The organism is Gaetbulibacter saemankumensis DSM 17032, assembly GCF_000425645.1.
Lineage (GTDB): Bacteria > Bacteroidota > Bacteroidia > Flavobacteriales > Flavobacteriaceae > Gaetbulibacter > Gaetbulibacter saemankumensis.
The window spans coordinates 57,672-115,342 of sequence record NZ_KE384430.1 but is presented as its reverse complement, the minus strand read 5'-3'; the positions used below and the strand labels follow the sequence as shown (position 1 = coordinate 115,342).

46 protein-coding genes and 1 tRNA gene (2 of these 47 cut by a window edge) are annotated in these 57,671 nt (G+C 35.1%); 31 read left to right on the top strand and 16 right to left on the bottom strand.

Annotated elements, in window-relative coordinates; genetic code table 11:
* The 3 genes in view from nagB to H611_RS0107205 are tightly spaced (at most 44 nt apart) and all read left to right on the top strand, a layout consistent with a single transcriptional unit that may run on beyond the window.
* Positions 1–10: the end of a glucosamine-6-phosphate deaminase gene (nagB, locus tag H611_RS0107215; protein WP_245574780.1), read on the top strand. The gene continues 1,913 nt to the left of window position 1, outside the view; only the last 10 of its 1,923 coding nucleotides appear in the window; its start codon lies off the left edge, out of view; its stop codon occupies positions 8–10.
* A gap of 44 nt (positions 11–54) precedes the next feature.
* Complete coding sequence (locus H611_RS0107210) at positions 55–2,112, top strand: beta-N-acetylhexosaminidase (RefSeq protein WP_035483648.1); 2,058 nt, start codon at positions 55–57, stop codon at positions 2,110–2,112.
* 39 nt (positions 2,113–2,151) lie between these two features.
* Positions 2,152–5,448: a CRTAC1 family protein gene (locus H611_RS0107205; protein ID WP_245574779.1), complete on the top strand. Its 3,297-nt coding sequence runs from the start codon at positions 2,152–2,154 to the stop codon at positions 5,446–5,448.
* A 60-nt stretch (positions 5,449–5,508) separates the two neighbouring features.
* Here the strand turns inward: H611_RS0107205 and H611_RS0107200 are convergent, their stop codons facing one another.
* Both H611_RS0107200 and H611_RS0107195 read right to left on the bottom strand, forming a co-directional pair.
* On the bottom strand, positions 5,509–5,817 hold the full coding sequence (locus H611_RS0107200; protein WP_027137720.1) for a hypothetical protein: 309 nt from the start codon (positions 5,815–5,817) through the stop codon (positions 5,509–5,511).
* 84 nt (positions 5,818–5,901) lie between these two features.
* On the bottom strand, positions 5,902–7,149 hold the full coding sequence (locus tag H611_RS0107195; protein WP_027137719.1) for a 3-deoxy-D-manno-octulosonic acid transferase: 1,248 nt from the start codon (positions 7,147–7,149) through the stop codon (positions 5,902–5,904).
* 148 nt (positions 7,150–7,297) lie between these two features.
* Between H611_RS0107195 and H611_RS0107190 the strand changes: the two genes are divergently transcribed.
* Together H611_RS0107190 and galE are read left to right on the top strand one after the other, a co-directional pair.
* Complete coding sequence (locus tag H611_RS0107190; RefSeq protein ID WP_027137718.1) at positions 7,298–8,452, top strand: DegT/DnrJ/EryC1/StrS family aminotransferase; 1,155 nt, start codon at positions 7,298–7,300, stop codon at positions 8,450–8,452.
* Entirely contained in the window at positions 8,445–9,470 is a 1,026-nt protein-coding gene (gene galE, locus H611_RS0107185; protein WP_027137717.1) for a UDP-glucose 4-epimerase GalE, read from the top strand. Before H611_RS0107190 ends, galE begins: the two co-directional genes overlap by 8 nt.
* An 80-nt stretch (positions 9,471–9,550) precedes the next feature.
* Here galE and lspA read toward each other — a convergent pair whose 3' ends face one another.
* From lspA to H611_RS0107165, 4 genes are all read right to left on the bottom strand, one after another.
* Positions 9,551–10,063, bottom strand: coding sequence for a signal peptidase II (gene lspA / locus H611_RS0107180; RefSeq protein ID WP_027137716.1), 513 nt, complete (start codon positions 10,061–10,063; stop codon positions 9,551–9,553).
* Positions 10,063–10,944: an ACP S-malonyltransferase gene (fabD, locus tag H611_RS0107175; protein WP_027137715.1), complete on the bottom strand. Its 882-nt coding sequence runs from the start codon at positions 10,942–10,944 to the stop codon at positions 10,063–10,065. The genes lspA and fabD overlap by 1 nt, the downstream gene beginning before the upstream one ends.
* A 77-nt stretch (positions 10,945–11,021) precedes the next feature.
* Positions 11,022–12,578, bottom strand: a complete 1,557-nt coding sequence (locus tag H611_RS0107170) for an NAD(P)/FAD-dependent oxidoreductase (protein WP_027137714.1) — start codon at positions 12,576–12,578, stop codon at positions 11,022–11,024.
* A 78-nt stretch (positions 12,579–12,656) separates the two neighbouring features.
* Positions 12,657–13,544 carry a dihydrofolate reductase gene (locus H611_RS0107165; RefSeq protein WP_027137713.1) on the bottom strand — a complete coding sequence of 296 codons (888 nt, stop codon included), beginning with the start codon at positions 13,542–13,544 and terminating at the stop codon, positions 12,657–12,659.
* Positions 13,545–13,848: 304 nt separating this feature from the next.
* Here H611_RS0107165 and H611_RS0107160 point away from each other — a divergent pair, with 304 nt between their 5' ends.
* Positions 13,849–14,145, top strand: coding sequence for an isoamylase early set domain-containing protein (locus tag H611_RS0107160; protein ID WP_027137712.1), 297 nt, complete (start codon positions 13,849–13,851; stop codon positions 14,143–14,145).
* A gap of 61 nt (positions 14,146–14,206) precedes the next feature.
* On the opposite strand, the gene H611_RS0107155 is transcribed toward H611_RS0107160, so the two are convergent.
* From H611_RS0107155 to H611_RS0107130, 5 genes are all read right to left on the bottom strand, one after another.
* Entirely contained in the window at positions 14,207–15,031 is an 825-nt protein-coding gene (locus H611_RS0107155; protein WP_027137711.1) for a thymidylate synthase, read from the bottom strand.
* Positions 15,032–15,180: 149 nt separating this feature from the next.
* On the bottom strand, positions 15,181–16,704 hold the full coding sequence (locus tag H611_RS0107150) for a NupC/NupG family nucleoside CNT transporter (RefSeq protein WP_027137710.1): 1,524 nt from the start codon (positions 16,702–16,704) through the stop codon (positions 15,181–15,183).
* A gap of 21 nt (positions 16,705–16,725) precedes the next feature.
* Positions 16,726–17,349: a bifunctional nuclease family protein gene (locus H611_RS0107145; RefSeq protein WP_027137709.1), complete on the bottom strand. Its 624-nt coding sequence runs from the start codon at positions 17,347–17,349 to the stop codon at positions 16,726–16,728.
* Between the two features lie 122 nt (positions 17,350–17,471).
* Positions 17,472–18,431, bottom strand: coding sequence for an electron transfer flavoprotein subunit alpha/FixB family protein (locus tag H611_RS0107135; RefSeq protein ID WP_027137708.1), 960 nt, complete (start codon positions 18,429–18,431; stop codon positions 17,472–17,474).
* A gap of 83 nt (positions 18,432–18,514) precedes the next feature.
* Positions 18,515–19,261 carry an electron transfer flavoprotein subunit beta/FixA family protein gene (locus tag H611_RS0107130; RefSeq protein ID WP_027137707.1) on the bottom strand — a complete coding sequence of 249 codons (747 nt, stop codon included), beginning with the start codon at positions 19,259–19,261 and terminating at the stop codon, positions 18,515–18,517.
* A gap of 155 nt (positions 19,262–19,416) precedes the next feature.
* On the opposite strand from H611_RS0107130, the gene H611_RS0107125 reads away from it, so the two are divergent.
* Positions 19,417–20,394, top strand: coding sequence for a pyruvate dehydrogenase complex E1 component subunit beta (locus H611_RS0107125; RefSeq protein ID WP_027137706.1), 978 nt, complete (start codon positions 19,417–19,419; stop codon positions 20,392–20,394).
* 63 nt (positions 20,395–20,457) lie between these two features.
* Positions 20,458–22,962: a DUF5686 and carboxypeptidase-like regulatory domain-containing protein gene (locus tag H611_RS0107120; protein WP_027137705.1), complete on the top strand. Its 2,505-nt coding sequence runs from the start codon at positions 20,458–20,460 to the stop codon at positions 22,960–22,962.
* 151 nt (positions 22,963–23,113) lie between these two features.
* Here the strand turns inward: H611_RS0107120 and H611_RS0107115 are convergent, their stop codons facing one another.
* Positions 23,114–25,291, bottom strand: a complete 2,178-nt coding sequence (locus tag H611_RS0107115; RefSeq protein WP_245574778.1) for a M1 family metallopeptidase — start codon at positions 25,289–25,291, stop codon at positions 23,114–23,116.
* Positions 25,292–25,516: 225 nt separating this feature from the next.
* Between H611_RS0107115 and H611_RS0107110 the strand changes: the two genes are divergently transcribed.
* Both H611_RS0107110 and H611_RS0107105 read left to right on the top strand, forming a co-directional pair.
* Positions 25,517–26,044 carry an inorganic diphosphatase gene (locus tag H611_RS0107110; RefSeq protein ID WP_027137703.1) on the top strand — a complete coding sequence of 176 codons (528 nt, stop codon included), beginning with the start codon at positions 25,517–25,519 and terminating at the stop codon, positions 26,042–26,044.
* A 127-nt stretch (positions 26,045–26,171) separates the two neighbouring features.
* Complete coding sequence (locus H611_RS0107105; protein WP_027137702.1) at positions 26,172–28,559, top strand: sodium-translocating pyrophosphatase; 2,388 nt, start codon at positions 26,172–26,174, stop codon at positions 28,557–28,559.
* A gap of 48 nt (positions 28,560–28,607) precedes the next feature.
* On the opposite strand, the gene H611_RS14110 is transcribed toward H611_RS0107105, so the two are convergent.
* From H611_RS14110 to H611_RS0107090, 3 genes are read right to left on the bottom strand one after another with little or no spacing between them, the layout of a single operon-like run.
* A complete protein-coding gene (locus tag H611_RS14110) occupies positions 28,608–29,279 on the bottom strand; it encodes a sterol desaturase family protein (RefSeq protein ID WP_051238756.1) in 672 nt (223 codons plus the stop codon).
* A 12-nt stretch (positions 29,280–29,291) separates the two neighbouring features.
* Positions 29,292–29,906, bottom strand: coding sequence for a deoxynucleoside kinase (locus tag H611_RS0107095; protein ID WP_027137701.1), 615 nt, complete (start codon positions 29,904–29,906; stop codon positions 29,292–29,294).
* 4 nt (positions 29,907–29,910) lie between these two features.
* Complete coding sequence (locus H611_RS0107090; protein WP_027137700.1) at positions 29,911–30,699, bottom strand: hypothetical protein; 789 nt, start codon at positions 30,697–30,699, stop codon at positions 29,911–29,913.
* Positions 30,700–30,903: 204 nt separating this feature from the next.
* Between H611_RS0107090 and H611_RS0107085 the strand changes: the two genes are divergently transcribed.
* Together H611_RS0107085 and H611_RS0107080 are read left to right on the top strand one after the other, a co-directional pair.
* On the top strand, positions 30,904–31,710 hold the full coding sequence (locus tag H611_RS0107085; RefSeq protein ID WP_027137699.1) for a GLPGLI family protein: 807 nt from the start codon (positions 30,904–30,906) through the stop codon (positions 31,708–31,710).
* A 164-nt stretch (positions 31,711–31,874) separates the two neighbouring features.
* A tRNA-Tyr gene (locus H611_RS0107080) sits at positions 31,875–31,959 on the top strand.
* Between the two features lie 128 nt (positions 31,960–32,087).
* On the opposite strand, the gene metK is transcribed toward H611_RS0107080, so the two are convergent.
* On the bottom strand, positions 32,088–33,341 hold the full coding sequence (gene metK, locus H611_RS0107075; protein ID WP_027137698.1) for a methionine adenosyltransferase: 1,254 nt from the start codon (positions 33,339–33,341) through the stop codon (positions 32,088–32,090).
* A 627-nt stretch (positions 33,342–33,968) separates the two neighbouring features.
* Here metK and ilvD point away from each other — a divergent pair.
* The 19 genes from ilvD to H611_RS0106980 form a co-directional block, all read left to right on the top strand.
* Positions 33,969–35,654: a dihydroxy-acid dehydratase gene (gene ilvD / locus H611_RS0107070; protein ID WP_027137697.1), complete on the top strand. Its 1,686-nt coding sequence runs from the start codon at positions 33,969–33,971 to the stop codon at positions 35,652–35,654.
* A gap of 57 nt (positions 35,655–35,711) precedes the next feature.
* Positions 35,712–37,445, top strand: coding sequence for a biosynthetic-type acetolactate synthase large subunit (ilvB, locus tag H611_RS0107065; RefSeq protein ID WP_027137696.1), 1,734 nt, complete (start codon positions 35,712–35,714; stop codon positions 37,443–37,445).
* A gap of 14 nt (positions 37,446–37,459) precedes the next feature.
* Positions 37,460–37,993: an acetolactate synthase small subunit gene (gene ilvN, locus H611_RS0107060; protein WP_027137695.1), complete on the top strand. Its 534-nt coding sequence runs from the start codon at positions 37,460–37,462 to the stop codon at positions 37,991–37,993.
* A 16-nt stretch (positions 37,994–38,009) separates the two neighbouring features.
* The gene (ilvC, locus tag H611_RS0107055) at positions 38,010–39,485 is read left to right on the top strand and encodes a ketol-acid reductoisomerase (protein ID WP_027137694.1); all 1,476 of its coding nucleotides are present in this window, start codon (positions 38,010–38,012) and stop codon (positions 39,483–39,485) included.
* 12 nt (positions 39,486–39,497) lie between these two features.
* Positions 39,498–40,763, top strand: coding sequence for a threonine ammonia-lyase IlvA (gene ilvA, locus H611_RS0107050; RefSeq protein ID WP_027137693.1), 1,266 nt, complete (start codon positions 39,498–39,500; stop codon positions 40,761–40,763).
* Positions 40,764–40,960: 197 nt separating this feature from the next.
* Positions 40,961–42,553 carry an NADP-dependent glyceraldehyde-3-phosphate dehydrogenase gene (locus H611_RS0107045; protein WP_027137692.1) on the top strand — a complete coding sequence of 531 codons (1,593 nt, stop codon included), beginning with the start codon at positions 40,961–40,963 and terminating at the stop codon, positions 42,551–42,553.
* A gap of 39 nt (positions 42,554–42,592) precedes the next feature.
* Positions 42,593–43,099, top strand: a complete 507-nt coding sequence (gene azu, locus H611_RS0107040) for an azurin (protein ID WP_027137691.1) — start codon at positions 42,593–42,595, stop codon at positions 43,097–43,099.
* A 370-nt stretch (positions 43,100–43,469) separates the two neighbouring features.
* Positions 43,470–47,483, top strand: a complete 4,014-nt coding sequence (locus tag H611_RS14105) for a discoidin domain-containing protein (RefSeq protein WP_084158163.1) — start codon at positions 43,470–43,472, stop codon at positions 47,481–47,483.
* The gene (locus H611_RS0107030) at positions 47,480–48,175 is read left to right on the top strand and encodes a hypothetical protein (RefSeq protein WP_027137690.1); all 696 of its coding nucleotides are present in this window, start codon (positions 47,480–47,482) and stop codon (positions 48,173–48,175) included. The genes H611_RS14105 and H611_RS0107030 overlap by 4 nt, the downstream gene beginning before the upstream one ends.
* Before the next feature lie 809 nt (positions 48,176–48,984).
* Positions 48,985–49,614 carry a GNAT family N-acetyltransferase gene (locus tag H611_RS0107025; RefSeq protein WP_027137689.1) on the top strand — a complete coding sequence of 210 codons (630 nt, stop codon included), beginning with the start codon at positions 48,985–48,987 and terminating at the stop codon, positions 49,612–49,614.
* A complete protein-coding gene (locus tag H611_RS0107020; protein ID WP_027137688.1) occupies positions 49,611–50,786 on the top strand; it encodes an argininosuccinate synthase in 1,176 nt (391 codons plus the stop codon). The genes H611_RS0107025 and H611_RS0107020 overlap by 4 nt, the downstream gene beginning before the upstream one ends.
* 3 nt (positions 50,787–50,789) lie before the next feature.
* Positions 50,790–51,767, top strand: a complete 978-nt coding sequence (gene argC, locus H611_RS0107015; RefSeq protein ID WP_027137687.1) for an N-acetyl-gamma-glutamyl-phosphate reductase — start codon at positions 50,790–50,792, stop codon at positions 51,765–51,767.
* A 14-nt stretch (positions 51,768–51,781) separates the two neighbouring features.
* Positions 51,782–52,576 (top strand): pyrroline-5-carboxylate reductase, encoded by a 795-nt coding sequence (gene proC / locus H611_RS0107010; protein ID WP_027137686.1) that lies wholly within the window; start codon positions 51,782–51,784, stop codon positions 52,574–52,576.
* A 1-nt stretch (position 52,577) separates the two neighbouring features.
* Positions 52,578–53,702 (top strand): aspartate aminotransferase family protein, encoded by a 1,125-nt coding sequence (locus tag H611_RS0107005; RefSeq protein ID WP_027137685.1) that lies wholly within the window; start codon positions 52,578–52,580, stop codon positions 53,700–53,702.
* Positions 53,703–53,704: 2 nt separating this feature from the next.
* Positions 53,705–54,901, top strand: a complete 1,197-nt coding sequence (locus H611_RS0107000; protein WP_027137684.1) for a glutamate-5-semialdehyde dehydrogenase — start codon at positions 53,705–53,707, stop codon at positions 54,899–54,901.
* Between the two features lies 1 nt (position 54,902).
* Complete coding sequence (proB, locus tag H611_RS0106995) at positions 54,903–55,667, top strand: glutamate 5-kinase (RefSeq protein ID WP_027137683.1); 765 nt, start codon at positions 54,903–54,905, stop codon at positions 55,665–55,667.
* Between the two features lie 8 nt (positions 55,668–55,675).
* Entirely contained in the window at positions 55,676–56,614 is a 939-nt protein-coding gene (locus tag H611_RS0106990) for an N-acetylornithine carbamoyltransferase (RefSeq protein WP_027137682.1), read from the top strand.
* On the top strand, positions 56,607–57,389 hold the full coding sequence (gene argB / locus H611_RS0106985) for an acetylglutamate kinase (RefSeq protein WP_027137681.1): 783 nt from the start codon (positions 56,607–56,609) through the stop codon (positions 57,387–57,389). Before H611_RS0106990 ends, argB begins: the two co-directional genes overlap by 8 nt.
* Before the next feature lies 1 nt (position 57,390).
* Positions 57,391–57,671, top strand: partial view of a M20 family metallo-hydrolase gene (locus tag H611_RS0106980; RefSeq protein WP_027137680.1) — the beginning only. The gene runs 787 nt beyond the window's last position; 281 of the gene's 1,068 nt are visible here — the first part of the coding sequence; the start codon lies at positions 57,391–57,393; the stop codon falls past the right edge of the window.

Here is a 57,671-nt window from a genome sequence, read left to right as displayed (position 1 = left end):
TTATTTTTAATCATTAATTGAGGATAAGTTATAAAATACAAAGTATCCAAAGGCATGAAAAAAATTATATTTCTTATTTTAATACTAGGCGTTTTTAGCAGAAATGCTTTCTCTCAGACGACCTTACTTCAGGAGTATAATCTCTTGCCTTGGCCAAAAGAAATAACAAAAAATTCTGCTAAGTTTATTATTAATAGTGGGGTTGCGGTCTCCATAATGGGTGATGATTCTCAAGAGCGTGTTCGTAATGCCACTGTTAATTTTTTAAGACGATTAGTTACGCGAACAGGGATTTTTATTGAAGAAGGATTTCCCGTAGCAAATGATAGAGGTAATATTAAAATTACATTTAATTCGGTAGCCGAATTGAATATCCAAACTGACGAATCGTATCAACTACATGTATCTGATAAAGAGATTCGTATACATGCTAAAACGGATGTTGGGGCTATTAGAGCTCTGAACACTTTGTTGCAATTAATAACCCACGACGCGACAGACTATTACTTTCAAGGAGCGGATATTAATGATGCGCCTCGGTTTGTATGGCGGGGTCTTATGATTGATGTGTCTAGGCATTTTCATCCTATAGGGGTTATTAAGCGAAATTTGGAAGCCATGGCCTCGGTTAAAATGAATGTATTCCATTGGCATTTAACCGACGATCAGGGTTTTCGTGTCGAATCAAAAGTGTATCCCAAATTGCATCAATTAGCTTCCGATGGGTTGTACTATACTCAGGAACAAATAAAAGATGTGGTGGCTTATGCCAATAAACTAGGTATTCGTGTCATTCCAGAATTTGATGTGCCTGGTCATGCTTCAGCTATATTAACAGCTTATCCGGAATTGGGGAGTAAAGACGGTTATCATTATGCCATAGAACGATTCTCTGGGGTGTTCGATCCAACATTAGATCCAACAAAAGATATTACTTATACGTTTCTTGAAAATTTATTTTCAGAAATGGTTCCTTTATTTCCAGATACCTATTTCCACATTGGGGGTGATGAGAATGAAGGGAAGCACTGGGATGAAAATGAAGAGATTCAGAAGTTTAAAAAGCAGCATAATTTAACTTCGAATCACGATTTACAGACTTATTTTAATATTAGACTGGAAGAAATACTGAATAAATTAGGAAAAAAATTAATGGGCTGGGATGAAATCATGACCCCTAACATGCCAACCACAGCCGTGATACATTCATGGCGTGGTGAAAATGAAGGGTTGCCTAAAGGAGGGTCATTAATTAGTGCTGCTAAACAGGGGTATCAGACGGTACTGTCGAATGGTTATTATATAGACAGAATGCTGTCTATAAAACATCATTACACGGTGGATCCTATAGGTGATGTCGTGCTAACTCCCGAACAGCGTGCCCGTGTTTTGGGAGGAGAAGCTACCATGTGGAGTGAATTAGTAACTCCACGAACCATAGATTCCAGAATTTGGCCTCGTACAGCAGCTATAGCAGAAAGATTTTGGTCTGCGCAATCAGTAAATGATATTGATAATATGCTGTCGCGATTAAAAACGGTATCTTTCGACCTAGAAGAATTAGGAATTACCCACATAAGAAATAAGGCTGTTATTTTACGTAGTATGACACACAACCAGGATATTAAATCTTTAGAGGTGTTGTCTAAGATTTGTGAACCCTTAAAGATTTACAAACGTAATAAAGATGGCGTTGAATATAAAACGTTTTCACCGTTTTCATTATTTGCAGATGCCTGTGTTGTGGATGCAGAAGACGCTTTAAAGTTCAATAATTTGGTGTCTCAGTTTATTGCTGATGGTGGAATGGAAGTGCAAAATGCCTTATTGGATTATCTGAGCATTTGGTCTAATAACCATGAAGAATTTCGAAAATTAGATTTGAATCCTAAAACAAAACCGTTGGAGAATTTATCTTTGAATGTTTCAGAGGTATCCGGGTTATTGTTTGAAATATTTCAAAATCGTGAAGTATCTAAAAAAACAATTTCAGAAATAAATCAATATATAGAAGCTTTAAAGCAACCAGTTGAAGATGTTGAGGTGGTAATTTTACGTGATTTAAATTATCTATTAAATTATGCTGAAGAAAACTTTAAAGTGTCAGAATAATTTATTAAAATCGAAGTATATAATTTAAATAATAATATTTTGAACAGAGTCTCAAATATGTTACAATTAAAAGTAAGGCTGTCAATGGTTTTACTTTTTGTTTTTATAACGGCTTGCAATAAGCAAAAAGAAATTACTGTTAAAGACAATACACTCTTTAGTCTTGTTAACAGTGAGTTTACTGGTATTACTTTTAAAAATACCGTAAAAGAAAATTTATATTTTAATTTTTTAAATTATTCTTATATCTATAATGGCACTGGTGTTGCTGTTGGTGATATAAATAACGATGGATTTGAAGATTTATACTTTACATCAAATCAGGAATCTAATAAATTATATTTAAATCAGGGTGGTTTTAAGTTTAAAGATATAACTGAATCTGCAGGCGTCTCCGATGCTAATGGTTGGTCCACAGGTGTATCAATGATTGATATCAATAATGATGGTTGGTTAGATATATATGTTTGTAAATCTGGCTCTTTAGAGAATCACGATTTAAGGAGAAATAAATTATTTCTAAATCAAAAAGATAATAGTTTCAAAGAAGTGTCGGCAGAATATGGTTTAGATCATTTTGGGTTTTCAACACAAGCTTATTTTTTCGATTATGATCTTGATAATGATTTAGACATGTATTTAGTAAATCATCGAGCCGATTTTAGGAATAATATAACTATAAATCCCGAACTGCAGAAAACCAAGGAGGCATTTTTCTCTGATCAGTTATTTAGAAACGATGGTAATACATTTAAGAATGTAACGAAGGAAGCGGGACTTGAAAACAAGGCATGGGGTTTAAGTGCGAGTCTTGGTGATTTTAACAATGACAATCTTCCCGATATTTATGTGGCGAACGATTTTTTAGAACCGGATTTTCTATATATTAATCAAGGAGATGGTACCTTTAAGGATGAGGTTTTAAACCGGTTTAAACATATTTCGGCAAATAGTATGGGGTCTGATTTTGCGGATTTGAACAATGATTTAAAACCTGATTTGGTAGTTCTGGATATGATGGCTGAAGATCATATTCGAGGTAAGCAAAATATGGCTACTATGAGTACTGATAATTTTAATCTTTTGGTTAATAGCGGATATCATCATCAATACATGTCTAATATGCTTCAATTAAATAATGGGGATGGTCATTTTAGTGAAATAGGACAATTAGCAGGTATTGCAAAAACAGATTGGAGTTGGGCGCCACTTATAGCTGATTTTGATAATGATGGATATAACGATTTATTTGTGAGTAATGGGATTGAAAACGATTTGTCGAATCAGGATTTTAGAAATCAGATGCGCCGTAATATTCAAAATCGTAAAAAAATATCTTTAGAGGAAGCTATAGCTATGATGCCTTCTGAAAAATTGAGCAATTATAGTTTTAAAAACAAGGGTAATTTAAAGTTTGAGAATACAACCAGTAGATGGGGGATTAATCAAGAAGTAAATTCAACAGGAGCTGTTTATGCTGATTTAGATAACGATGGAGATTTAGATTTGGTACTGGCCAATCAAAGTGATGAGGCTTCTGTTTATAAAAATAATGCGAAAAACAACTACTTAATGTTTCAATTTAAGGGAGCAGAAGAAAACATTAATGGAATAGGGGCAACTATTAATGTTTATTCAAAAAACTTAAAGCAATCAAAAACATTATATTTAAGTAGGGGGTATCAATCATCAGTAACCAATAAGTTACATTTTGGACTTGGGAATTTAAATTCTATTGATAGTGTTATAGTAGTTTGGCCTGATACAAGAAAACAAAAACTTACTAATGTAAGTCCCAATACACTTATTAATCTAGATTATAATAATGCCAATACAGAAAAAATTAATTCGGTTGAGAAACCATTATTATTTGAATCTGTTGATCCTATAGAAATAGGGATTAATTACATTCAAAAGGAAAATAGTTTTAATGATTTTGAATTGCAGCTATTGTTACCACAGAAGCAATCGGAAAAAGGAGCGCCAATTGCGGTCGCAGATATTAATAATGATGGGTTAGATGATTTTTTTGTGGGGAATGCTAGTGGAGCTTCAGGAGCGTTATATATGCAAAATGAAGCCGGTGGTTTTGAATCAATTAATCAAAATTTATTTGAAGCCGATAAGCTTTATGAAGATACCAGTGCTACTTTTCTTGATTTTGATAATGATAATGATTTAGATTTATACGTGTCATCTGGAGGATATGAAATGAATACAGGCAACAAACTCCTTCAAGATAGGTTGTATGTAAATAATGGTTATGGCCAGTTTACGAAAACGGTGATTCCTGAAATTTTTACAAACACTAAAAAGGTAATTTTTGCAGATTATGATAAAGACGGAGATCAAGATGCTTTTGTTTGTGGAGGAGTTATTCATGGTAAATATCCTTTAGCTCATCAATCTTTATTGCTGGAGAACGATAAAGGAATGTTTAAAAATATAACCCATGAAGTGTTTGATGATTTTTCAGGCATAAATATGGTAAATGATGCTGTTTTTTGCGATTATGATAACGACAATGATTTAGACCTAATTGTTGTAGGGGAATGGATGCCAATAATAATTTTTGAAAATGTAAATAAGAAATATGAAAAACTAGATTTACCTGTATTAGAGAATACTAATGGTTGGAATCAAACTATAAAATCTGCAGATTTAAATAATGATGGTCATGTCGACTTTTTAATTGGAAATTGGGGAGGGAATAATAAATTTCATCCTAAAACAGATAAACCGTTACATATATATGCCGATTATTTTGATGATAACAAAACTTTTGATGTTGTATTAAGTAAAGTTTCTAAAACGGGCGAGTTACTTCCTGTTCGTGGTAAGGAATGTTCGTCGCAACAAAATCCTTTTATTAATGATAAATTAAAGACCTTTAAAGAGTTTGCAAATTCAACCCTGCCAGATATATATGGTGCCGAAAGCTTGAAGAACGCCGTGCATTTTAAGGTTGAAACTTTTAAAAGTATTATTCTTAAAAATACGGGGGATGGGCACTTTGAAATTAATGAATTACCAGAGCAAGTTCAATTTGGACCTGTATTAAGTTTTGAAATAGAAGATTTAAATAACGATGGTAGATTAGATGTTTTAGGCGTAGGTAACGTGTACGATGCAGAGGTGGAGACTATTAGGTATGATGCTTCGAAAGGTTTTGTATTATTGGGGGCTGATAAAGGGAAACTTATAAATGTTGAGAATTCTGGTTTTGTGAATTATAATGAAGCAAAATCAATTAGTAAAATTATTATTAACGGCCAGATACATTTTATAATTCTAAATAAAAATGCACCTCTTAATATTTTAAGAGTTAACAATTAAGTAACAAAAACGCCTGTCGATAGGCAGGCGTTTTCGTATTCTAATTCTAAAGGTTATTAATTATTCACCTATTAGCTCTTCAGATTTTTTCTCAATGGCTTCGCTAGCGTCATTTACAGCTTCTTCAGTAGCTTCTGCTGCATCTTTTAAAGCATTGTCTACCTCGTCGGCAGCTTCGTTGATGGCATCGCTAGCATCTTCAATAGCGTCTTCAGAAGCTTCTCCAACTTCATCGGCAGCATCTTCCATAGCGTCACCTACATTTTCCATAGCCTCTTTTACCGAGTCAGATTTTTTGGTGTCTCTACAAGAGGTGAAACTTAAACTTAAGGCAAGTAATAAAGCGGTACTTAAAAATACTTTTTTCATTGGTTTTCGATTTAGTGTTAATTATTTGTTAACTTCATATACGACACCAATGCACATTTGGATGTTTCAGGTTTGAAATAAAAACTAATTTGTCAATGGAATGTTGAGGTACTCAAGAATTTTTGTAACCGCCCCTTTATTGGATTTAATATAATTTAGGTTGGAATTTCCGGAAAACCTTCGTTTTTCTGAATTTTCAATGAGTTCATTTAAAACATAATTGAATTCTTTCTGATTTGAAATGGAAAACATACCCTCGTTTGCAATCATTTCACTAGCTTCTGGAAATTTATCGTAGTTGTTTCCTATAATAATGGGCATGCCAAAAACGGCTGGTTCTAAAGTGTTGTGGAGTCCTGTATTTCCTAAAGCACCACCTACATAGGCGATATCGGCATAGCTATATATTTTTGATAAAATTCCAATCGTGTCTACAATAAATACTTTAGCCGATGAAAGCTTAGAATTATCTTTTTCAGAGAATAACACAGTTTCAACTTCTAAACTATTCTTCAATTGTTTTATTTGATTGGTTTTAATGTTATGTGGAGCAATAATAAATTTCACATTATCTAAAGCGTGTTCGTTAATGTAACGAGCAATTAAAGCTTCGCCTTCTGGCCAGGTGCTCCCGGCAACAACACAAACTTTATTTTGCTTAAAATTTTCAATATAATCTAATGTATTGTCAATGTTTAATTGATTAGAAACACGATCGAACCGTGTATCACCAGAAATGGTAACATTATTATAACCAATAGAGTTTAGCAGGGCTTTAGAAGTTTTGTTTTGCGTAAAGATATGTTCAAAAGCAAATAAGGCCTTTCTTAAATAGCTGCCATAAAATTTAAAGTAAGATTGGTGGGGTCTAAATGCTGCCGAAATTAAAATGGCAGGTAACTGTCTTGATTTAAGTTCGTTTAAATAATTAGGCCAAATATCATATTTTACAAAAACAGTAAGTTCAGGATTTACAATATCTAAAAATTTTCTGGCATTCCTTTTGCTATCAATTGGTAAATAAATCACGACATCGGCAATAGGGCTGTTTTTTCGTATTTCATAACCCGAAGGAGAAAAGAATGTTAGAACAATTTTATGGTTTCTATAATAAGTTCTTAATCCGCTAAACACTGGGAGGCCTTGTTCGTATTCGCCTAATGATGCACAGTGGAACCAAAGGGTCTTATCGTTAGCAGAAACAATCTTTTCTAATTTAGAAAAAGCCGCTTTTCTACCCATAACTCCTCGTTTAATTTTATCATTAAATGGAGCAATAGCTTGAAGCCCTAGGTTAGCTAGTTTTATGCCTATGTTGTAAATAAAACTCAATACTTATTTATTTGCGGCTAAAATACATTTCTTTAAAATAAATTCATTGCTTACCGCGCAGTAATTTTGTAATTTCGCAGCCTAATTACTTAATGATGTGAAGGTTTTAAAAATATAAATTTAGAACTCACAGTAGCTGCAAATTTAGATGAGAAAAATTCAAATGGTTGATCTTAAAGGTCAATACGAAGAGATAAAAGAAGAAGTGAACGCTTCTTTTGAAGAAGTTTTAGAAACTACTGCATTTATAAACGGTCCGAAAGTTCATCAATTTCAAAAGAATTTAGAAGCATATTTAGATGTAAAGCACGTTATTCCATGTGCAAATGGAACCGATGCTCTTCAAATAGCTATGATGGGATTAGGATTAAAACCAGGCGATGAAGTTATCACGGCCGATTTTACTTTTGCAGCTACTGTTGAAGTTATCGCCTTATTACAATTAACTCCTGTGTTAGTAGATGTTAACGAGGATGATTTTAATATCAATATCGAAGCTTTAAAGGAGGCTATTACACCAAAAACTAAAGCTATAGTTCCTGTGCATTTATTCGGTCAATGTGCAAACATGGAAGCTATTATGGAAATAGCTAAGGAGCATAATTTATTTGTAATAGAAGATACTGCACAAGCTATTGGCGCAAATTATACTTATAAAAATGGAACTAAAGCAAAGGCAGGAACCATTGGCAATGTGGGTGCAACCTCGTTTTTTCCTTCTAAAAATTTAGGATGTTATGGCGATGGTGGAGCTATTTTTACCAACGATGATGAATTAGCACATACCATAAGAGGCATTGTTAATCATGGGATGTACGAGCGTTATCATCATGATGTAGTTGGCGTGAACTCTCGATTAGATAGTTTGCAAGCCGCTGTTCTTGACGCTAAATTGCCAAGATTGAATAGCTATAATAAAAAGAGACAAGTAGCTGCTAGAAAATATAATCAAGCTTTTAAAGGTATTGAGGGTGTAATTATACCAAAAGTATCTAATGGCTGTTTAGATATATGTGATACTTGCGATTGTCATGTGTTTCACCAGTACACCCTGCGTTTAGTTGGAATTGATAGAGATGCCTTAGTAAAACATCTAAATGAAAAATCGATTCCTTGTGGTGTTTATTACCCAATTCCATTACATAAACAAAAGGCATATGCCGATACGCGTTATAATGAATCAGATTTTACAGTAACGAATCAATTAGTGAAAGAAGTCATTTCTTTACCAATGCACACAGAATTAGACAACGAACAAATCAATTATATAACAAACACTATTTTAAACTACATTAATGGATAAAATATTAGTCACAGGAGGATTAGGTTTTATTGGATCGCATACCGTAGTAGAATTACAAAATGAAGGTTATGAAGTTGTTATTATCGACGACTTATCTAACTCCTCAATTAAAGTTCTAGACGGCATAACGGCCATTACAGGAAAGAAACCAATTTTTGAGAAGCTGGATTTAAAAGACAAAGCTGGGGTAGAAGCCTTCTTTAAAATGCACAACGATATCAAGGGGGTAATTCATTTTGCAGCCAGTAAAGCGGTTGGTGAAAGTGTACAAGAGCCTCTGTTGTATTATGAAAACAATATCGGAACCTTGGTTTACATATTAAAAGAATTGAAGAAATTGCCTTCAGCGGCTTTTATTTTTAGTTCGTCATGTACCGTTTATGGACAAGCAGATGAATTGCCTATAACAGAGAATGCACCCGTAAAACAAGCGGAATCTCCTTATGGAAATACAAAACAAATAGGAGAAGAAATTATTAGAGATACTTGTAAAGTGGTACCATCATTAAACGCTATTGCGTTGCGTTATTTTAATCCGGTTGGAGCACATGAGTCTGTTGAAATAGGGGAATTACCTATTGGTGTACCTCAAAACTTAGTGCCATTTATCACACAAACAGCTATTGGACTTCGTCAGGAATTATCTGTATTTGGTGATGATTATCCAACACCAGATGGTACTTGTATTCGCGATTATATTCATGTAGTCGATTTAGCTAAAGCTCATGTTGTGGCGTTAGGACGCTTATTGAGTGGTAAGAATAAAGAACGTTACGAAACCTTTAATCTAGGAACAGGTAAAGGAAGTTCTGTATTAGAAGTTGTTCAGGCTTTTGAGCGTGTTTCTGGTAAGAAATTAAATTATAAAATTGTAGGTCGTCGTGAGGGTGATATTATTTCAGCTTACGCCGATACAACAAAAGCTAATGAAGAATTAGGTTGGAAAACAGAATTAACATTAGATGATGCGATGCTTTCTGCTTGGAAATGGGAACAAAAAGTAAGAAGTGAATCGTAAAAAGTTAAACAAATTTTAAGTGTAAATAAAAAAGAGCTGCTAATATTAGCGGCTCTTTTTTATTTATAAAATAGCGTATACTATGTTGTTTTTTTCTTCTTTCCTAAGCTAACAAAGAGTAATATTATCATGCCGGTAGTTACCGATACATCGGCCATATTAAAGATGCCCGTTCTAAAAACACCGCCTAGATCGATATAGAAAAAGTCGGTTACCGAACCATAAACAATACGGTCATAAACATTGGCAATACCACCACCAATAATACTAGCGAACGCAAATAAAGACCATTTATCAATATTTTGCTCTTTTAGAATATGAAAAAGTACCATGCCTAAAACTACGATAGGTAATATGAGTAATACTATCAGTCGAAGCATTGGGTTTAAGTCACTACCCATTCCTAAAAAAGCACCGGTATTTTCAACGTTCATCATGATAAACATATCTCCTATTAATGAAATACGTTCCCCTGCACTTGATGCTGTTCTTGGTTCAATATCTTGTCTAACAAGAATCTTAGATATTTGGTCTACAGCAATGGTAATAATAATTACCAGAAATATGTAAATATTACGCTTTGATAATTTCATTATAAACTGGCTGATACGGTTTCAGATTCTCTGTTGATTTTCTTAACCAAGCCTTGTAATACTTTCCCAGGACCTACTTCGGTAAATAGCGTAGCTCCATCGGCAACCATTTGTTGAACAGATTGTGTCCAACGTACAGGAGCTGTTAATTGAGAAATTAAATTAGTTTTAATGGCAGCTCCATCAATCACGGCATTGGCTGTTACATTTTGGTATATTGGGCAGTTAGGCTTGCTAAATGTAGTATTTTCTATAGCCGCAGCCAATTCTTCGCGTGCCGGTTCCATTAGTGGTGAGTGGAAAGCTCCTCCAACAGGTAATACAAGTGCACGGCGGGCACCAGCTTCTTTTAAGGTTTCGCAGGCTTTATTAATAGCTTCAACTTCACCAGAGATTACTAATTGTCCAGGACAGTTGTAATTTGCAGCAACCACCACGCCTTCGGTAGCAGCACATACATTTTCAACCACTTCGTCTTCCAGTCCTAAAACGGCAGCCATTGTACTAGGTTGTAATTCACATGCTTTTTGCATGGCAAGAGCACGCTGAGATACTAGTTTAAGTCCGTCCTCAAAATTTAGAGTTCCATTAGCTACTAAAGCTGAAAATTCACCCAAGGAGTGTCCTGCAACCATATCAGGTTTAAAACTGTCTCCCAAAGTTTTGGCTAAAATAACAGAATGCAAAAAGATGGCTGGCTGTGTTACCTTAGTTTCTTTAAGTGCTTCGGCAGAACCTTCAAACATGATATCTGTGATGTTGAATCCTAATATCTGGTTTGCTTTTTCAAATAATTCTTGAGCTAATTGAGAGTTTTCATATAAGTCTAAACCCATACCTGTAAACTGAGCTCCTTGACCGGGAAATATATAAGCCTTCATAAATTTTTAGTTTTTAGTGCTGCAAAAATAGGAATTAAATTAAGAATTGAAATAAACAGTAGCTAATTAAACTTTTATTATAATCCTACAATAGCTGCTTCAGCACAGCGTTCGCCATCCATAGCAGCAGAAACGATACCACCGGCATAACCACCACCTTCACCACATGGGAATAAACCTTTAATTTGAGGGTGTTCCAATTGTTCATTTCGAGGAATACAAACAGGTGAAGAAGTTCTCGATTCAACGCCTACTATATTAGCTTCGGAAGTGTAGTAACCGTGCATTTTTTTTCCAAAGGCATCAAACCCTTTTCTTAATCGGCTGCCAATTAATCTTGGTAGCAATGAATGTAAAGGTGAAGCGTTTAATCCAGGTTGGTAGGAGGTAGGATTTAAATGGGTCGATAGTCGGCCTTCAACAAAATCGGTTAACCGTTGGGCGGGAGCTACCTGAGATCTGCCTCCGGCAGTAAAAGCCATGCGTTCTAAATTTTTCTGATATTCGAGCCCTTTTAGCGCTCCGAATTTTTCGTATTTGGATAAGTCTTTATCAGCATTAATTTCTACAACAATACCAGAATTCGCATATAAATTATTTCGTTTTGAAGGAGACATACCGTTTACCACAACTTCACCGTTAGCCGTTGCAGCCGGAACAATAAATCCGCCGGGACACATACAAAATGAATATACGCCACGATCGTTGATTTGTTGTACCAAACTGTAGGAAGCAGCTGGTAATAATTCATGTCGATCCCCTTTACAATGGTATTGAATGGAGTCGATAATATGTTGTGGATGTTCTACACGAACTCCCATAGCAAAGGATTTCGCTTCTAAAGCAATCTCTTTTTTATGAAGTAAGTAAAAGATGTCTCGCGCCGAATGTCCGGTAGCTAGAACAACGCGATTTGCAGGCATTTCTTCACTATTGTTTAATTGAATGGCCTGGATGCTATTGTTTTTTATAATAAAATCGGTTACACGCGTTTCAAAATGAATTTCGCCTCCAAATTTTAAAATAGTTTCTCTAATATTTTGAACAACTTTAGGTAATTTGTTCGTTCCAATATGCGGATGTGCATCTACTAAAATTTGCTCGGTTGCTCCATGAAAAACTAAATTTTCAAATATTTTACGAACATCTCCACGCTTTAGACTTCGTGTGTATAATTTACCATCACTGTAAGTGCCGGCACCGCCTTCGCCAAAGCAATAGTTTGAATCTTCGTTTACAAAATGCTGCTGATTAATAGCTCGTAAATCGCGACGTCTGTCCTGAACATTTTTTCCGCGTTCTAAAACAATAGGTTTAAAACCAAGCTCGATGCATCGCAAAGCAGCATACATGCCGGCAGGTCCAAAACCAACGATATGAACTGGTTTTGCTTTAGAAACATCTTTGTAATCGAATTGATACTCTGATGATTTGGGAAGTGCTTCACGTATATAAACAGCTACCTTATAATTGAAGATGATTTTTGGCTTGCGCGCATCAATTGATTTGCGAAGTGCCTTAACGCCCGTGATATCCTCCTTATCGATACCAAGTGCTTGTGATGATTTTATAATTAAAATATCACTAATTTCTTCTTCCTTAAGTGATATACGTAGTTGCAATTCTTTTACCATGCGACAAAATTATGGAAAATAGCCATGCCTTTTTCAAAAAGAAATGGTAAAGATGCCTTTAAAAATGAAGAATCTTAACTATTTACGTTCATAAGTTATAAAGGAATAGTCATGGTCATTTTTTTCATCTTTACTAAACTTACGATGCGAGGTTTCTTTCCAAATCTGTGGGTCTATTTCAGGGAAGAAAGTATCCGCTTCAAAAGTGTCATGCACACGAGTTAATTCAATTTTATCAGCTATATCTAATGCTTGTTTGTATATTTCTCCTCCGCCAATAATATAAGGTTGTAGGTCGGATTTAGCAGCATCAATAGCATCTTCTAGGTTATTTACAACTATAACTCCATCAGGAACTTTATAATTTTCCTGTCTGGTGATTACTATATGGGTGCGGTTAGGCAGGGGCTTTGGAAAACTTTCAAATGTTTTTCTCCCCATAATAATATGGTGTCCGTTAGTTAAGTTTTTAAAATGTTTTAAGTCGTCGCTTAAGTGCCAAATTAACTTGTTATCTTTTCCAATAGCGTTGTTTTCTGCTGTAGCGGCTATTAAGGTAATTGTTTGTTTAGTAGGTTTGTTTTTCACAATATCGATTTCTTCTTTTCGTAGATCTTCACGCATTTTTTTTATTCTCTGTTGTTGTAATACCATTAATTTATCCAATTGTTTTTTCTCCCATTCTTTACCCATGAATTTATTAGTTATAAAAACATTAAAGGTGTGATAAAGTAGAATGAAAAACCAAATTAAAATTGCAAATAAAAACCATTCTTTTCCGAAAGGTGTAAATTCTTTGCCGATACCTAAAACTGTATTGGCTATTATTAATATAACTGAACCGATTAGGAATATGATAAAGTGCGCATATAAACGTTTTTTTTGTTTGATGCGTTTTTGAGCGTTTTCTAATAACTCTAATTGTTCTTTATCTATCTGTGGGGTAGATTTTTTTTTATTAAACATAATACCAAAATGTGTTCGGTAAAGTTAAAGATTTTTAAGACAATCCTTAAATTTAATTTGTTGTCCTCAAATGAGAGGTGGAATGAGCTAAAGTTGTATTGAAAGTATTGAAAATCAGGTTTGATGACATGTAATATGTTGTAGATATAAAAATATTAGGCTTAAAATTATTGCTAAGTAGAAAATAAGTTAAGTCGATATTAATAAATTGATAATTCTTACGGTCAAAACTATATTAATCATATATGTAATGAAATTCTTTTTTAAATTTGTTTCAACAAACAACACACAAAACTCATTTATTATGGCAATTGCAAAACAATACCTAAAAACTAAACCAGTATGTAAAGTAACTTTTTCGATCCTAGCTGAGGATGCTAAAAAAGTTTCTCTTGTAGGAAGTTTTAACGAATGGAATGAAAAAGCTACACCTTTAAAAAAATTAAAAAGTGGTCTATTTAAAGGCACGGTAGATTTAGATAAAGATAGTGCTTATGAATTTAAATATTTAGTGGATGGCACTTATGTAAATGATGATGCTGCCGATTCATACCAATGGAATGATTTCGCAGGAGCAGATAACAGTGTTGTATCTGTTTAGTTAAAAAAATAAGGTATAAAATAAAAAAAGGGCTTTTATTTATAAAAGCCCTTTTTTTATTTTATACAGCGACCTGTCCTTTTATATGAGGATGTGGGTTGTAATCGGTTAAAGTGAAATCATCGAATGTGAAATTGAAAATATCTTTTACTTCAGGGTTTAGAGTCATTTTTGGTAAAGGTCGAATATCACGAGACAACTGTAGCTTTAGTTGCTCATAATGATTACTGTAGATATGAGCATCACCAAAGGTATGGATAAACTCTCCTGCTTGGTAACCGCAAACCTGAGCTACCATCATGGTGAATAATGCGTATGATGCAATGTTGAATGGGACACCTAAAAAGATATCGGCACTACGTTGATAAAGTTGACAGGATAATTTTCCATTTGCTACGTAAAATTGAAAAAAGGCATGACAAGGAGGTAATGCGGCTTTACCGTTTGCAACATTGTCGCTAAATGATTTAGAGGTGTCTGGTAAAACCGATGGATTCCAAGCCGAAACTAACATGCGTCGGCTATCTGGATTATTTTTTAAAGTGTCAATAACTTCTTTAATCTGGTCTATTTCATCACTGTTCCAGTTCCGCCATTGGTGTCCATATACAGGGCCTAGATCGCCATTTTCATCAGCCCACTCATTCCATATGCGTACCCCGTTATCGGTAAGGTATTTAATATTAGTATCGCCTTTTAAGAACCAAAGTAATTCATGAATAATAGATTTTAAGTGTAATTTTTTGGTGGTAACCATAGGGAACCCCTCACTTAAATCAAAACGCATTTGATAACCGAAAACACTTTTTGTTCCTGTGCCGGTACGATCTGCTTTTTCATTACCATGTTCTAAAACATGTTTTACAAGGTCGTGATATTGTTTCATAATTATAGTTATAGAGTAGCAAATCAAGAAAAATGATTGCGTTGACGAAAATAAATAAAATGCCGAAGTCTAACTTGATTTCTAAAAGGTTAATATTAAAAAGTTATTAACTATAAAAATTTATATATGCTCAACTTAATCTGTGTATACTAACCTATAATCATTCCAGCGATGGTAGCCGATATTAATGAAGCAATAGTACCTCCAATTAAAGCCGTCATGCCAAATTTAGAAAGTGTTTTTCGCTGTCCAGGTGCTAACGAACCTATACCTCCAATTTGTATGCCTATTGAAGCGAAGTTGGCAAAGCCACAAAGCATATAAGTAGCCATAATAATAGACTTTTCATAATTTAAATGAATAGTACTAGCTACATTTTTTAAATCTCGTAATTGAATATAACCAATAAATTCACTGGCAGCTAATTTAATTCCCAGGAGTTGTCCCATCAGCATCACATCTTCCTTAGCAATACCTATAAGCCACATAAGCGGTGCAAAGGCGTAACCGAGAATAAATTCGATAGATAAACTTTCGTAAGGCGTGTTGCTAATAATCCAGTTGTTGATAGTGGAAATATCTCCAACCCAAGCAAGAATTCCATTAAACATGGCAATAAAGGCAACAAAAACTAACAGCATAGCACCTACATTAACGGCTAGTTTAAGACCTTCGGTAGTCCCATTAGCAATGGCATCAAGAAAGTTAGACCCAATTTGGTCTTGGGAAACGGTTACATCGGTATTAATAGTTTCAGTTTGTGGATATAATATTTTAGAAATAACAATAGCACCAGGTGCTGCCATAACTGAAGCGGCTAAAAGGTGCTTGGCATAAAACAGGCGTAATATTTCATCATCGCCACCTAGAAATCCAATATAGGCCGCAAGAACAGCCCCGGCTACAGTAGCCATGCCTCCAATCATAACCAGCAACATTTCCGATTTGTTCATTTTTTCAAGGTAAGCCTTGATGAGGAGTGGGGCTTCTGTTTGTCCTAAAAAAATATTTCCCGCGACACTTAGGCTTTCTGCACCTGAAATTTTTAAGGTTTTAGAGAGTAGCCAAGCCATAGCCTTAACGACTTTTTGTATAATACCTAAATAGAATAAAACTGAGGTTAATGCTGAGAAAAATATGATGGTTGGTAAAACCTGAAAAGCAAAAATGTATCCAAATTTGTCCATATCACCAACTAGTCCTTCAAATAAAAACTGGCTACCGGCACGCGTAAAATCCAGTATACTTACAAAGAGTCCTCCAACAAATTCAAATACAGACTTTATGAGGTCTACTTTTAAAACACCTATTGCAATTAGGAGTTGAAAGGATAAGCCAATGCCAACAATTCGCCAGTTAATCGCTTTACGGTTACTGCTAAAAAGAAAGGCAATAAATACAAGCGTAATCATCCCCAAAACACCGCGCCAAATACTGTGAATCGAAAAGCCTTGACTTGAAATAATAGGAGTAGTAATAGTATTAGCAGCTTGTTGGGTAGTTTTAGCGCTTGTGTCTGGCCTAGAAATAATGTCCGTTATCTTAAGGTCGGTGCTAATGCTGTCGGTGATAATTTCCGATTGAATGCTGTCTGAAGTTGTAATTTTGTCCTGAGCTAATAAAGTTGTTGAGATGGTAATTATTAGAAAGAGAGACAAAAATACCTGCTTCATAATGCGTAAGGGTGTTAATGGTTATTGCCGTTTTGAAATTTCATCCCTAATCCTCGCTGCTTTTTCGTAATCTTCATTATTTACGGCTTCATCGAGAAGTTTTTTTAATTCGGTAAGTGTTTTTCCTTTATAATCTTCTTTTGGCATACTCGCTTCAACTTCATCAGCTATTAAATCGTCTACTAATATGCTGTCTTGGCTTTCTTCAGATTCATCTTCTTTTTTAGGATTTACCTTTAAGTAAATGCCTGCCTTATCAAGAATATTTTTGTAAGTGAAAATAGGCGCGTTAAAGCGAAGAGCTAAAGCAATAGCATCGCTGGTTCGGGCATCAATAATTTCTTCAATTTTATCGCGTTCACAAATTAAACTAGAATAAAATACGCCATCGACCAACTTATGAATAATAACTTGTTTAACCACAATATCAAAGCGATCGGCGAAATTTTTAAATAAATCGTGGGTTAATGGTCTGGGTGGACGAATTTCTTTTTCTAAAGCTATGGCAATAGACTGAGCTTCGAACGCTCCAATAACAATAGGGAGTTTTCTATCGCCGTCTACTTCATTCAATATTAACGCATAGGCTCCATTTTGAGTTTGGCTATACGAAATTCCTTTTATGTTTAATCTTACTAAACTCATATATAATAAAAAGCGCAAAGAACTGTTTAAATTAGGACTTTACCAACTGCCAAGGGCAGATTTAAGAATACAATGCCAATTTAAACAGTTCTTTAGAACTATACAATTTAAAAAAAAATAATTTATTGTTGTGCCTTAAAAGCTTTTAATTTTTCTATAAGTTGAGGTACAACTTCGAAAGCATCCCCAACAACGCCATAATCGGCAGCTTTAAAGAATGGTGCTTCAGAATCTGTATTAATAACAACTTTTACTTTTGAAGCGTTTATTCCAGCAAGGTGTTGAATAGCTCCTGAAATACCTATGGCGATGTATAAGTTCGCAGCTACAGGTTTTCCGGTTTGTCCTACGTGCTCACCATGTGGTCTCCATCCTAAATCTGATACAGGCTTAGAACAGGCGGTTGCAGCACCTAAAACATCTGCTAATTCTTCAATCATTCCCCAGTTTTCAGGACCTTTTAAACCACGACCACCAGATACTACAATATCGGCATCGGCTATGCTTACTTTATTACTTGCTTTATCAACAGATTCAACTTTTACACCTGATTCTGAAATTTCAGGAGAAAAGGATTCTACTGCTGCTGCACCATTATGTTCAACAAGCCCAAAAGCGTTATTAGAGACTCCTAATATTTTTACCTCGGTATTGATAGCGGTTTGTTCAAAAGCTTTATTTGTGAAAGCAGTACGCTTTACAGTAAATGGAGCCGTGTTTGAAGGTGCTTCAATAACATTGGAAACGTATCCCGCATTTAAACTAACTGCTACAAGTGGTGCTAAATATTTACTGTTAGCACTCGAGCTTAAAACAACCACTTTCGACGCTTCTTTTTGCGCTGCTTGTTTAATAGCTTCGGCATAAGATGTAGCACAAAATGTATTTAATTGCTCGTTGGTTACGTTTAGAATTTTATCAACACCATAGGCGCCTAATTCTGAAGTGTCTTCTGTATTTATAGTAATAGCGGTAACAGTAGTACCTAATAGATTGGCTACGGCTTTAGCGTAGGAGGCCACTTCAAAAGCAACTTTTTTTAATTTACCTTGTTCTGATTCTGTATATACTAAAACTGACATGTGTTTTATGTTTTTAGTTGTGTCCCTGATAAATTAGGGATTGGATATTAATAGTTTGGTTTTGTTGTTTGATTGAGAAAAGCTTAAATAACCTTAGCTTCGTTATGAAGTAAGTTTACTAATTCATCTAAGTTATCTGTATCAACCATTTTAATAGCGCCTTTAGGTGCTGGTTTCTCAAATATTACAGAGGTCGTTTCTGAATTACTTTCAACAGGCTCTAAAACGGTTAAAGGTTTTTTACGAGCCATCATAATACCACGCATGTTTGGAATGCGTAAATCACTTTCTTCAACAATACCTTTTTGTACACCAATAACCAAAGGAAGAGAAGTTCTAACAGTTTCTTTTCCACCATCAATTTCTCTTATTACTGTAGCATGGTTTCCTTCTACCTCGATGCCAATACAGGTGTTTACGAAATTGATGTTGGTTAGTCCCGCAATCATGCCAGGAACCATACCGCCATTATAGTCAATAGATTCACGACCTGCAATGACTAAATCGTACCCCCCTGTTTTTACTACGTTAGCAAGTTGCTTAGCTACCGAAAAACCATCGGCAGGTTTAAAGTTTACTCGAATCGCCTCATCGGCACCAATAGCCAAGGCCTTGCGCAAAGTAGGTTCTGTATCAACTTGACCCACATTTACAACGGTTACATGTGCGCCTTGTTTTTCTTTAAACCACATAGCACGTGTTAATCCAAATTCGTCATTCGGATTGATTATAAATTGTACACCATTAGTGTCAAATAGAGTGTTGTCTTCAGTAAAGTTAATCTTTGAAGTGGTGTCGGGAACGTGACTAATACACACTAATATTTTCATAATATAATTAAATTAAGAGCTTAGTTTTTAATGAGGTTACGAAGTTAATTATTTTATTCAATATAAATATTATGCACGCATAATAAATTTTAAATATTTACTATTTAATACTAGCTATTTATTGTTATTTTTGTGTTCGATTTAAAATAGATTTAATGAAGACAATTCAATTTAGAGAAGCTATCTGTGAAGCTATGAGCGAAGAGATGCGCAGAGATGAGAGCATTTATTTGATGGGTGAAGAGGTCGCTGAGTACAATGGTGCATACAAGGCATCAAAAGGAATGTTAGATGAGTTCGGTCCAAAACGTGTTATTGATACCCCAATTGCAGAGCTTGGTTTTGCAGGAATTGCAGTTGGATCTACAATGACAGGTAATCGTCCAATCGTTGAATACATGACTTTTAACTTTTCTCTTGTTGGTATTGATCAAATTATAAACAACGCAGCTAAAATCAGACAAATGTCTGGTGGACAGTTTAAGTGTCCGATTGTATTTCGAGGGCCAACAGCTTCGGCAGGTCAATTAGGTGCAACACACTCGCAAGCGTTTGAAAGCTGGTTTGCCAATACACCAGGATTAAAAGTGGTAGTGCCATCAAACCCATACGATGCTAAAGGATTATTAAAAGCAGCTATTCGTGATGATGATCCGGTTATTTTTATGGAGAGTGAGCAAATGTATGGTGATAAAGGTGAGGTGCCAGAAGGTGAGTACATTTTACCATTAGGTGTTGCCGATGTGAAACGTGAAGGTAGCGATGTAACTATTGTATCGTTTGGTAAAATTATTAAAGAAGTTTATAAGGCAGCAGACGAACTAGCGAAAGAAGGTGTGTCTTGTGAAATTATCGATTTACGTACAGTTCGCCCCTTAGATAAGCAAGCAATTTTAGAGTCCGTTAAAAAGACAAACCGTTTGGTTATTGTTGAAGAAGCTTGGCCATTTGGAAACGTTTCAACAGAAATTACTTATATTGTACAAAATGAAGCATTCGATTATTTAGATGCTCCAATTATAAAAATAAATACAGCAGATACACCAGCCCCTTATTCTCCTGTTTTATTAGAAGAATGGCTGCCAAATAGCAACGAGGTTGTTAAGGCTGTAAATAAGGTATTGTATAAATAAAATATAACGTTTTTACGTTAGCTAAACTTCATCAACAAGCTTGTTGATGAAGTTTTTTGTATTATGAACTTAAGACTACTAACCATATTTTTTCTACTAACTACCATCTGTGCCTTTTCCCAAACCAAGGTCAGTGGCTATGTTTACGACGAATTTAACGAACCTATTTCTTTTGCGAATGTTATTTTTAAAGGCTCAACAAAAGGGACTATTACCAATGAAGACGGTCGATTTTATTTAGAATCTAATGAAACTTGGGACGGATTAACCATTTCTTTTATAGGCTATGAAACCTTAGTGGTACCACTTACTAAAAAAGTGAATTATGATTTAAAATTTGTGTTAAACGAAGAAGCCTCACAATTAGATCAGGTATTTATCGTGTCTGGAAAACAATCTAAAAAAAATAACCCAGCTATCGATATCTTAAGAAAAATATGGGAACGTAAACGTAAAAATGGTCTCAACCTCTATAATCAGTATGAATTTCAAAAATATGAAAAAGTCGAATTTGATATTAATACTATTGATAGTGCTCTAATTAATAGTCGACTTTTTAAGGGTATGGAGTTTGTGTTCGATGAAGTTGATACCTCGGATGTAACCGGAAAAACCTATTTACCCATATTTATAAACGAAGCCGTTTATGCTGTCTATGGAGATAACAATTTCAATAAAGAGAAGGAAGTCTTAAATGGAAATAAGAATTCGGGTTTTAGTGATAATCAGTTTATAATTGATTTTGTCGATGACCTGTATTCTGATTTCAATGTATACGATAATTATTTAAAGTTTTTTGATAAGAGTTTTGTGAGTCCGTTATCAAGAACCGGTATCAATACCTATAATTATGTTTTAAAAGACAGTGCTTATCTTGATAATAAATGGTGTTATAATATTATTTATTATCCGAGAAGAAAAAATGAGCTCACTTTTAAAGGTGATTTTTGGGTAGCTGATACCACATATGCTATAAAAGAAATTAAATTACAAGCTTCAAAAAGTGCCAATATAAACTGGGTGAAAGAAATTTATATTGAGCAGGAATTCGAAGTGGTGAGCGATTCGGTATTTCTTGTAAAGCGTGATTATATGATGTCGGATTTCGCGATTAATAAAAAGGAAAAGTCTCGTGGACTTTATGGAAAACGGACGACGCTATACGATAACTATAAATTCAATATTATAAAAGATAAAAAATTTTACGAACAAGGTGTTTATTTGTACGATGAGGATATCTATGATAAAGATGAAGCATTTTGGGAAGCCAACCGATTAGAATCTCTTAATAAGGATGAAAAAGGTGTTTATAAAATGCTCGATACCTTAAAGACCGTTAATAAGTTTAAAAGGCTGTATAACTTAGGTAGTATACTCGCTTCTGGATATATTGAATTTAATTCATTACCTCTGGATTATGGACCCGTGTTTTCTAGTTTTGGGTTTAATGAGGTTGAAGGTTTACGTCTTCGAACTGGTGGTAGAACCTATTTTGGGCGTAATGATCTCTGGAGAATAGAAGGGTTTTTAGCTTATGGACTTCGAGATGATAAATTTAAGTATGGTATTTCTGGAAAATGGTTATTAGATAAAAAGAATCGGGTTATTGTTTCAGGAGGGAATCGTCGGGATGTGGAGCAAATAGGAGTAAGTTTAACGGCGAGTACTGATGTTTTAGGGCGTAGCTTTGCTTCATCGGGATTAATAACTACCGGTCCGAACGATAAATTAACCAACATAAATTTAACCAGTTTAGCACTTGAAATAGAACCTTGGAGAAATGTTGTTTTTCGAGCTAGCGCCAATTACAGAACCTTAGAGTCGGCATCGCCAACATTCAGCCTTGATTATAATACACCAAATGGTGTTGCTTCTGAAGTTAAGCAGTTTGAATCTGTGTTTTCAGTATCTTATTTTCCAAAACGTAAGATGACCGGTTTTGGAGTGGAACGCTATGAAGCCAATGATGATTTTGCACGGTTATTTGCTCAGGTAAGCCACGGTGAAAAAGATGTTTTTAATAGTGATTTTGATTATACAAAAGTCCAGTTTTCATATATACAACCCTGGCAAGTAGGTGGCTTTGGACGTTTAACAAGTGTTGTGGAAGCCGGTAAAACTTTTGGTGAAATACCACTTGGGCTGTTAAGTGTGGTGCCAGGAAATCAGACATATTTTTCAATATATAACACTTTTACTTTACTAGATTATTACGAATTTGTAACAGATACTTATACCTCGGTACATCTGGAACATAATTTTAATGGTCGCTTGTTTTCAAGAATTCCGTTATTACGTAAACTTAATTGGCGGGAAATTTTTAGTATTCGAGGGGTTTGGGGTGATTTGTCTGATGAGAATATAGCGTTAAATACAACTAATAATCCTAATAGTATACCTTTAAATGCGCCTAGCAATGAGATTTATTATGAATACAGCGTGGGTATAGGTAATATTTTTAAAGTATTCAGAATCGATTTCAATTTTAGAGGAAACTATATTAACGATATAGATCATCCCGATGCCCGAAAGTTTGGTGTTACCGGTACTTTTGGTTTTTACTTTTAGAAATATTTTAAAAATTAAACTTGTTTGGTGCTTAATTTAAATTATTGATCTTCATAGTCTTTAATTTTTTTTGTAAAGCTTTTTATAGTATTTTTTCGTTTTATTCTCAGCAGAGTTACAAAGAATATCAATTCGTCTCTCGATAAAATTCTTAGTTTTTCTTTTTAAACTGTTCAAACTCCGATGGAATTTCTGTTTTTGGGAAGGAGTTATTAGTCATATTAACATCTGCAAATTCAAAATTAGGGTCTAAGTTAATACTTGAAACTTCTTTGTTTTTTATAAAGGTTTTTGTGACTTGGTATTCATCGAATCTCCATATTTGAGCAGGTAAGGTTTCAATTTCAGAGGTGCCATCTGTAAAATTCCATTCTATGGTGACAGGCATAACAAGACCGCCAAGATTTTTAATGGTTAATTCGTAAAGATTTTTTCCAGAGAGGCTCTTTCTCATGTCTTTTTCGTTGATACGAGACAGGAATCCTCCGTAATGACTATCGGGTGTATCGGTCATGGTTATAATTTCTGGGCCATTCGAGAAATCTTTGGCATTAGCTTGTGAACCCTTTGTTTTCGTGTTAATTTTAGTTTGATATTTTAGTAGCTTGTCTTCAATATTGGTGTTTTCTTCATCTACTTTAAACCATCTTACATTGCTTAATTCCATGTCTACATGGTCGGTTGTAAAAAACCATCCTCTTACAAACCAATCGATATCGGCAGCTGTGGCGTCAGACAGCGTTCTGAATAAATCACTCGGATTTGGATGTTTGAATTTCCATCGGTTCGCATATTCTTTAAAAGCCTCGTCAAAAAGTTCTTTTCCTATAATAGAATTCCGTAGCATTTGCAGTCCAACCGTAGGTTTGTTGTAGAAATTATTACCAAATTGACTGAATAATTCACTGTCTGAAGTTGTCATTATTGGACGTAAAATATTTTTATCACCATCCATAAAAGGAACAATGTTTTTAGGAGTAACATAATCGAAATTCGGGTATCTTTCGGCAACAGTCCGCTGGTCTAAAAAGGTGTTTAATCCTTCATCCATCCACATCCATTTGCGTTCGTCAGAACTCACGATCATAGGAAACCAATTGTGTCCTACTTCATGAATTATTACCCGAATCATATTTTGTTTTTGAAAATCACTTATTTTCCCATTTTTAGGTCGACCACCATTAAAGCTAATCATCGGAAATTCCATGCCTACATTTGATGTGTTAACAGAAATGGCTACGGGATAAGGGTAATCGAAAGTAGCTTCAGAATACACTTCTAGAGCTTGAATAACAGCTTTTGTTGATTCTTCCTGCCAAACAGGTAATCCTTCCTTAGGGTAATAAGACATGGCCATAACCGTATTAGTTGGTAAGTTTACAGCCTGAGCATCCCACATAAATTTTCTAGAAGAAGCAAAAGCAAAATCTCGTACGTTGGTGGCGGAAAATTTCCAGGTTTTTAGTTTGGTTGCTTTTGTCTTTTCGTTAGCCTCAGCTTCTTCTTTTGTAATAATTTGAATGGGTTTATTGTAGGATGATTTGGCTTCTTCGAAACGTTTTATCTGTGTTTTAGATAGAACCTGATTATGGTTTTGTAAACTTCCAGTCGACGCAATAATATGGTCTTCAGGTACCGAAATTTCAACTTCATAATTTCCAAATTCCAAAGCGAATTCACCTAAACGTTGAAATTGTTTGTTTTGCCAACCTTCAGTGTCATTATAAACGGCCATTCTAGGAAACCAATGGGCAATTAGGTATACAGTATTATCATCTTCGGGGAAATATTCGTAGCCTTCTCTTGATAAAAGAAACATACTTCTATCGGTAATTGGGTAAGACCAAGAAATTGAAATATTTGTTGATTCACCAGGGTTTAATGGTGTGTTTAATGTTACTTTCATCATGGTATTATTGATGATGTGCTTCAAATGGTTGTCAGAATTATCTTTAACATGTTTAATAGTATAACCTGCGGGGAAATCCTTTGCACGAGTTAATAACTGCATCTGGCGTGTGGTTATAGAATCTATTAAACTATTATTGAAATCACCAAAACTCTCATTTTCTTTTTTATTTACATTTTGTTCTAATTGAATCCATACATAATTTAAAATATCCGGAGAGTTGTTAATGTATGTAATGGTTTCTTCCCCTGAAAGTATATTGTTCTTTTCGTCAAGGGTTGCCTTAATTTTATAATTAGCTTGTTGTTGCCAATAGGCTTTACCTGGAGCACCACTTGCCGTTCGATAGGTGTTTGCTGGTTGTATTAGGTTGTCTAACGGTTCAAATTTACCTTGCCAAGGTTGGTTTTGGGCAGTCATTAAAGGACATATGAAACATGTCCATAATAGAATGATAAAAAGTCTCATAAAAATTGAATTAGTCACGTATTCAATTACAAGATAATAATTTAGAAATAGAAAGATGCTTATGCTTGATTGATTTTTTCTTAAACGATATAGTATAAAATTAAAATATAAATAGGTAGCATTTGTTGTTAAATCTCTTACTCTTCAGTACATTTGCGGTCTTAAATAAAAATTATAATGAGCAAGGAACAACCAGTAACATTTGATGTTTTAATAGAAATACCAAAGGGTAGTAGAAATAAATACGAATACGATTTTACATTACATAAAATACGTTTTGATCGTATGTTGTTTTCATCAATGATGTATCCGGGTGATTATGGTTTTATTCCTGAAACTTTGGCTTTAGATCAAGATCCACTGGATGTATTAGTGTTAGGTCATCAACCAACTTATCCAATGGTAGTAATGGAAGTAAGGCCAATAGGTGTATTCCATATGGCTGATGAAAAGGGACCAGATGAGAAAATAATCTGTGTACCAGTATCAGATCCAATTTGGAGCAACAATAAGGATATAAGTGACTTAAATCCACACCGTTTAAAAGAAATTGAACACTTTTTCCAAGTTTATAAAGACTTAGAGAAAAAGAAAGTTGATGTTGGTGGATGGGGTAATGCCCAAGAAGCTATCGAGATTTATCACCAATGTGTGAAACGCTACGAAGAAAGCGATCATAAAAAGAAACGCACGTTTACAATATAGGTTGATGTATTCTTAAAAATATCTTCAAAATTTTAAACCATTCTAATTTTAGGATGGTTTTTTTTATCACTTATATTTTCCTATTTTTAGCAGAATAAAAAAAATAATTTTAACCAACTAATTTAATATGGAATTAATATTGAAAATGTTACCGCTTTTCGGGGTGCTCGGATTAGCGTTTGTATTTGTGAAAAGTGCATGGGTGTCTAAACAAGATCAAGGCAATGAGAAAATGATAAAAATTGCCAAAAATATTGCCGATGGAGCCATGTCTTTCTTAAAAGCTGAATATAAAATTTTATCAATCTTCGTTATTGCCGTCGCTATTCTGTTATATTTCAAAGGGGCAAGTGAAGCAGGTTCTAATGGGGTTGTGGCTATTTCGTTTATTGTTGGAGCTATTTGTTCGGCATTGGCAGGATTTATTGGTATGAAGGTAGCCACCAAAGCCAATGTAAGGACTACCAGTGCAGCAAGAACATCTTTAGGAAAGGCCTTAGAAGTGGCTTTTGCCGGAGGAGCTGTTATGGGGTTAGGAGTTGTTGGTTTAGGTGTTCTTGGCCTAAGTAGTCTCTTTATGATTTACAGTGAAATGGGCTGGGGAATAAGTGAAGTACTAAATGTGCTTTCTGGATTTTCTTTAGGAGCTTCTTCTATAGCTTTATTTGCTCGTGTTGGAGGTGGAATTTATACCAAAGCGGCCGATGTGGGTGCCGATTTGGTTGGAAAGGTTGAAGCTGGTATTCCAGAGGATCACCCTTTAAATCCGGCTACTATAGCCGATAACGTAGGTGATAATGTTGGAGATGTTGCAGGTATGGGAGCCGATTTATTTGAGTCCTATGTGGGGTCAATTATAGGGACCATGGTTCTTGGTGCCTTTGTTATAACTCCGGGAATAGCAAATGGTTTAGGTGCCGTATATTTGCCACTGGTACTGGCTGCTATTGGAATCGTGATGTCTATTATAGGAACCTTTTTTGTAAAGGTAAAAGATGGTGGTAATCCTCAAACAGCTTTAAATATAGGTGAGTTTGGTTCTGCAGGGCTTATGGTTGTTGCTTCTTACTTTATTATTTATGAATTGATACCATCTAGTACCGAAGGTTTGCCTAGCGGTCCATTGGGTGTATTTATAGCGGTAATTGCCGGTTTGGTTGCTGGTTTGGCAGTAGGGAAAGTAACAGAGTATTATACGGGAACAGGAAAACCACCGGTTAATTCTATAGTAAAACAATCTGAAACAGGATCAGCTACCAATATTATTGCAGGTTTAGGTATCGGGATGATGTCTACAGCTATTCCCATTATCTTAATTGCAGCCGCGATATTAGTATCACATCATTTTGCTGGCTTATACGGTATTGCTATTGCAGCGGTTGGAATGTTAGCTAATACAGGAATTCAGTTGGCGGTTGATGCTTATGGACCAATTTCCGATAATGCGGGAGGTATTGCTGAAATGGCAGAATTACCTAGTGAAGTACGTGAGCGTACAGATAAATTAGATGCGGTAGGTAATACGACGGCTGCAATAGGAAAAGGGTTTGCTATTGCTTCGGCTGCGCTTACTGCATTGGCCTTGTTTGCTGCTTTTATGAAAACGGCTAATGTAACGGCTATTGATGTGTCCAAACCAGATATTATGGCTGGATTATTGGTAGGAGGTATGTTACCATTTGTTTTTTCAGCTTTATCTATGAATGCTGTTGGGCGGGCAGCCATGGCTATGATTGAGGAGGTTCGTAGACAATTCCGAGATATTCCTCAGTTAAAAGCAGCCTTAGAAGTGATGCGCAAGTATGATTCTGATATGACGAAGGCAAGTGAAGCTGATAGAAAGATATTTGATGCTGCCGATGGTTATGCTGAATATGATAAATGTGTGGATATCTCAACTAAAGCGTCTATCAAGGAAATGGTATTTCCAGGGTTATTAGCAATTGCTGTGCCAGTTGCAGTAGGATTTATTGGTACACCTGAAATGTTAGGTGGATTATTAGCGGGTGTTACTACCTGTGGTGTGCTTATGGCTATTTTTCAATCGAATGCCGGTGGGGCCTGGGATAATGCTAAGAAAACCATTGAAGAGCAAGGACGAAAAGGTTCCGATGCACATAAAGCCGCTGTAGTAGGTGATACGGTTGGTGATCCGTTTAAAGATACCTCTGGACCATCTTTAAATATACTTTTAAAGTTAATGTCGGTGGTTGCTTTAGTTATCGCACCAAGTATTGCAAACTCTTCAGACTCTGTAATGGCTTATGTTGAGGGGAGTACACCTGAGTTGATTGAAGTTCTTCAAAATGTAAATGTAGAAATGACTGAAAATGCAGACGGCACAGTAAAAGCCGTTATTAAAACAGTAACCGAGCAAAATGGAGCAAGTGAAACAAGTTACGAAACAATTGAAGGACTAAAAGCAGATGTGGAAGCTCGTATTGAAAGTTTACAAGCTAAAGCGGATTCAGAAAATCATATTCAAATTGAGAAAGTAATAAAACGCACAGAATAGGGTTTATGATTTAAACATAAAAAAAGGTCGCCATTTGGCGACCTTTTTTTATACATCTTGAATTTTACTGTTTTCTTCTTTCAAATATTTTCTTGGCATGGTTCTAAAAATAACATCCCACAAAGGTGATGAAACTCCAAAAGCTCTGTCGGTCTCTCTATAATGATGAATACTGTGGTGATACCATAAATGTTTCAGTATATTTTTGGGAACTCTAAAAGCATGAATGGAATAGTGTACAGCTAAATAGGTCGCATAGCCCATTAAAAACCCTGCCAAAAAACCGAAGGCATAATCACCTAAAATAACACGGTAAATAATAAAAAATACCGTAGCGATTATCAAGCTTAATAATGGAGGCATGGCTAATCTTGATTTATCTTTAGGGTAGTCATGATGAACACCATGCATGGTATAAGCTATCTTTTTTCGGCGTTCGGTTGTTGCTGGGATATGATATAAATACCGATGCGCGATATATTCAATAAAAGTAAAAAATATAAACCCGGCAAAGAATAAAAGTATCATTTCGGGGGTTTTAAATCCCTTTTCTATAATCCCGTAGTATATTAAAGCAGCTGCAATTACGGAGAAAATTATAAGAGGAAAAGAAATATGAGTATGGGTAAGCTTTTCTAATAATGGATTGTCAAATAATTGTGGAGACCCCTTGTGCTTAGGTCGTTTTAATTTGGTTGATTCTGCGTTAGTTGATTCCATAATGATATAAGTTTAAAACAAGCCGTTAATTTCAGCATCAATCGTGTTTATTATACTTCCCAGATCTTCAGGGTTATCTACAAAATCTAGTTTGTCTACATCAATAATTAATAATTTGCCTTTGTTGTAATCATGAATCCATGCTTCGTAACGTTCATTTAGGCGACTTAAGTAATCAATACTTATAGAGTTTTCGTATTCTCGCCCACGTTTATGAATTTGAGATACCAGATTAGGTATCGAGCTTCTTAGGTAAATAAGAACATCAGGGCCTTTAACTAGTGATTCCATTAACTCAAATAAGGCACGGTAGTTTTCAAAATCACGATTGGTCATAAGCCCCATAGCATGTAGATTGGGTGCAAAAATATGAGCGTCTTCGTAAATGGTTCTGTCCTGAATGATATCTTTACCACTTTGATGTATCTGTAAAACTTGACGAAATCGACTATTTAAAAAATATACCTGAAGGTTGAAACTCCAGCGTTCCATTTGGTTATAAAAATCATCAAGATATGGATTATCAACAACGTCTTCCAGTTGAGCTTCCCACTGATAATGCTTGGACAATAGTTTTGTAAGTGTAGTTTTTCCAGCACCAATATTTCCCGCAATGGCAATATGCATAGTGTTAGTTTGTTTTGATTTGGTATTCGTATATGGTTTCTTTATCGTAAATATACAAGGTTTCGTTGGTTACAAAAAACTGATCTATAGATAAATTCGGTACTTCTATTTTTGATATTTCATCTGTAGAATTATCATAGAAAAATAACGAGTCTTCTTTTTTTAAGACTAAGTTTCCTTGATTTTCATAAAATTCAGTAAAACCGGTATTGTTTAGTTTCTTGATTAGGCTTCCAAAATAATTATAAACATAAATATAATCTTCGGTAAGTAATATGCAATTGTTGTAGTTGCTTTTTAAGTCTAAAACCTTGCTTTTAATGGGGAGGGTTTGTGCTCTTGTAGTTTTAGTTTTATAATCGAAAAGTTCTAATTGTTGGTTATTTTGATTAAAAACCCAGATGGTATTATCAAATCCAGTTGTAATATGTGAGACATTCTTATACGGCGTGATGGTGTTGAAATCGATTTTAAACATTTCGGCGAGCCGATTGTCAAGAATAATGGCTGTATTAAAATCGCGATAAAAAACATTTATTTTTAAAGAGTTAAACGTGTTTACAGAACTTATGTCGCCTAATTGAAAATTGTTGTAACCGATATCGATACCTTTAGAATCATTTTTTCTTTTAAATAAGACATTTTCGGATATGTAGAAAATAGTATTAAAAGCATCAACACTTACTAAGGTATTAGCTTCTAAATCGATTTGTTTAACTAGTGTGATTTTAAGCTTATCTTGCGTATTAGTTGAAAACAGTATAAATGTAACGATATATAAAAAATGTTTCATGGTTATCGCAAATTACAAAAAACCTTTAGTTATGTAGCAAAACTATAAATACAATTAGTGTCCTAATTAAGATTAAAAAAAAATAATGCTAGGATGTAATCGTATAAATATATTTTAGGTTAAACTTTTTAATATAATTACAGTCTAAAATCAAGGAGTATTGTAAAGGTCGTAAAAAATAAAAACTATTAAATTACAAAACTTATGCTTATTAAAATTTTAAAACAAAACATAAAATATTTATTACTCCTTTGTACTGTATTATGTTTTGCTCAGAAGGAGATTCAAGGTCAGGCATATTATGATTCAAAAACATCTTTCGATATGGAGAATTTTGGTAGAGATAATATGAGTGAGGCGAGAAAGAGAGAAATGGCGGAGAGAATGCGATCGAACTTTGAAAAATCTTTTGTATTAACCTTTAATCAAACAGAATCCATATATGCAGAAGAAGAAAAACCTAATACCTGGAGAGGTGGACGGTTTAGGATGATGTTGGAAATGACCAGTGGACCTCATTATAAAAATATTAAAGAAGAATTGTTGTTACAGGAGCAGGTGTTATTAGGTAAAAAATTTTTAATCAAGGACAGTCTGCCAAACTACAACTGGAAAATGCTTGGGGAAACCAAACAGATTGGTGATTATATGTGTTTTAAAGCGACAACTACGAAAAGTGTTCCTGCTAGAGCTTTTGGTTTTGGAAGACCATCGCGTGATAAATCCGAAGCGGAACAAACTAAAGAAATAGAAATAGTCGTGTGGTATACATTACAAGTTCCAGTGAATCAAGGGCCCGGTGATTATTGGGGCTTACCTGGCTTAATATTAGAATTAAACACAGATAGAACCACTATATTCTGTACTAAATTAATTATCAATTCTGAAGATAAGATGGCAATTGAAAGACCCTCAAAAGGAAAGGAAGTTTCAAAATCAGATTTCGAGGCTATGATGAAAGAAAAGTTAAGTGAAATGCGTAGCAATTTGAGAGAAGATCGTAGAAATTGATGAATTGTTGTTTTCTTACTAATATAGTACTGAAAACTTATACGTTTTAAAAATTGAAGTTTAGGGATAGGGTTAATTATTAAAGGGTTATCTTTTTTAACTAAAAATAGCTGAAAATTTATTTTGCAGAATAAGTAAACTATGATATATTTGCACCCGGTTTTGGGAAGATACTCAAGCGGCCAACGAGGGCAGACTGTAAATCTGCTGACTAAGTCTTCGCAGGTTCGAATCCTGCTCTTCCCACCAAAAAAGAGAAGCCTGCATAAATGCAGGCTTTTTTCATATATAGAATTAAGTATTCATAACTGGTTAAAACAAAACGCCTCATAATTTTTATGAGGCGTTTTGTTGTTATGGAATAAAATTACCTTTATTTAAAGGTCAAATGCAGCTTTTACTTTATCAACATAATCTAGTTTCTCCCATGTAAATAATTCTACATCTAGAGTAATGCTTTCTCCGTTTGGCTGACTAAATGATTTTGTTACTATTTCATTGGCTCTACCCATGTGTCCGTAAGCAGCAGTTTCACTGTAAATAGGCGCTCTTAATTTTAAACGCTCTTCGATGGCGAATGGTCGCATGTCGAATATTTCAGATACTTTTTGAGCAATTTCACCATCGGTCATATTAAAAGGACAGGTTCCATAAGTATTTATAAAAATCCCCATAGGTTCTACTACGCCAATTGCATAACTTACTTGTACTAAAACTTCATCTGCAACACCTGCCGCTACTAAGTTTTTAGCAATATGTCTTGTAGCGTAAGCAGCACTTCGGTCTACTTTACTTGGGTCTTTTCCTGAAAAAGCACCACCACCGTGAGCTCCCTTGCCCCCGTATGTGTCTACAATAATTTTACGTCCTGTTAATCCAGTATCTCCATGAGGCCCTCCGATTACAAATTTCCCGGTTGGATTAATATGGTATTTAATGTCGTCGTTAAATAAAACTTGAAGTGACTCAGGTAATTTGGCTATAACACGAGGAATCAATATAGTAATAATATCCTCTCTAATTTTGTTAAGCATTGTGTTTTCATCAGCGAAATCGTCGTGCTGAGTTGAGATAACTATAGAGTCGATGCGTTGAGGTACATTATCATCGCTATATTCTATGGTTACCTGGCTTTTAGAGTCCGGCCTTAAATAAGTAATTTCATTATTTTCACGACGTAATGCTGCCAATTCAATTAAAAGTAAGTGTGATAAATCTAAAGCGAGAGGCATAAAGTTTTCCGTTTCGTTGGTTGCATAACCAAACATCATTCCTTGGTCTCCAGCACCTTGTTCTTCTTTAGAGCCTCTGTCTACACCACGATTAATATCGTCCGACTGCTCATGAATTGCCGAAAGTACACCACATGAATTACCGTCGAACATATATTCGCCCTTGGTGTAACCAATTTTATTAATAGTATCTCTTGCTATTTTTTGAACATCTAAATAGGTGTGAGATTTAACTTCACCTGCTAGTATCACTTGTCCGGTAGTAACAAGAGTTTCACAAGCTACTTTCGATTCTTTATCGAAAGCTAAAAAGTTGTCGATTAAGGCATCACTAATTTGATCTGCTACTTTATCCGGGTGTCCTTCAGAAACACTTTCCGAAGTAAATAAATAAGCCATAATTATATGTTTTATTGCAAGATTTGACGATAACGTCGAAGGAAGTTTCCACTGCCTTTAGCATTTTTATTTATTAAAAACCTGATAATTATTGTCTTATAAGGTATTTAATAAAGAGGTTGCAATCAGTCAAATCTTTCCTCTGTTAATTTTTGCGACTGCAAAAGTAATAAAAATTAAAAGAATTGTATGCTACTTTTTATTTTTTAGATAATTAATTGGATGTTAAATTTTATTTAATAATATTTGTACCAACACAGATGAAAAAGCAAATTTTAAATACAGTTTCTATTATTATTCTTGTCATTATCGACCAAGGATAGGGAGACTATATTTATAAAAATACATTATAAAAAGGCCTTCCTAAAACGGAAGGCTTTTTTTATGGATTTTATTAAAGTTTTGAACATCATAAAAAAAGCATGTTAAATAATTGTTTTACAAGTGGTTAGGTTGTTTTTATGGGTTGTGAATTTAACCCTGAAAAATAAAAGAATTGAAGTGTAAAAACCGAAAACTATTATTTTCGATGACAATTTGAGAATTATGTGGTTTTTAATGAAAACCTTAAAAATATATTATTAAACTTAAAATATTGAGATATAGTGTAAAATATCTGTAACAAAAATGGAGGAACTTAATAAATATAGTAAAAGATTAACGCAAGATGAATCACAACCAGCATCTCAAGCCATGCTTTATGCGGTAGGATTGACAGATGAAGATATGAAAAAGGCTCAAGTGGGTATTGCAAGCACAGGTTATGATGGTAACCCATGTAATATGCATTTAAATGGTTTGGCTAGTGAGGTTAAAATTGAATGTAAAATTGCTGGTCTGGTAGGACTTGGATTTAATACAATTGGTGTTAGTGATGGTATTTCAATGGGGACTTCAGGAATGAATTATTCTTTAGCATCACGGGATATAATTGCCGATTCTATTGAGACTGTTATGAATGCTCAAAGTTACGATGCTCTTATTTCAGTGGTGGGATGTGATAAAAATATGCCTGGTGCAGTAATTGCTATGTTGAGATTAAACCGTCCTTCTATCATGATGTATGGCGGAACCATTGCTTCAGGAAACTATAAAGGAAGAAAATTAAACATTGTTTCTGCATTCGAGGCTTTAGGTCAGAAAGTTGCCGGAGAGATTGATGAAGAAGAATATCGTGAAATTATAAAAAGTGCTATACCAGGTGCTGGTGCCTGTGGTGGTATGTATACTGCTAATACGATGGCTTCAGCTATAGAATGTATGGGGTTTGCTTTGCCTTATAACTCGTCTATCCCGGCTGAGAATCCAAATAAATTATCGGAAGCAGAAAGAACAGCTGTGGCTATTAAAAATTTATTAGAATTAGATTTAAAGCCTTTGGATATAATCTCTAAAAAATCAATTGAAAATGCTATAGCTCTTGTAAATGCTCTAGGCGGATCTACCAATGCCGTACTGCACTTTTTAGCTATTGCACATGCGGCTGATATAGAATTTACTTTAGAAGATTTTCAGCGTGTAAGTGACAGAACACCTTTAATTGCCGATTTAAAACCGAGTGGAAAATACCTCATGGAAGATGTTCATGGAATTGGAGGAACACCTGCTGTAATGAAGTATTTACTGGATAACGGGTATTTGCACGGTGACTGTATGACGGTAACTGGAAAAACTTTAGCAGAAAACTTAAAAGATGTAGAGCCACTTCAATTTGAAGACGAGCAGGATGTTATTTATCCAACAGATAAGGCTTTAAAATCTTCAGGTAACTTACAAATTCTTTATGGAAACCTGGCGGAAGAAGGTGCTGTAGCTAAGATATCTGGAAAAGAGGGTTTAGTTTTTGAAGGAAAAGCAGTTGTGTATGATGGAGAACAAGCCGCTAATACAGGTATATCCAATGGTGAAGTTGAAAAGGGAGATGTGGTTGTTATTCGTTATGTAGGGCCAAAAGGAGGACCTGGAATGCCAGAAATGTTAAAACCTACGTCATTAATTATGGGGGCAGGTTTAGGAAAGTCGGTAGCTTTAATTACCGATGGTCGTTTTTCTGGTGGAACACATGGGTTTGTAGTAGGGCATATAACGCCTGAGGCACAAACCGGAGGTGCAATTGGATTAATTAAAACGGGTGATACCATTAGAATTAGTGCAGAAGATAATTCTATTAATCTCCTGGTTTCAGCGGAGGAATTAGCAGAAAGAAAAGCAGCTTGGGTTGCTCCGGAATTAAAACACAAAAAAGGAATTTTATATAAATATGCGAAATCAGTAGCATCAGCTTCAAAAGGCTGTGTAACCGATGCATTTTAATTCAAAAACATTTCATTCTCGTTAAAGCGGGAATCTCACATTTTTAAGCTGAGAATTATGGATACAGAAACGGAAAACAAAACACAAGGAGTGGCAAGTAAAACAATGCGAATTAAAGGATGCGAAGCTGTTGTAAGAAGCTTAATAGCTGAAGGAGTAGATATTCTGTATGGATATCCCGGTGGTGCTATTATGCCTGTTTATGATGAGCTTTACAAGTTTCAAAACGAAATTCATCATGTATTAACAAGGCATGAGCAAGGGGCAGCACATGCGGCTCAGGGTTATGCTCGTATTTCTGGTAAAGTGGGTGTGGCTATGGCTACTTCGGGACCTGGAGCGACTAACCTAATAACCGGTATTGCCGATGCGCAAATAGATTCAACACCCGTGGTTTGTATTACAGGTCAAGTGTTTTCTCATTTGTTAGGTAGTGATGCGTTTCAGGAAACCGATATCGTAGGTATTTCTACGCCGGTAACCAAATGGAATTGCCAAGTTACCAAAGCTTCAGAAATTCCTGGTGTTATAGCTAAAGCATTTTATATTGCTAAAAGTGGACGTCCGGGACCTGTATTAATAGATATTACAAAAGATGCACAGCAAGGTGAATTAGATTATGAATATGAACCATGCAAAGGCGTTCGTAGTTACGTGCCGATTCCTAAAACAAATCCTGATGCTGTAAAGGCAGCAGCCGATTTAATCAACGCTGCCAAAAAACCAATGATTGTTTGGGGACAAGGGGTTATTTTAGGTAAGGCTGAAGAAGAATTAAAAGCTGTTATAGAAAAAGCAGGTATTCCTTCAGCTTGGACCATTCTTGGAGCTTCCGCAATTCCGACTTCACACCCATTAAATATTGGTATGGTTGGAATGCATGGGAATTATGCACCAAATAAATTAACCAATGAATGTGATGTGTTAATTGCTATAGGTATGCGATTTGATGATCGTGTAACAGGTAAGTTAGATGTCTATGCTAAGCAAGCAAAAGTTATTCATTTTGATATTGACCCGGCAGAAATAGATAAAAACGTAAAAACAGACGTTGCCGTAATAGGAGATTCTAAAGATAGTTTAGCCCAGTTGTTACCATTGTTAAATGTAAATACTCATGAGTCTTGGTTACAAGAATTTAAAGATTTGTATGCTATCGAGTTTGAAAAGGTTATAAAACATGACTTGACTCCAACAAAGGAGGGGCTTACAATGGGCGAAGTATTGAAACAAATAAACATTGAAACCAAAGGAAATGCTGCTATCGTATCGGATGTTGGGCAGCATCAAATGATAACATGTCGTTATGCTGATTTTAATATAACGAAAAGTAATATAACTTCAGGTGGTTTAGGAACTATGGGCTTTGCTTTACCGGCAGCTATAGGTGCTAAAATGGGAGCGCCAGATCGTGAGGTGGTAGCAATAATTGGTGACGGCGGTTACCAAATGAATATTCAGGAACTTGGAACGATTTTTCAACAAAAAGTACCAGTAAAAATTGTAGTGTTAAATAACGAATTTTTAGGTATGGTACGTCAATGGCAGCAATTATTTTTCGATAAACGTTATGCCTCTACCGAAATGACCAATCCAGATTTTGTAACCATTGCAAAAGGGTATTATATTCAAGGTAAACGTGTAACCAAACGTGAGGAGTTGGCAGATGCTGTTAAAGAAATGATTGCTTCAGAAGAATCATATTTTCTAGAAGTTTGTGTTGAAAAAGAAGATAATGTATTTCCAATGGTGCCAACTGGAGCTTCAGTTTCAGATGTACGTTTAAGCTAAATATTTAGAAGAAAATGAACGAAGAAATAAAATTATATACCATATCGATATACACCGAAAATAACATTGGATTGTTAAATCGTGTATCAGCCATTTTTCAACGCAGACATATCAATATTGAAAGTTTAACAACATCACAATCCGAAATCGATGGTGTTAATCGTTTTGTAATTGTTGTAAATATAACAGAGTCTCAAGCAAAACGTATTGTAGGTCAGTTTGAAAAACAAATTGAGGTAATCAGAGCTTATTATCATACGGAAGAGGAAACTATTTTTACCGAGTCTTGTATGTTCAAAATTAAATCGGCACTCTTATTTGAAGAACCTCAAATTCAAAATATAATAAAAGATAGTAATACGCGAATCGTAACTGTAAACAAGGAGTTTTTTGTACTTGAAAAATCAGGTAGACGTAATGAAATTGAATCCTTGCGTAGAGACTTAAATGTTTACGGAATTATGCAATTTGTGCGTTCTGGACGCATTGCTGTTACTAAAGACGAAATGAAAATCACTGAAATGCTTCAGGCATTCAATAACCAATAATAACTTAAAATTAAAAATGGGAAATTATTTTAACACACTATCGTTAAGAGATAAATTAAGTCAATTATCGAAGTGTAGATTTATGGAATCTTCGGAGTTTGAAGATGGTGTTAATGCTTTAAAAGGCAAGAAAATTGTAATTGTGGGATGTGGTGCGCAAGGGCTTAACCAAGGATTAAATATGAGAGATTCTGGTTTAGATGTTTCTTATGCCTTACGTGATGCCGCTATTAAAGAAAAGCGTGCTTCTTTTGTAAATGCAACAGAAAATGGATTTACAGTTGGTACGTACAATGAGCTTATTCCTATTGCCGATTTAGTATTAAACTTAACTCCAGATAAGCAGCATACCAATGTTGTACAATCGGTAATGCCTTTAATGAAAAAAGGAGCGACATTATCATATTCTCACGGTTTTAATATTGTTGAAGAAGGAATGCAAATACGTGAAGATTTAACAGTTATTATGGTGGCGCCAAAGTCTCCAGGTTCTGAGGTTCGCGAAGAGTATAAAAGAGGTTTTGGTGTACCAACCTTAATTGCGGTTCACGAAGAGAACGATCCAGAAGGTAAAGGATGGGCACAAGCTAAAGCTTATGCTGCTGCTACAGGAGGAGACCGAGCTGGAGTGTTAGCATCGTCTTTCGTAGCTGAGGTGAAATCTGACTTAATGGGTGAGCAAACTATTTTATGTGGATTGTTACAAACAGGGTCTATTTTATGTTTCAACAAAATGGTTGAAAAGGGAATTGAGCCTGGTTATGCTTCAAAATTAATTCAGTACGGTTGGGAAACGATTACCGAAGGTCTTAAATATGGAGGTATTACTAATATGATGGATCGTTTGTCTAATCCAGCAAAAATTAAAGCCTTCGAACTTTCAGAAGAATTAAAAGATATCATGCGACCATTATTCCAAAAGCATATGGATGATATTATGGAAGGACGTTTTTCTAGCGGCATGATGGCCGACTGGGCAAATGGTGACAAAGATTTGTTAGGATGGAGAGCAGAAACAGCTGAAACCGCATTCGAAAAAACGCCTGCTGGAGATGTTGAAATTTCAGAGCAAGAGTACTACGACAATGGGGTGTTAATGGTAGCTATGGTAAGAGCTGGTGTAGAGCTTGCTTTCGAAGCTATGACCGATTCTGGTATTATCGATGCCTCTGCCTATTATGAGTCGTTACACGAAACACCACTTATTGCTAATACGATTGCAAGAAAGAAATTGTTTGAAATGAACCGCGTGATTTCTGATACAGCTGAATATGGATGTTATTTATTTGATCATGCATGTAAGCCGTTATTAGCTGATTTTATGACTAAAATAGATACAGATGTTATTGGTAAAGCTTATGCAAAAGACAATGGTAAAGGTGTAGATAATGCAAAATTAATTGAAGTTAATAAAGCTTTAAGGGAGCACCCAGTTGAAAAAGTTGGAACGTTCTTAAGAGCTTCAATGACTGCAATGAAACCAATAGTTTAAAAGAAACAAAATATGAATAAGGAAAAGATAATTTATTTTCCTAGTATTGAAGATGTTAAAGTAGCTGCTGATACCATTAAAAAGGTGTCGGCAGTTACGCCTTTAAGTCCTAGTTTAAGGTATTCAAAACAATTTGAAGCTAATATACTTTTAAAGCGTGAAGACCTTCAGCAAGTACGTTCTTATAAAATAAGAGGGGCTTACAATAAAATTAGTTCGCTTACCAAGGAACAAGCTGCGAAAGGCGTTGTTTGCGCCAGTGCTGGTAATCATGCTCAGGGTGTTGCTTTATCTTGTAAACTTTTAAAAATTAAGGGAACGATTTATATGCCTGCACCAACACCCAATCAAAAAGTTGAGCAGGTAAAAATGTTTGGAGAAGATTATATAGATATTAAGCTTTACGGCGATACCTTCGATGATGCTTATCATGCAGCCATGGAAGAGTGCGACAAAAAGGCTAAAACGTTTATTCATCCATTCAATGATGAGAAAGTAATTGAAGGACAGGCTACTATTGGATTAGAAATTTTAGAACAAACAGCGGAGCCTATCGACTATGTGTTTATAGCAATTGGTGGTGGTGGTTTAGCCGCAGGTTTGTCAACCGTTTTTAAACAGTTGTCTCCAAACACAAAAATCATTGGTGTAGAGCCTGCTGGAGCCCCCTCCATGACGGTTTCTATTGAAAACAATAAAAATACCGAGCTTGAACATATTGAAAAATTTATCGATGGCGCAGCAGTAAAACGTGTTGGTGATCTTACTTTCGAAATTTGTAAAACCAATTTAGAAGCTATGGTTACAGTGCCAGAAGGTAAAGTATGCCAGACCATTTTAGAACTGTATAATAAGGATGCTATTGTAGTAGAGCCCGCTGGCGCCTTGAGTATTTCTGCATTAGACTTTTATGCTGAAGAGATTAAAGGTAAAAATGTGGTCTGCGTGGTTAGTGGAAGTAATAACGATATTACGCGTACTGCCGAAATTAAAGAGCGCGCTTTGCTTTATGCTAATTTAAAGCATTATTTTATTGTGAAGTTTCCGCAGCGCGCAGGAGCATTAAGAGATTTTGTTGTTAATATTTTAGGTCCTAACGATGATATTACCCATTTTCAATATACCAAGAAAACAAACCGAGAAAATGGTTCGGCTGTTGTAGGTATCCAATTAAAATCTTCCGATGACTTAGAGCCATTAATTAACAGAATGAAAAGTAAAAATTTCTTTGGCGACTACTTAAATAACAAACCCGATTTATTTCAATTTTTAGTTTAATTACAAATAATAAGCTTCAAAACCCTAAAATTACAATCCGTTATTTTTTACCGAAATCGTTTTAGGGTTTCATTTTTTAAGGCCTTTTTGTTAATGAGATAGTAATACCATATTTTTAAGTGTCATCGTAGGTCATAACTCGTTTTTTGAATAAAATATAGGTACCTTAGCAAAGGTAAATCCTATATTTTTTATTTATGACAACAACTTCACTACAGATTGCTAAAGAATATAAAATAGATACATTGTTGCATCAGAGCACCTATCTGGTCAATGGAGAATTGAAAGAATGGCACGGAGAAAAAGCCGAAGTTTATTCTACGATTTCATCAACAGAAACCTATAAACCAACCTTATTAGGAACCATACCCCAATTAGGAGAATCTGAAGCGCTTGAGGCACTTGATTCTGCTACGTCTGCGTATGATAATGGAAAAGGCTTGTGGCCAACCATGAAAGTAGCCGACCGTATTGCTTGTATGGAGACATTTGTAGAACAGATGAAAACCAAACGGGCTCAGGTTGTTAAATTATTAATGTGGGAAATTGGTAAAAACTTACCGGATTCAGAAAAGGAATTTGATAGAACAGTAGACTATATTTACGATACCATTGAAGCCTACAAACAAATAGATAGAAGTTCTGCTAAATTTGAAAAAAATTCAGGAGTATATGCCCATATTCGTCGTGGTCCTTTAGGAGTAGTCCTTTGTCTGGGGCCTTATAATTATCCTCTAAATGAGACCTTTGCCTTGCTGATTCCCGCATTAATAATGGGAAATCCAGTTATATTTAAGCCTGCTAAGCATGGGGTACTATTATTGTCTCCCCTATTAGATGCTTTTCAAAGTAGTTTCCCTGAGGGAGTTGTTAATATTTTATATGGTCGTGGACGTGTGTTAGCTACACCAATTATGAAATCGGGGAAAGTGGATGTGCTTTCGCTAATTGGAAATAGTAAATCAGCTAATGCTTTACAAGCTGAGCATCCAAAAGGGAATAGATTGCGATTAGTATTAGGTTTAGAAGCTAAAAACCCAGCTATTGTCTTGCCGGATGCAGATTTAGATTTAGCTGTAGAAGAATGTATTGCTGGTACATTATCGTTCAATGGACAGCGCTGTACGGCTTTAAAAGTATTATATGTGCACGAATCGATTGTAGAGGAGTTTAACAGACGATTTGCTTATAAGGTTGATCAATTAAAATTCGGAAACCCTTGGGAAGAAGGTGTGAAGTTAACGCCTCTGCCGGAAGTAGATAAGCCAGGGTATATACAGGAATTGATTAGTGATGCTCAAGAAAAAGGTGCAAATATTATTAATAAAAAAGGTGGGGAGACAACGGAGAATTTTATCTTTCCTGCGGTATTATATCCAGTAAGTAAAGATATGCGTGTGTTTACCGAAGAGCAGTTTGGCCCTGTTGTACCCGTATTATCATTTTCGGATATTGAAGAACCTTTAGATGATATGGCCGAATCTAATTACGGACAGCAAGTCAGTTTATTTGGTAAAAATGTACAGACTTTAGCACCTCTTATTGATACGTTAGTTAATTTAGTATGCAGGGTGAATCTCAATAGCTCATGCCAAAGAGGGCCAGATGTTTATCCATTTACAGGGAGAAAAGATTCTGCTTTTGGTACCTTGAGTGTACATGATGCCTTACGCTCATTTTCGATTAGAACTTTTGTTGCTTCCAAAGATAATGAATATAATAATGCTATTTTAACGGAACTATTAGAGAAGAAAACTTCAAATTTTATAAGTACAGATTATATTTTATAAACCTTTTCGTTAAATTTATAAGAATTTAAATTGATAATTATGAAGGTTTTAAAATATTTTATACTAATCTTTTCTGTGTTATGCTTTGTTTCATGTGGAAGTAAAGAGAAAAAGAATGAAGGATTTACTTATGAGAAAAAAACAGAGTCAGTAGTTAAGGAAGTTGCAGGTAATTCTAACGATGTTGTTATAACAGGTAATGATGCCATGCAATTTAATAAAAAGGAAATACGAGTTGATGCCGGTAAGAAGGTTAAAATAACGCTAAGACACATTGGGAAAATGGATAAGAACGTTATGGGGCATAATTTTGTTATTTTAAAAAAAGGTGTCGATTTGGTACAATTCGCAAATAAGGCTGCTACAGCGCGCGAATCAGACTATATTCCGGAAGGAGGTGATCAAGTTATAGTCCATACCAAGTTAATTGGAGGTGGAGAAACGGTCGTTATTGAATTTGATGCCCCGGAAAGTGGGACTTACGATTTTTTATGTAGTTTTCCCGGGCATTATGCCTTAATGAAAGGGAAGTTTATAGTGGAATAAGTATTAGTTTTAAGATGTAAATGCCCTAAAAATATTAGTTTTTGGGGCTTTTTTTTTGAGTAGATTAGACACTGAATTGTACTCTGTTATCATAAAAGTCATATTTCTGATGTCAATGAATGAAAGCCTGAATTTTATTAGCAAAAAAACGGTTTTTAACTATCTAGTTTATTGGCTTATCATTTATTCATGAATATATACCAAAGAATCTCCCTATTAAGCCTAATATCTCCCATGTTTTTTCATTAGATACCTAATAACTTTGTGAAGTTGGAAAAAGAATTTATTTAAATTTTTAGTGGAGTACGTACATACGGCGCATTAATTATTTGTTCTTGACACGCTAATTAATTTATAACATTAAAAATTAATGAAACTACTTAAGTATTTTACGTGTTTTATATTATTGGTGCAAGTTAAAGTGTTATGTGCACAGCAACAGTACACACCTTACGACGATTTGCCAGGTATAATTAAAATCTATAAACCTTTATTTGACGAAAAATTTCCTGAATGGGCTAAAAAGCTCTACGAATATCCAATCAACTATTTTGAAATAGAAAAAGGGTTTGATGACTATACTGTTATCCACGGTAAGCAAAGGAGTCCTATAATTCGCTATTATAAAATTTGGAGACAGGTAGTGGCTCCTTATATTGATGGTCAAGGTGAAATTGTTTTACCTGATTTTGATGAATTAGCTACAGAGCAAAACACTCTGGGAAAAACGTCTAGTGTTAGTAAAGTGGCTGATGCTTCTAATTCTAACTGGACATTTTTAGGTCCAAAACAAACCTTTTTACTAAATAATGGCTCTATGGACATCCCGGGAGTGGCACCCTGGCAAGTGAATGTATATAGCTTGGCGGTTGCCCCTTCGAATACAGATATTATATATGCGGGAACAGAAACAGGGTATCTTAATAAATCAGTTGATAAGGGACAAAATTGGACCTTAATGGCACCAGATTATCAGTTAAGAGCAATCCCTGCCATAGCCGTACATCCTACCAACCCGAATATAGTTTATATGTCTAGTAGGAGTAAAATTCATAAATCAATAGATGGAGGGGATACGTGGAGTGTCGTACTCATTGATGCTCAAGCTAACCAGATTATTATAGATCCTACTAATCCTAGTAAGGTGATAGCTTCAACAAATAAAGGTATTTACACGAGTACTAACGATGGTGTTAATTGGAGTAATAATGCAACAGGTAAGTTTTATGATGTAGAGTTTAAACCAGGGGATACCAATATTGTATACGGGTTGAAACAAAATGCTACAGGTAAATTTGATGCAATTATATCTTTAGATGGCGGAATTACCTTTACAGCTTTACCTAATTTTCCAAACCAGTTTAATGATAAAGGAGGAGGCTTACTTGCAGTAACACCAAATAATCCAAACATAATCTATACAACCTTACTTAGTGATGATAATACACCACAGTTATATAAAGGAACTAATAATAATGGAAACTGGTCTTGGAGTAAGGTAATAGATTGTAATACCAGCACTTTTAAATATACTAATTGGCAGGGGTATTTTGATTTAGTATTGGAGGTTAACCCCAATAATGAAAATGAGTTTTTTGTAGGAACCAGAACGCTATTTAAGACAGTTGATGGAGGTGCTAGTTTTGTTAATGTAGGTGGGCATAATGGGCGTTTTCGACTTCATCCTGATATTCAAGATGTAAAATGGCTAAATGATGGTTCTGTTTGGGTGTCAACTGATGGTGGCGTTAGCTATTCGACCGATGCTTTTGAAAACGATTTTCAACCTTTAATAAATAACCTGATAGGTTCAAATATGTGGGGTTTCGATCAGGGATGGAATGAAGATATTGTTGTAGGCGGGAGATACCATAACGGTAATACGGCGATAGCTGATTTTTATGGTGATAAGGCCTTACGTATGGGTGGAGCCGAATCACCTACAGGCTGGGTGCTGCAAGGGAAAAGTAGACATGTTGCGTTTAACGATTTAGGTAAGGGATGGATACTACCCAAAACAGCAGAAGAAAAAGCAGAAGGGCGTTTTGTCTTTACCAAGTACCCTAATATGTTTGAATATGGAGGAAACCGAGGGAGTCTAGTGCATCATCCAAATTATTATGAAATTATATTTTTGGGAGAAGGCAATGATCTATGGATGAGTACCGATATGGGAGCTACTTTTGAGTCACTTCATACGTTTTCAGGAAGTGTTATGGGGGTTTCTATTAGTGTAACAAATCCTAATGTGATGTATGTTGATGTAAAAAAAAGTGGTTTATATAAAAGTATCGATCAAGGTTTAACATGGACGCATAAACCAGCCTTAAGCAGTTCGACTAACGGAGGAAGTGTAATGAATGGTAGAACAAGTTTGGTTGTTTCTCCATATAACGAAAATACTATTTACGCCTGTTATTCTAATGGCGGTTCGACGGCAAATAAAGGTTTAGTGTTCAAATCGACCGATGGAGGAGATACTTGGGTTAATATTGCTGGAGGTCTCGATCTTTTCAGCAAATGTTTGGCTATACAGCCTACCAGCACAGGAAATGATCTCATCTATTTATTTACAACCCGAAAACAAGAAACTGGAGCCAGTATATTTTATAAAAGATCAGATATGACCAGTTGGAGCTTGTTTGAAAACAACTATCCTAAAAATTTCGGTGTTAATACGGCTGTTCCTTTTTATCGTGACGGCAAAATTAGGGTCGCTGGTAATGCTGGTGTATGGGAATCACCAATTCAGGAAGAATTTGAGCCTATTGTTAATCCATGGGTGCAGAAGAAAGAGTTTGATTGCATGTCCGATACTTTGTATTTCGACGATCACTCTATTTTAAAACATAGTGGTGCTACTTGGAAATGGAATATATCTCCAGCTCCACAATATATTAGCGATGTAAATATTAGAAACCCTAAAGTGGTTTTAGGAAACCCTGGATCCTATGATGTTACTTTAACAGTTACTCAAAACGGAATCGATTATGTGAAAACAATAATCGGTATGGTTACTACCACAACGTGTCCTTCTATATATGACTGTAATAATCCTGCAGAGTTGCCAAAAAATGAATGGTCCTTATTATATGTGGACAGCGAAGAAGTTAATAATTATCCAGGATTAGGTGCAATGGCATTTGATGGTGACCCAAGTACCCGCTGGCATACTAGATGGAGTACAGGATATGATCCTTATCCTCATGAAATTCAGATAGATTTAGGTGGTGTTTATAGTTTGAGTAAATTTTCATATTTACCAAGACAAGGCCAGGAGAATGGAAGAATTAATGAATATGAAATTTATTTCAGTACAGACAAATCGAATTGGGGAGATCCTTATTTTACAGGAGTCTTTGAGAATTCTGCGGCACTTCAGAGTTTAGACTTTTCTACGCCAAAAGTCGCTAGGTACATGAGAATTAGGGCTTTGTCTGAGGTTAGTGGAAGGGCAGTGGCAGCTATAGCAGAAGTTACGCTAGTTGGATGCGTTTACGACAACTGTCCAAATGTTGATAATCCGGATCAAGCCGATTTTGATAATGATGGCTTGGGTGATGCCTGTGATGATGACGATGATAATGATGGTGTTTTGGATGTCGACGATTTGTGTCCGGAAACGCCCTTTGGTAGGTTTGTTAACGATAACGGGTGTGAGTTATTTAATTTACCTGCTAATAATTTTACATTAAAAACCGTTACAGAAACCTGTAAGAATAATAACGATGGGCAAATTATTTTAAGTGCTTTGGAAAATTATAATTATCAGGTTACATTACAAGGGAACAATAATCAAACAAATTATGCTTTCAATCAACAATTAACAATAGATAATTTAAGTGCAGGAGTGTATCAATTATGCATTACGGTAGAGAATGAGAGTAGTTTTCAGAGATGTTATGATATAACGGTAAAAGAGCCTTTAGATTTGGCTGTACTTGCTAAATACAATACTAAATCACAAAAATTAGATCTGTCATTGTTTAATGGTAATGTTTACAATATCTCTCTTAATGGGGAGACAATAAATACTTCCGAAAGTAAAGTCTCTTTAAATTTAAAATCAGGTATTAATCTTATAAGAGTAACAACAGATAAAGATTGTCAGGGGCTGTTTGAAAAAACAATTATGCTTAATGATGATATATTGGTGCATCCTAATCCTTTTGTTGATAATTTGTATATAACCTTAGGAGGAGAAGATGTAAGTGGGGCCTATGTAAAAATGTATGATGCCACTGGTAAAAGTGTGTTAGTTCGTGTTTTACCAGTAGTTAATCAACAAGTTGTAGTAGATGCTTCCTTCTTGGATGCCGGGGTGTATTACCTTAGCTTAAAAACAGCTACTATGGAGCGAAATTTTAAAGTTATAAAACAATGAAGAAGATAATATATATATACAGTTTTGTCTTATTGTTGATATCGTGTAGTTCAGGAGGCGATTCACCAGAAGCCAAAGTTTCTAACCCTGAAATGGCTGTTTTAGTGTTTCCGGAAAATAGTTCTGAATGCACCGAAGGTCAAATTATAAATTCAGAGATGAGTACGGTAACCTTTAAATGGGCTAGCGCCAATTTTACCGATAGCTACGATGTAAATGTTAAAAATCTCAATTCACAAATTACAAAAATATACACCACAACAAGTACGTCTTTAAGTGTTGATATTGAAAGAGGGATGCCTTTTTCCTGGTTTGTTATTTCAAAATCTAAAAAATCAAACACGGTAGCAAAGAGTGAAATTTGGAATTTTTATAATGCCGGAGAAGGCGTAACCAAATATGTGCCTTTTCCAGCAGAAGTAATTGAGCCTTTAATTGGATCGGAAGTAACGGCATTAGGTGGTTTTGTCTCATTAAAGTGGTCGTCCAGTGATGTGGATAATGATATTGCAAGTTATACTGTTTATTTTGGAGAAACAACAACGCCTGAAATATATCAAAGTGACATTACATCCAATCAACTGGATAATATTAGTGTTTCCTCTGGAAAGGGTTATTATTGGAAAGTGAAAACTACTGATGAAGAAGGAAATGCATCTATGTCTGAAGTGTTTAGCTTTAAGGTTAAGTAGTTGTAAACTCCAAGCTGTAATCACACTGTTGAATCTATTGCTGTGTTCATTTTTTTAATTTTATTTTATGAGGTCTACTCGTGTTTTTTAGGTCATAAAGTAACTAAGTGTGGCTTTTAATTATGTCTGGAATCTGTATTTAAGGAGTTATTTGCTCATCTACTAGAATCCACTTAGTATAAATGCATGATGTCATGTATTATTTATAGGATATAGCATGATTTTTAAGGGTTAATTTAGTTCGGCTGTTGGGTCGATTCAGGCACTATTGCAGTGGTTTGGTGCTAAGTGTTTTGTAAATAGCTTGTACCATAGCTCTCTTTTTAGTAATCAAAAAAATTAAAAGATAGTTATGGCTATATTTTAGAAAAAAAATGAGGTAAAACTGATTTTTTTAAAACAAAACCTAATAAAAAAAGAGATTTTAATAATTTTTTAGAAAAATTAATTCCTTGGTTACCAATATATAAAATAAAGCTTTAGCTTTACATTATGAAATTAATAGAAAATAAAATACGTTGTACAATACCCGGTTTACCTGTGCGCAGTCGCCGCCGCTCATAATCTTATCTTAGAAGCAAAACCAATAACGTAATTTTAATTTTTTTCATAGTGTCCAAAATATCATTTATAGCATTTCAAATATTAGTTAGTTGTTTAATTAACAAACGCTTTTTTGGTTATATATTCCCACGTCGCCCGTAGGGGTGTTGTATTAATATATTAGAACCAGGTGTGTCCGGTTCAGGAATCCGAAAAACCTAGAATTAAATAAAGTACTAACTTTAAAATATAGATTTTTAATTATAATGAAAGTTGTAATTGCCGATAGTTCACATTTTAAATATGCAGAAATCATTTGCGAGACAATTGCAGATTCAGCAGCTGTTCGTGGAACTGGTATTGCGCGTCGTACTCCTGAGTATATCATAAAGAAAATGACTAATAGTAATGCGGTTATAGCCCTAGATGGTGATAAGTTTGCAGGTTTTTGTTATATAGAATTGTGGGGGCATGGCAAGTTTGTGGCCAATTCAGGACTTATTGTACACCCAGACTATAGAGGTGTAGGTCTGGCAAAAAAAATTAAACATAAGGTGTTTAAGCATTCTAGAGCTAAATTTCCAGATGCTAAAGTATTTAGTATTACTACAGGATTGGCAGTAATGAAAATGAATAGTGATTTGGGGTATAAACCGGTACCATTTTCAGAATTAACAGACGATAGCACCTTCTGGGATGGCTGTCAGACTTGTAAGAATTACGATGTTTTAACACGAACCAATAGGAAAATGTGTTTGTGTACAGGTATGTTATTCGATCCTAAGGCTAAAAAAAATAAGAAAGAATCAAAAAAAATAAAAGAAAAGGTTTTTAATAGATTAAAACACATTAAGGAAACCATGTTCTTGAAAAAAAATAAAAATAATAAATCATGAAAAAATTAGTAATTGCCTATAGCGGCGGATTGGACACTTCATATTGTGCGGTTAGTTTATCAAAAGAATACGAAGTACATGCAGCGAGTGTCAATACAGGAGGTTTCACCAAAGCGGAAATAGAAAAGATTGAAGCGAATGCCTATAAGATGGGAGTTACCAGTTATAAGAATATTGATGCGGTAGCTACTTTCTATCAAAAGGTGGTGAAGTATTTAATATTTGGAAATGTTTTAAAAAATAATACCTATCCATTATCTGTAAGTGCCGAACGTATTGTACAGGCAATTGAAATTATTGAGTATGCAAAAAGCATTGGGGCCGAATATATAGCTCATGGTAGTACAGGAGCAGGAAACGATCAGGTGCGTTTCGATATGATTTTTCAAACTTTGGCCCCTGAGATAGAAATCATTACCCCAATTCGAGACGAAAAACTTACCAGACAGCAGGAGATTGATTATCTTAAGGAAAATGGTATCGATATGTCTTGGGAAAAAGCCAAGTATTCTATCAATAAGGGATTATGGGGAACCAGTGTAGGAGGGTCAGAAACATTAACTTCTGATAAGCCTTTACCTAGTGAAGCATATCCATCGCAATTAAAACATGCTGAAGATGAAAAAGTAAAGCTAACTTTTGAAAAAGGTGAACTTGTTGCGGTAAATGGCTTTGAAAATGAGCCACAAATTAATATTGAAGTTTTAAATAATCTGGCTTCTGCTTATGCCATTGGTAGAGATATTCACGTTGGAGATACCATTGTAGGTATTAAAGGGCGTGTTGGTTTTGAAGCGGCTGCCGCATTAATTACTATTAAGGCACATCATTTATTAGAGAAACATACGCTTACCAAATGGCAATTACAGCATAAAGATTATTTAGCAAGTTTCTATGGTATGCATTTACACGAAGGGCAGTATTTAGACCCGGTAATGCGCGATATGGAAGCGTTCTTTGAAAGTAGTCAGGATAAAGTCAGTGGTGATGTTTTTGTAACACTTAAACCATATCATTTTAATTTAGATGGCATTAGTTCAGAACACGATTTAATGAGTGCTAAATTCGGTAGTTATGGGGAAGAAAACAAAGGCTGGACAGCCGAAGAGGCAAAGGGATTTATTAAAATCTTCGGAAATCAGAACAAAATATATCAACAGGTAAATTCGTAAATTATGATTCATGTAGGTATTATTGGTGGTGCAGGTTATACGGCAGGAGAGCTTATTAGATTGTTGATAAACCATCCAGAAACCGAAATTAATTTTGTGTACAGCACATCAAATGCTGGGAATAAAATTAGTAAAGTGCATCAGGATTTGGTGGGTAGTTTAGATTTGGAGTTTACCGATACCGTAAACCCAGATATAGATGTGCTATTTCTATGTTTAGGACATGGGAATTCTGTGAAATTTTTATCGGCAAATACGTTTTCTGAAAACACAAAAATTATCGATTTGGGGAATGATTTCAGATTAGAAGCAGATAAGGTCTTCGATGGTAAAACTTTTGTTTATGGTTTGCCGGAATTACAAAGAGAATTGATTAAATCGGCCAATTATATTGCCAATCCAGGGTGTTTTGCAACCGCAATTCAATTAGCTTTGTTGCCATTAGCCGATAAAGGTTTATTGAATTCTGATGTACATATTAATGCGGTTACTGGAGCGACTGGGGCAGGAACGTCGTTATCTGCAACAACGCATTATACCTGGCGAGATAATAATTTTTCGTATTACAAGCCATTTACCCATCAGCATTTGGGAGAAATAAATCAGTCAGTAAAACAATTGCAAGACGAATTCAATTCAGACATACTTTTTATGCCAAACCGTGGTAATTTTTCAAGAGGTATTTTTGCAACCCTTTACACCGATTTTGATGGTGACATCGAAGAGGCTAAAGCTATTTATAATACTTATTATGCAGATGCTGAATTTACGTTTGTTTCCGACGATTTTTTACATTTAAAGCAAGTGGTAAATACTAATAAATGTTTAGTCCATTTACATAAGCATAAAGGAAAATTACTTATTACGAGTATAATAGATAACCTGTTAAAAGGAGCTTCGGGTCAGGCCGTACAGAATATGAATTTAATGTTCCGCTTTGAAGAAACTACAGGTTTAAATTTAAAGGCCACATATTTTTAACCAACTAACGAATTATGAAAATAGCCATAATAGGAACTGGAAATCTTGGGAGCTCAATAGCTAAAGGTCTTATTAAGAATAATACGTTCACTTCATTGTATTTAAGTGATAAGAATACGACTAATGTCGATGATTATAACACTTTGGAAAACGTAACTGTAACTAACGATAATTTATTAGCGGTACAGGAATCTGAGATGGTTATTTTCGCGCTTCAACCAAAACATATCGATAAAGTTTTAGAGAGTGTAACCTCGTTAATTACCGAAAAACATATAGTTATTTCGGTGGCGGCTGGAGTTGAAATTCCTAGAATAGAAAACATCGTAGGCAGCGACAAAAATATTATTCGCGTAATGCCAAATACAGCTATTTCTATTGGTAAGTCAATGACTTGCATAGCTGCTAACGATAAAGCACAGGGTAAAGTGTCTTTAGCTCAAGATATATTTAACCAATTAGGAACAACATTAGTAATTCCAGAAGAGTTAATTCAGGCTTCAACGGTTATTTGTGCCAGTGGAATTGCCTTTTGGATGCGCTTAGTACGTGCAACGACTCAAGGAGCGATACAGTTAGGATTTGAAGCCCATGAAGCTCATAAACTTGCTGTGCAGACTTGTTATGGAGCAGCTAGTTTGCTTATTGAAACAGGTAAGCATCCTGAGCAGGAAATAGATCGTGTAACTACTCCAAGTGGTTGTACCATTGAAGGATTGAATGCTATGGAGCACCAAGGGTTAAGTTCGGCTTTAATTCAGGGTATTGTAGCGTCTTTCGAAAAAATTAATCATCTTAAAAAGAGTTAAAATGCCATTATTTGACGTATATCCATTGTATAATGTAACACCGGTTTCCGCGAAAGGTATTCATGTGTACGATGAAAATAATATAGAATACCTTGATCTTTATGGTGGACACGCCGTAATTTCTATTGGACATGCCCATCCGAATTATGTTGAAGCGGTAAGCAATCAAGTTGCTAAATTAGGTTTTTACTCGAATGCTATTCAAAACCCATTACAGGTGGAATTGGCTAATAAACTAGAAGCGCTTTCAGGGTGTAAAGATTATAATTTATTTTTATGTAACTCGGGTGCTGAAGCTAACGAAAATGCCTTAAAACTGGCGTCTTTCAAGACCGGTAAGAAGCGTGTTGTGGCTTTTAAAAATGGATTTCACGGACGCACATCGGCAGCCGTTGCAGCAACCGATAACCCCAATATTATTGCGCCTATTAATGCCCAGCAAGCCGTAACTATTTTAGAACTTAATGATATTGAAGGCGTAAAAGTGGAACTTGCAAAAGGAGATGTTTGTGCGGTTATTGTAGAGTTTATTCAAGGTGTTGGTGGTTTAGATCAAGCGACAGCAGAATTTTTTGAACAAGTGGATGTTTTCTGTAAAGCCAATAACACCATGTTTATTGCCGATGAGGTACAATCGGGTTATGGACGTTCAGGTAAGTTTTTTGCTTTTCAGCATTATAATGTGACCCCTGACGTTATTTCAATAGCAAAAGGAATGGGGAATGGGTTTCCTATAGGAGGTATCTTAATTCATCCAAGTATTGAAGCAAAATATGGGATGCTTGGTACAACCTTTGGTGGAAATCATTTAGCTTGTGCTGCCGGATTAGCAGTGTTAAATACCATAGAAATGGAAAATATAATAGAAAATGTAAATTCTGTTTCGGATTATTTTATTTCAAAAGCGAAAAGCATTCCACAGATAAAAAATATTAAAGGACGAGGCTTAATGCTGGGATTGGAATTCGACTTCGAAGTTGGAAATCTGAGAAAGAAATTAATTTACGACCATCATATTTTTACCGGTGGTGCTTCAAATAAAAAGTTATTACGAATCTTACCACCTTTAAATATTGAAAAGGTGCATGTGGATCAGTTTTTTGAAGCTTTACAAAAAGTATTATAAACATGAATACCTTATTATCTATAGAAACCAGAAATGCTGTTTTGCTCGAAATGGCTACATTGTTAGAGCAGGAAAGAGCCAACATGATTGCTGTAAATAAGCTGGATTTAGAAGCCTATAAAGGTGAAGACATCTCCATGTATGATCGTTTAAAAGTAAACGATTCAAAAGTTGATGAAATGATTGCAGCTGTAACACATTTAGCATCTCAGGAAGATCCCGTTGGAGTTGAGCGTTTCAGTTTTAAACACGATAATGGGATGCAGGTTTATAATAAAACAGCATCATTTGGTACGGTTTTAATTATTTATGAATCCCGTCCCGATGTAACCGTTGAAGCTGCTGGTATAGCATTTAAATCGGGGAATAAAATTTTACTGAAAGGTGGTAAAGAGTCTTTAAAGTCAAATCTTAAGATTGTAGACCTTTGGCATCAGGCCTTAATTAAACATGGGGCTTCAACGGAATGGGTGGAGTACTTACAGTTTAACCGAGCAGAAACACAAGCATTTTTAGAAAAACCAACACAGAAAGTCGATTTAATTGTGCCTCGTGGAGGTGAACGTTTAATTGCATTTGTAAAGGAACATGCTACCTGTCCGGTTATTATTAGCGGTCGAGGGAATAACTTCGTGTATGTACATAAGGAAGCTGACTTACAAATAGCCATAGATGTTATAGTGAATGCGAAAACGGCTAAGATTTCTGCCTGTAATGCATTAGATAAGGTGTTAATTGATGAAAATCTTCCGAAGAAGGAGGAATTCATTAAAATCTTACTTTCAAAATTGAAAGCGTTTGATGTTGAGGTATTAGGTGATCAGGCTTTATCAAAGTTTGATGACGTATCGTTAATACCTTCAGATGATATTTGGTATGAGGAATTCTTAGATTATAAAATTGTTATAGCTGAAATTGGTTCGACCCAAGAAGCGATAGCTATGATTAATAAATATTCCGGAGGACATTCGGCAGCAATAATCACATCAAATGAAGCCGAAGCTAAAATTTTTATGGAAAATGTTGATACCGCAGCGGTTTATCATAATGCATCAACGCGTTTTACCGACGGTGGACAATTAGGGTTGGGCGGTGAATTGGCAATAAGTACGGATAAGTTGCATCAACGCGGACCTATTGGTTTACAACATTTGGTTACCAATAAATGGTATGTACACGGTAATGGACAAATAAGATAAGATGGCAAAAAAGAAACGCATATTACTTAAAGTTGGGTCGAATACGCTGACAAAGGAAACCGATAATATTTCTAGAGGAAAAATTGAGGATATTGCCAGTCAAATTGCTCAATTAAAAGGTACTTGCGAATTTATTATTGTTAGCTCCGGTGCCATTGCGGTCGCTAAACAGTTTGTAAAACTGGAAAGTAAACAGGAAGAAGTGTTTGTTAAACAGGCACTTGCTTCAATTGGTCAGCCACATTTAATACGAATTTATCAGGAAATTTTTAGAGAATACGGATTGTTAACCTCTCAGTGTTTATTGTCTTATTCCGATTTTGAAAAGAAGGATAGCCGTACAAATATTGTAAATACTATTAATGTATTGGTAAATAATAATTACATACCAATTATTAATGAAAATGATACGGTAGCAACCGACGAAATTAAGTTTGGTGATAATGATAAGCTTGGGGCATTAACAGCATCCTTGTTAAAAGCCGATTTATTTATTATAGCTACCAATACCCATGGTATTTATACAAAAGAATCAATGCAAAATGGAACTCCAAAAACCATAGATGTGGTTGAAGATTTTAAAGCTTTGCAGAATGAGGTGGTTAACTCAAAATCAACTCATGGCAGTGGAGGCATGCAGTCTAAAATAGAAGCGGCTTCCTTAGCAAAAAATGCCAATATAGAAACATGGATATTAAATGGCTTAGAAGAGGATTTTATTCTTAATGCCTTTGAAAATAAAGTACCATTTACCAAAATAAAATAAAAAAACAAATGAAACATTACACCTCCATACACGATATAGATAACATCAATTCTTGGATTGAGGAAGCAAAATTATTAAAGTCTAATCCTTTAAAAAATATAGGGTTAGGGCAGCACAAAACCTTGGGTTTGTTGTTTTTTAATTCAAGTTTGCGTACGCGTTTAAGTACTCAAAAGGCTGCTTTAAATTTAGGGATGGACCCTATTGTAATGAATGTTTCAGGTGATGCATGGGGGCTTGAGTTTACCGATGGTACTATTATGAATGGTAATACTGCCGAACATATTAAGGAAGCTGCAGCAGTTGTGTCTCAATATTGTGATATTATTGCTGTAAGAGCATTTCCAACTTTAACAAATAAGGAAAAAGACGAAAGTGAGCAGGTGTTAAGTGCCTTTAAAAAATATGCTTCGGTACCGATTGTAAATATGGAAAGTGCTACCGGACATCCTTTACAGGCGTTAACCGATGCGATTACTATTTCAGAAAATTGTACAAAGCCGCGCCCTAAAGTGGTTTTAAGCTGGGCTCCACATATTAAAGCACTACCACATGCTGTTGCCAATAGTTTTACACAGGCGATGCAGAAAATGGATGTCGATTTTGTAATTGCCAATCCTGAAGGTTACGATTTAAACCCTGAAATTACGGGAAATACGCCTATTGTTCATAATCAGGAAGAAGCTTTTAAAGACGCCGATTTTGTCTATGTAAAAAACTGGAGCAGTTATGAAGATTACGGTAAAGTTATCAATACCGACCCGAATTGGATGATTACGAAAGAAAAACTAGGTGATGCCAAATTCATGCATTGCTTACCAGTAAGAAGAAATGTTATAGTTGAAGATGCTGTTTTAGATAGTGATAATTCAATCGTTATTCAACAGGCTAATAATCGAACCTATGCAGCGCAGTTAGTATTGAAAAAACTATTAGAAAATGCCTAAAGAAAAATTATCTATAGTCAAAATTGGAGGAAACATCATCGAAGATGATACAGCTTTAAATGCCTTTTTACAGTTGTTTTCTAATTTAAAAGGAAAGAAAATATTAGTTCACGGTGGCGGAAAACGTGCCACTCATATCGCATCTAAATTAGGCATAGAGTCGAAAATGTTAAATGGTCGTCGTATTACTGATGCCGAAACACTAGAAGTTATAACTATGGTTTATGGTGGGTTGGTAAATAAAAATGTGGTAGCTAAATTACAGGCTCAAGAAGTGAATGCCATCGGGCTAACGGGAGCTGATGCCAATAGTATTCTTTCTGACAAGAGACCAATAAAAGAGGTTGATTTCGGATTTGTTGGAGACGTTAAAAAAGTGAATTACAAGGCTGTTGATAAATTAATTTCGGCCGATTTTACTCCGGTATTTTGCGCTATTACCCATGACGGGAATGGGCAATTATTAAACACGAATGCCGACACCATTACATCACAACTGGCAGTAGGGATGAGTCAGGTTTATGAAACTTCGATTTATTATTGCTTCGAATTAAATGGTGTTTTAAAAGATATAAACGATAAAAATTCAGTTATAAAACATATTGATACTAAGCTTTACAGGGAATTGTTACAACAAGGGGTAATTGCTGATGGGATGTTGCCGAAATTAGAGAATTGTTTCGATGCTTTAAATAATGGGGTAAAAACAATTAACATGGGAAATACAGCTATGTTAACTCAGGAAAATGATAATTTTACAACCATAACTTTATAAGATGACGCAAGAAAAATTAACAAATGAAGCCATTAATCTATTAAAGCAATTAATAGAAACCCAGTCCTTCTCTTCGGAAGAGGATGTTACGGCGGCGCATATCGAAACATGGTTTAAACAGTATAAAATTGATTATAAACGCACGAAAAATAACGTTTGGGCTGTAAATAAGTTTTTTGATGAAACGAAACCAACCTTGTTACTTAATTCACATCATGATACTGTGAAGCCAAATAGTGGTTATACTAAAGATCCTTTTAAAGCTATTGTTGAAGATGGTAA

What these genes read in the sequence shown, in the direction of transcription:
- H611_RS0107210 (WP_035483648.1), top strand. Translation starts at nt 55, where the DNA reads ATGAAAAAAATTATATTTCTTATTTTAATACTAGGCGTTTTTAGCAGA.
- H611_RS0107200 (WP_027137720.1), bottom strand. Translation starts at nt 5,817, where the DNA reads ATGAAAAAAGTATTTTTAAGTACCGCTTTATTACTTGCCTTAAGTTTA.
- H611_RS0107190 (WP_027137718.1), top strand. Translation starts at nt 7,298, where the DNA reads ATGAGAAAAATTCAAATGGTTGATCTTAAAGGTCAATACGAAGAGATA.
- galE (WP_027137717.1), top strand. Translation starts at nt 8,445, where the DNA reads ATGGATAAAATATTAGTCACAGGAGGATTAGGTTTTATTGGATCGCAT.
- lspA (WP_027137716.1), bottom strand. Translation starts at nt 10,063, where the DNA reads ATGAAATTATCAAAGCGTAATATTTACATATTTCTGGTAATTATTATT.
- fabD (WP_027137715.1), bottom strand. Translation starts at nt 10,944, where the DNA reads ATGAAGGCTTATATATTTCCCGGTCAAGGAGCTCAGTTTACAGGTATG.
- H611_RS0107170 (WP_027137714.1), bottom strand. Translation starts at nt 12,578, where the DNA reads ATGGTAAAAGAATTGCAACTACGTATATCACTTAAGGAAGAAGAAATT.
- H611_RS0107165 (WP_027137713.1), bottom strand. Translation starts at nt 13,544, where the DNA reads ATGTTTAATAAAAAAAAATCTACCCCACAGATAGATAAAGAACAATTA.
- H611_RS0107160 (WP_027137712.1), top strand. Translation starts at nt 13,849, where the DNA reads ATGGCAATTGCAAAACAATACCTAAAAACTAAACCAGTATGTAAAGTA.
- H611_RS0107155 (WP_027137711.1), bottom strand. Translation starts at nt 15,031, where the DNA reads ATGAAACAATATCACGACCTTGTAAAACATGTTTTAGAACATGGTAAT.
- H611_RS0107150 (WP_027137710.1), bottom strand. Translation starts at nt 16,704, where the DNA reads ATGAAGCAGGTATTTTTGTCTCTCTTTCTAATAATTACCATCTCAACA.
- H611_RS0107145 (WP_027137709.1), bottom strand. Translation starts at nt 17,349, where the DNA reads ATGAGTTTAGTAAGATTAAACATAAAAGGAATTTCGTATAGCCAAACT.
- H611_RS0107135 (WP_027137708.1), bottom strand. Translation starts at nt 18,431, where the DNA reads ATGTCAGTTTTAGTATATACAGAATCAGAACAAGGTAAATTAAAAAAA.
- H611_RS0107130 (WP_027137707.1), bottom strand. Translation starts at nt 19,261, where the DNA reads ATGAAAATATTAGTGTGTATTAGTCACGTTCCCGACACCACTTCAAAG.
- H611_RS0107125 (WP_027137706.1), top strand. Translation starts at nt 19,417, where the DNA reads ATGAAGACAATTCAATTTAGAGAAGCTATCTGTGAAGCTATGAGCGAA.
- H611_RS0107120 (WP_027137705.1), top strand. Translation starts at nt 20,458, where the DNA reads ATGAACTTAAGACTACTAACCATATTTTTTCTACTAACTACCATCTGT.
- H611_RS0107115 (WP_245574778.1), bottom strand. Translation starts at nt 25,291, where the DNA reads ATGACTGCCCAAAACCAACCTTGGCAAGGTAAATTTGAACCGTTAGAC.
- H611_RS0107110 (WP_027137703.1), top strand. Translation starts at nt 25,517, where the DNA reads ATGAGCAAGGAACAACCAGTAACATTTGATGTTTTAATAGAAATACCA.
- H611_RS0107105 (WP_027137702.1), top strand. Translation starts at nt 26,172, where the DNA reads ATGGAATTAATATTGAAAATGTTACCGCTTTTCGGGGTGCTCGGATTA.
- H611_RS14110 (WP_051238756.1), bottom strand. Translation starts at nt 29,279, where the DNA reads ATGGAATCAACTAACGCAGAATCAACCAAATTAAAACGACCTAAGCAC.
- H611_RS0107095 (WP_027137701.1), bottom strand. Translation starts at nt 29,906, where the DNA reads ATGCATATTGCCATTGCGGGAAATATTGGTGCTGGAAAAACTACACTT.
- H611_RS0107090 (WP_027137700.1), bottom strand. Translation starts at nt 30,699, where the DNA reads ATGAAACATTTTTTATATATCGTTACATTTATACTGTTTTCAACTAAT.
- H611_RS0107085 (WP_027137699.1), top strand. Translation starts at nt 30,904, where the DNA reads ATGCTTATTAAAATTTTAAAACAAAACATAAAATATTTATTACTCCTT.
- metK (WP_027137698.1), bottom strand. Translation starts at nt 33,341, where the DNA reads ATGGCTTATTTATTTACTTCGGAAAGTGTTTCTGAAGGACACCCGGAT.
- ilvD (WP_027137697.1), top strand. Translation starts at nt 33,969, where the DNA reads ATGGAGGAACTTAATAAATATAGTAAAAGATTAACGCAAGATGAATCA.
- ilvB (WP_027137696.1), top strand. Translation starts at nt 35,712, where the DNA reads ATGGATACAGAAACGGAAAACAAAACACAAGGAGTGGCAAGTAAAACA.
- ilvN (WP_027137695.1), top strand. Translation starts at nt 37,460, where the DNA reads ATGAACGAAGAAATAAAATTATATACCATATCGATATACACCGAAAAT.
- ilvC (WP_027137694.1), top strand. Translation starts at nt 38,010, where the DNA reads ATGGGAAATTATTTTAACACACTATCGTTAAGAGATAAATTAAGTCAA.
- ilvA (WP_027137693.1), top strand. Translation starts at nt 39,498, where the DNA reads ATGAATAAGGAAAAGATAATTTATTTTCCTAGTATTGAAGATGTTAAA.
- H611_RS0107045 (WP_027137692.1), top strand. Translation starts at nt 40,961, where the DNA reads ATGACAACAACTTCACTACAGATTGCTAAAGAATATAAAATAGATACA.
- azu (WP_027137691.1), top strand. Translation starts at nt 42,593, where the DNA reads ATGAAGGTTTTAAAATATTTTATACTAATCTTTTCTGTGTTATGCTTT.
- H611_RS14105 (WP_084158163.1), top strand. Translation starts at nt 43,470, where the DNA reads ATGAAACTACTTAAGTATTTTACGTGTTTTATATTATTGGTGCAAGTT.
- H611_RS0107030 (WP_027137690.1), top strand. Translation starts at nt 47,480, where the DNA reads ATGAAGAAGATAATATATATATACAGTTTTGTCTTATTGTTGATATCG.
- H611_RS0107025 (WP_027137689.1), top strand. Translation starts at nt 48,985, where the DNA reads ATGAAAGTTGTAATTGCCGATAGTTCACATTTTAAATATGCAGAAATC.
- H611_RS0107020 (WP_027137688.1), top strand. Translation starts at nt 49,611, where the DNA reads ATGAAAAAATTAGTAATTGCCTATAGCGGCGGATTGGACACTTCATAT.
- argC (WP_027137687.1), top strand. Translation starts at nt 50,790, where the DNA reads ATGATTCATGTAGGTATTATTGGTGGTGCAGGTTATACGGCAGGAGAG.
- proC (WP_027137686.1), top strand. Translation starts at nt 51,782, where the DNA reads ATGAAAATAGCCATAATAGGAACTGGAAATCTTGGGAGCTCAATAGCT.
- H611_RS0107005 (WP_027137685.1), top strand. Translation starts at nt 52,578, where the DNA reads ATGCCATTATTTGACGTATATCCATTGTATAATGTAACACCGGTTTCC.
- H611_RS0107000 (WP_027137684.1), top strand. Translation starts at nt 53,705, where the DNA reads ATGAATACCTTATTATCTATAGAAACCAGAAATGCTGTTTTGCTCGAA.
- proB (WP_027137683.1), top strand. Translation starts at nt 54,903, where the DNA reads ATGGCAAAAAAGAAACGCATATTACTTAAAGTTGGGTCGAATACGCTG.
- H611_RS0106990 (WP_027137682.1), top strand. Translation starts at nt 55,676, where the DNA reads ATGAAACATTACACCTCCATACACGATATAGATAACATCAATTCTTGG.
- argB (WP_027137681.1), top strand. Translation starts at nt 56,607, where the DNA reads ATGCCTAAAGAAAAATTATCTATAGTCAAAATTGGAGGAAACATCATC.